Raw genomic sequence first — 57,671 nt, 5'->3', positions numbered from 1 at the left:
TTTTACACCTTCTACAATTGTAGGTGAAATTAGTTGTATAACAGGACTGAATTAAATAATTGGACATGTTAATTTTGACAGAAAATTTATTTGAATGATATAGATAATACAATTTGATTACCTCTTTTCAAACTGTATTGTTTGAGGTTCACATAATATAGGGATGGATAATATATTTTTGTTCCAAACTTATTTATACTTACAAAAAAATTCAAGAAAATAGATGGTAAATATCACCTGAAATATTAAGCTCGTTTTTATTAGGAGGATTACAAAGCATGACTAAAGTTGATAAGGTTAAAGAAAAAATTATTGAAACATCTTTATATTTATTTAATACTAATGGGATAACTCGCACATCCATCCAGGATATAATGACAGCTACTGAACTACCTAAAGGATCTATTTATCGTAGATTCAAAAGTAAAGAAGAAATTGTCCTTGCTGCCTACGACAAAAGTGGTGAGATTATGTGGAGTCATTTTCATAAAGCAATGGAAAATAAAAAGACAGCAATTGATAAAATCCTTGCAATTTTCCTTGTATATCAAGATGCAGCTAATAATCCTCCTATTGCTGGAGGCTGTCCATTACTTAATAGCGCAATTGAAAGTACTGGAGTATTTCCAGAATTACAAAAAGCAGCAGCAAAAGGTTATGATGATACAGTAATGTTAATGGCTTCTCTCATAAAAGAAGGAATAGAGAAACAAGAACTTAAAGAAGATATAGATATTATATCGCTCGCTTCTTTTCTTGCATCTTCAATGGAGGGAGCTATTATGGCAAGTCGCGTATCTAACGATAATATACACCATCATTATTTTATTGAACAAATAAAACATCATCTTTTCTCTTATTCTAAATAAGTGAGAACTTGCAGTGTTTCCATCCGATTTTTATAAACTTAAATTGAATACATACCCCTTATGAACAGTATCTTTTGTTTATGAGGGGTATTTGAATAGCTTTTAGACGATGTTTCATGTTTCTTATTGAACGGCTTTGTTATCGTTACTACAGGAAAAGCAATAAAGAATGAATTACATATAAACTGATTTATATGTTGTAAGTGTTTCTATATTGAGTTTGTAAATCTACACAATAAGGTTTCATTGTATATAATACGTAGAATAGAAGTTCAGTTAGATAAAATTCGGTAGTCGAATTTTTTTGCATAAAGCTGTATAATGCTTGTAACGAAAGGGAAATACAGGAAGGGATTTGTAATGAGTTACTATGGAAAAAGATAAACAACAATTAAGCGTTGAAGTTGCAAGATTATATTATCAATCAGATTATAGTCAGCAAGAAATTGCTAACAAATTAAATATTTCAAGACCGACGATTTCTAGATTGTTAAAGTACGCGAAAGAAAAAGGGTTTGTTCAAATTAGCATCGCCGATCCATTTGCGGATTTAGATAACGTTGGGAATTTACTGAAAGAAAAGTACAACTTGTTAGAGGCACATGTTGTGTTTTCTCCAGTACCGGAATATGCAACGATTACAGAGTATATAAGTAAATATGCTGCTGAGTATATGGAAAAGACGGTTAAAAACGGTGATATTGTTGGTGTAAGCTGGGGAATGACGATGTATGAAATTGCTAGAAAAATCGTACCGCAACATGTAAAAGGGGTAGAGGTTGTCCAGCTAAAAGGTGGCATTAGTCATTCGAGTGTAAATACATATGCGAATGAGACGATAGCTTTATTTGCAGATGCTTTTCAAACGACGCCAAGAAATTTACCTCTTCCAGTTATATTTGATAATGCAGTGACAAAAGAATTAGTAGAGCAGGATCGACATATTCATCACATTATCGAAATGGGGAAACAAGCGAATATTGCAGTTTTCACTGTAGGAACAGTGCGAGACGAAGCGCTGTTATTCCGATTAGGTTATTTCGATAAGGATGAAACAAGTTTACTCAAAAAACAATCAGTCGGTGACATTTGTTCACGTTTCTTTGATGGAGACGGAAATATTAGTAGCGAAGAGATTAATCAGCGTACAATTGGAATTGAGTTAGAGGAACTGAAATTAAAGAAACGCTCTATTTTAGTTGCAGGTGGTAATAGAAAAATAAAAGCAATTGATGGTGCGTTACGTGGCGGGTATGCAAATGTATTAATTATCGATCAGCATACAGCAAAAGAACTGTTACATTATGAAAAAGGTTAGAAATAAAAGGAGTTCTCAAAATGTTAATTTTGAGAACTCCTTTTATTTTGTTATGTATGAATGATAGGAGTCTTTTTTGAACACAAATTGCCTTTTTAAAAATAATTATGGATATGGAGATACATACTACCATTGTTAACATAGAAAATTTGATTATATATGAAGTGTTCTTTGTTAGAATGCGCTTTATTTACTACAAGAAAATGCCTTTTAAAAAAGAATGAACAAAATTTCAAAAGTGTATTTACATTTGTTCAACTAAGAGTTAGAATGAAGTTGTTAAAAGATATGAGGAGTGAAGATAATGAACATTGCAAAGTTAATTGACCATACAATTTTAAAAGCTAATACTACTAAAGAAGATGTTATGAAAGTAATCGAAGAAGCAAAGGAATATAAATTCGCTTCTGTTTGTATTAACCCAACATGGGTAAAATTAGCGGCTGATGAACTAGCTGGACATGATGTAGACGTTTGTACTGTAATCGGTTTCCCATTAGGAGCAAGCACTACTGAAACAAAAGCATTTGAAACAAAAGATGCTATTGCAAAAGGTGCAACTGAAGTTGATATGGTAATCAACGTAGGCGCTTTAAAAGATGGTGACAACGAACTTGTTGAAAAAGACATTTATGAAGTAGTACAAGCAGCAAAAGGAAAAGCTCTTGTAAAAGTAATCATTGAAACTTGTCTATTAACAGATGAAGAGAAAGTACGTGCTTGTGAATTATCAGTAAAAGCTGGTGCTGATTTCGTAAAAACTTCAACTGGATTCTCAACTGGCGGAGCAACTGCTGAAGATATCGCATTAATGCGTAAAACAGTAGGACCAAACATTGGTGTAAAAGCATCTGGCGGTGTTCGTACACGTGAAGATGCAGACAAAATGGTAGCTGCTGGAGCTTCTCGCGTTGGAGCAAGTGCTAGTGTTGCAATCGTATTAAATGATGCAAAAGGTGCTACAGATAACTACTAATCGATAAAAGGTTAAAGCAATAGATATACGTTTAAAGTATATCTATTGCTTTAATAATTGAAAAAATGTAAGCGGATACGAATGGGAGGAAACGGCTTATGAAATACTTAATCGGTGTTTTTGGCCTCGTATTGATTTTAGGTATCGCTTGGCTTGCTAGTAATGATAGAAAGAAAGTCAAATATCGTCCAATCATAACGATGGTTATATTACAATTCATTTTGGGGTTTCTATTATTAAATACAAGTGTAGGGAATATATTAATTAGCGGAATAGCAGATGGTTTTGGAGAGTTATTAAAATATGCCGCTGACGGTGTGAATTTCGTATTTGGTGGATTAGTAAATCAAAAAGAGTTTTCGTTCTTTTTAAGTGTATTAATGCCAATCGTATTTATATCAGCCTTAATAGGTATTTTGCAACATATTAAAGTATTACCTATTATTGTGAAATCTATCGGTCTAGCATTAAGTAAAGTAAATGGAATGGGGAAACTAGAATCATATAACGCTGTGGCATCGGCGATTTTAGGACAATCGGAAGTATTTATTTCGGTTAAGAAACAACTAGGGTTATTGCCAGAGAAAAGAATGTATACATTATGTGCATCAGCAATGTCTACAGTTTCTATGTCTATCGTTGGATCATATATGGTTTTATTAAAACCACAATATGTTGTAACCGCTTTAGTGCTTAACTTATTCGGTGGCTTCATCATTGCTTCTATCATTAACCCGTATGAAGTTACCGAAGAAGAAGATATGTTAGAAGTACAAGAAGAAGAGAAAAAGACCTTCTTTGAAGTATTAGGGGAATACATTATTGATGGATTTAAAGTTGCGATTACAGTAGCAGCTATGTTAGTCGGTTTCGTTGCTCTTATCGCATTCATTAATGCAGTATTTAAAGGTGTAATCGGTATTTCATTCCAAGAAATTCTTGGTTATGCATTTGCACCATTTGCATTTATTATGGGTGTACCTTGGCATGAAGCAGTTAATGCCGGAAATATTATGGCAACAAAATTAGTATCAAATGAATTTGTCGCTATGACAGATTTAGCACAAGGAAACTTTAATTTCTCAGATAGAACGACAGCGATTATCTCTGTATTCTTAGTTTCATTTGCAAACTTCTCTTCAATTGGGATTATTGCAGGGGCAGTTAAGAGCTTAAATGAACAGCAAGGGAATGTAGTCGCAAGATTTGGTTTGAAATTACTATTCGGTGCAACATTAGTAAGTTTCTTATCAGCAACAATCGTTGGCTTACTATTTTAATAGATTCATATAATATAAAAAGGAATGGTGATTGTAATGAGAATGGTAGATATTATTGCAAAAAAACGTGAAGGCAAAGAAATAACGACTGAAGAAATCAAATTCTTTATTAATGGATATACAGACGGAAGTATTCCTGATTATCAAGTGAGTGCGCTTGCAATGGCAATCTTCTTTAAAGATATGACAGATCGCGAACGTGCAGATTTAACGATGGCGATGGTTGAGTCTGGAGAAACGATCGACTTATCAGCAATTGAAGGAATTAAAGTAGACAAACATTCAACTGGCGGTGTTGGTGATACAACAACATTAGTATTAGGACCATTAGTAGCTGCTTTAGATGTACCAGTAGCAAAAATGTCTGGTCGTGGTTTAGGGCATACAGGCGGAACAATTGATAAATTAGAAGCGGTAGAAGGATTCCACGTTGAAATTACGAAAGAACAATTCATTGATATTGTAAACCGTGACAAAGTAGCTGTTATTGGACAAACAGGAAACTTAACACCTGCAGATAAAAAGATTTATGCATTACGCGACGTAACAGGAACTGTTAACTCAATTCCTTTAATCGCAAGTTCAATTATGAGTAAAAAAATTGCAGCTGGTGCTGACGCAATCGTACTTGATGTAAAAACAGGTGCTGGTGCATTTATGAAAACAGAAGAAGATGCAAAAGAATTAGCACATGCAATGGTACGTATCGGAAATAATGTAGGACGTCAAACAATGGCAGTTATTTCAGATATGTCACAACCTCTTGGATTTGCGATTGGTAATGCTCTAGAAGTGAAAGAAGCGATTGATACGTTAAAAGGTGAAGGTCCAGAAGATTTAACAGAATTAGTACTTGTATTAGGAAGTCAAATGGTCGTACTTGCGAAAAAAGCAAATACGTTAGAAGAAGCTCGTGAAATGCTAATTGAAGTGATGAAAAACGGAAAAGCAACTGAGAAATTTAAAGAGTTCTTAAGCAATCAAGGCGGAGATAGCTCAATTGTAGACAATCCAGAAAAAATGCCACAAGCGAAGTATGTAATTGATGTACCTGCAAAAACTTCAGGTGTTATTTCTAACATTGTTGCAGATGAGATTGGTATTGCAGCTATGTTACTTGGTGCAGGTCGTGCAACGAAGGAAGATGAAATCGATTTAGCAGTAGGATTAATGTTACGTAAAAAAGTTGGCGATGCAGTAAAAGAAGGCGAGCCGTTCGTAACAATCTACGCAAATCGTGAAAATGTAGAAGATGTAAAAGCAAAAATTTATGAGAACATCTCTATCGCTGAAACAGCAGTGGCTCCTAAATTAGTTCATACAGTTATTACTGACTAATGATCATTTCATTTACTTTGAGGGGGAAATAATATGGATAAGAAAAAATATATTGAAGAAGCAAACAAGATGTTATCGAAAGCGTATATTCCGTATTCTAAATTTCCTGTTGGCGCAGCGTTAGTTACGAAAGAAGGGAAAATCTATACGGGTTGTAATATAGAAAATGCTTCTTACGGTTTATGTAACTGTGCAGAAAGAACAGCAATATTTAAAGCGGTATCAGAAGGGGAGCGCGATTTTAGTTACTTAGTTATTACAGGAGAAACTGATGGACCGATTTCACCATGTGGTGCGTGTAGACAAGTAATTGCTGAATTCTGTGATCCGAAAATGCCTGTATTACTAACGAATGTAAAAGGTGATGAAAAAGAAGTGACTGTTGAGCAATTACTTCCAGGTGCTTTCACAATTGACGATTTAAAATAAGTTAAAAAGCCATTTTGCAATTATTAATTGCAGAATGGCTTTTTTGTTCATATTCCGTTCATAAACTTTGCGTAAAATGATTGCAGCGAATATGGAAAGTTTACAGCAGGAGGAATATAATGAAGAAATTCTATAATGCGGCATGTAGTTACTTATGGTTTATGATTTTGCTAAAAAAGTCATTTAAATAGATAGGAGTGGAAAGTATGATAGCACTTTTATCAAGTGTCGTAGCGGTTTGTATGGCTGTTGGGGTAATGTTTCTACGTTTTAAAGCAGCGAAAAAGCCGGTAACGAAAAAGAAAATTATATTACCACCAATTTTTATGAGTACAGGCGCGATGATGTACTTTTTACCAGATTTTCGATTAACATCGTTAGAAATAGTCGAGGCAATTAGTATAGGGATTATTTTCTCTATTTTTCTTATTAAAACAACTAAGTTCGAAATAAAAGGCGAACATATATTTATGAAACCGTCAAAAGCATTCATATTCATTTTAGTAGGCTTATTAGCTGTACGCGTGGCATTAAAGTCATATTTAAGCCAATCAATTGATTTGGCAGAGTTAAGCGGCATGTTTTTCTTACTAGCATTTGCGATGATTGTGTCGTGGAGAATTGCGATGTATCGCTCGTTTACTAAATTAGAAAAGACAATAAACAGAGCTGGAATTTCTATATAGGAAATCCAGCTCTGTTTATGTTTTATTGAAATTCTTTAGCGCGGAACTCATTTGCTTAATTTTAAACGTATTTGAGCATCTTGTAATGCAACTGGTGTAACGTTAAGACCATTCGAATCAACAATTTTTGTATTTAATAAAATGGAATCTAGGCTTCCACGAAATGTTTCTGTATAGTTTTGACGTAACATTTGTTGTTCTTGTTTTTCATCAACTGTTAATCCAGATGTTCTTTCTTTTTTTGATAATTCATTAATACGGAATAAAATGTTTTGCATTTGTTTTCACCTCTAGTTAGAATTAATTACATTAGTTACTTACTAATGTATAGTTATTGTAACCTATCTTTCATTAAGTGTCAACGTCTATAAAAATTTCTTTTTTGTAAGGGTATGGAGTGAAAAAGGATGTGAATAACTTAATGATACTTGAAATAGAAAAGATGTTAATATACAATACCATAGTAGGGTATAAAATTGTTGTTTTACATTATGAAAGAAATGAGCACAAAGGAGTATGTAATAATGAATGCAGTAATTTCAAAGAAAGAAACAATCATCTCATATACGATTGCTATTTTATTTATTTTAGCCATGGTAACAGCGGGTGTGTTATTAAATGATCCGGAAGTTATTCTGCCGGAAATAGCAGCGATGGCAATTGCTTTATGGGCGTATCGTGAGCCAGGATGGTTAAGGCAACCAGAAAAAATCTTCATTGCACCTTCAATAACAGCTGTGATTGGTTTTATGGTGAATCAAATGGATATTGCTTATTTAGGGAAAGTAAGTTTAACGCTTGTATTCATGATGCTTTTTTTACGTGTAATTCAATCCAATTTAGCACCATCTATTGCGACAGGTTTATTACCATTAGTAACAAATGCGACGGAATGGTCATTTGTTATCGCGGTATTCGCTTTAACATTTATTTTAATGGTTGGTGTTCTTATATTTAAATTGAATAACGGTATTAAGCGAAAAGTGCAAATACAGTATAAATATATGACTGTATTTCTCATACTAAATTTCGTATGGATTAGTTTATGTTGGATAACTGGTTATGAACAATTAGCAGTTATTCCACCAATATTAGTTGTTGTATATGAATCACTTCAAAAGCCGATGTACAATGAAAAAATGGCTTTTAAACAAATAGTAGTATTAACTACATCTGCAACTGTTGGAACAATATTGTACTTTGCGATTGATTCATGGATTGTAGTCACTTTATTAAATATGATATTAATGCTTATTTTATTAAAAATTGTTGGTGTACGTATTCCAGCAGTGTATGCATTTCCATTATTGCCGCTCGTATTTCCAGATGGAATGATAAAGATGTTACCAGTAGCTTCATTTGTTGCGGGAGTATTTTTATTTGGTGCAGTACTACTGTATAAAAAGTGGGAGATGAAGCAAAAGGGCATGGCAATGTAGATAGAGTAAAGATAGCTTTTAATTAGTAAAATAAATAGACACCTGTGAGTGTCTATTTATTCTATGAAAAATTTAGTTTAATTCATTTAAGTAATGAACAAGTTCCGATGCTTTAGAGAAAAATGGAGAATGACCAGCTTCTAAAGTAATAATTTTCTTGCAAGGTGTTTCTGTATTCATTCGGCGCTGAAAATCAATTGGAATCGCTCTATCTAGAGTCGTTTCAATATAAATGCGATCTATGGCTCCAAAGTTTTCTTCAGATATTTTCAGCTCTTGTTGGAAGGGTCCTAGTGGTTGAGGACGCATTTGATTAAAAGATGCTTCTTTAATAGAACCGTCTTCTGTAGCATTTAAAAATGTTTGTTCAATTAGATTAGGTATAAGTTCAGCAGTCAAGTCATTTTCATTTATAGTGAATTGCGGGCCATCTTCTCCGTCTAATTTACTACCAAGACTTTCTCCATTTCGTGGTAAGAAAGCACAAAGATATACTAATTTATCGATTTTATTTGGTATAAGTTCAGCAGTTTGAGTAATAACGATTCCACCCATACTATGTCCAACAAGAATAACCTTTTCATTTTGTTGATTTATATTAGCTGTTACTGCATCAACATAGGAATCTAACGTTATATTTTGTGAAGGAGTTGTATCTTTCCCACTTCCAGGTAAGTCTAGTGTAATAACAGTGTGACCTAAAGCCTCTAGTTGAGGTTTTACTAATTCCCATGCCCATTCACCTTGCCATGCTCCATGTACTAAAATGTAAGTACTCATTTAATCAACACTCCTCTAGGGTATATAAGTTTCATCTATTTGTAATATTGATGATGTATACTCAGTGTAAATGAAGTGGTTTCATAAATATAATGAAGGTTATTTATAGATGATATAAATATATTTTATATAAGGAGAACAGAATGAATGTTTTTGATTTTAAAGTCTTTACATATGTGGCTCGTTTAAATAGTATTAGTCTGGCAGCAAAGGAATTACATATGACACAGCCAGCAATAACACATATTATTAACAAATTAGAGAAACGATATGCTATAACGTTATTTGATCGCTCTAGACAAGGAACGATTCTAACTGAAAATGGCAAAGAATTTTTAGTTGGTGTGAATCGACTTCTAATGGAGTATGAAAAACTTGAGGAAACAGCTTTCCAGTTGAAGAATAAAAGCTTGTATAAAATTGTACTAGCTACGTATCCTTCCGTTACTGTATATTGTTTGGCGGAGTGTATGCAACTAGGGAATATTGATCATAGTCAATATGTACTTGCAGTTCGAGAAGGAAGCTATCAAGAAGTGTTAGATTGGCTATCATCAGGTAGTGCAGATTTTTCTATTTCTATAAAAGAAAATTTAATACAAGGATTTCATTATGATGTCATTGGTGAAGATCCGTATGTTATGGTTTCTTCAAAAAAAGTTCCGCCTAACCTTACTATTAATGATATAAAAAATTATCCTTTTATTATGCCACTTTCTGGTTGCAAAGAAGTGCTCGAACCGTATTTGATGAAAAATGAAATAACAGTTAATAAAGTGATGGAGTCAGAATCAATTAGTTCAGCATTAGCACTTACTATACAAGTTAATGGCATAACAATCGTTCCGTTATCAGGACTACATAAGCAAATTATTCATGACTTCATTGTACAGCCGATAGAAATTACAATTCCACGACAACTTATTATGCAATGGTCACCTAAAAAAGAGAATGACCCGCTGTTTCTCGCGTTTGTTAAGAATTTATTAGCTCAACTACAGCAAAAGAAAAAATGAATATAATATTACAAAAGATAAGCTCATTTCACTAGAGCTTATCTTTTGTATGTATTACCAATAAAGAGCAGTATCATAAAATCCGATTAAAATAAGGAGAAAACCAGCTATACGCTGAATGCTATTTCCTATTTTCCTGCTCTTCTTTAGTAATGCCCCGTTTAATCCCAGATAGGAGATGAAGGACATTAATACGACGATAGGAAGAGCAGTTCCTATCGAAAAGAACGTTGGAAACAAGTACCCGTAATTAAATGATAAAGATAAAGGGATTAACGTTCCAAAAAATAGAACGAACATAGTCGGACAAAAAGCTAAGGAAAAGAAGAATCCGAGTAAAAATGAACCAACTTCATTTTGATTTCGTATAAATTTAATCGAGAAGAAATATCTTCTTTTTATAATACCGGACAACAGTAGCCCCATTAAAATTAATAGGGGTCCCATCATTTTTCGTAACCATGGAAAATACAAAGTCAATATTTGCTGAATCTCTTTTCCTAAAAACCATACTAATAGTCCAAGCGTCGTAAAAGCCATTATTTTTCCTAAAATGAATAAAAGTATATGTTTCCATACATGTCCCTTTTGTAAAGATTGGTTGCTATAAAGTGTAATAGCACTAATGTTTCCTGTTAATTGGCAAGGAGCAAGGGTACCTACTATGCCTAATAAAAACGAAAATAAAAGAGGTACAGATTTCGTAGCATTCGCGGCATCCATTAAAGGAGACATGAGTTGATAGCTCCATTCACTTATTGTTGAAAACACGTTATATTCACCCTTCTACTTAAATTGGAATGTTCCTTCATTAGCAATCTGCTTCCACGTATTACCCTCATCTGTAGAGAGGAATACATTTGATTTCATTGTAGCAAATACGATTTCGGCTGAATTTTGAGGGTTTTGTGAAATATACATAATTGCATCTTTAGAATCTAAAGGTGGAATTTGTATGTTTGTTTCTTCATTTGTAGCAATTGATTTCTTCGTTACGATTTGCTTATTAATAGGGGCGTAAATAACATCTTCATTACTTAATGTAATTGCGGTCGATTCAAGTGATTTAGCGAATAGTTCAAATGTATTTCCGTAATCTGTAGATAAGTAAACACCGTCTTTAGCACTTACCGCGACTACACTAGATTGATTCGGATGTACTGAAAAGGAATGAATCGTACTTGAAAGACCTTTTAACTTACTATTTTTCCATTCTTGTCCGTTGTTCGTACTGAAATAAAAACCTTGTTGTAATTCAGAATTAGGGCGTTCGTTGTATAAATAAATTGCTTCCGTATTATATCCGACAGCAAGGTTATGAAAATCGGATTCTCCATAAAACGCTAGCTTTTCAAGGGTATTACCGCCATCAGAACTTTTCAATAATCCTAAAGGATTTTTTAAATTTGCACCTGGTTCAGGATGACCGCTGGCAAAGAACCCGTTCTTCGTTGCCTGAAAGCCCATATAATCATGTAGTCCAGTTTTAGTTTCAAGCCATTTTCCATTTTGATAAACTTTTATCCCGCTATGAGTGGCGATAGAAATCCCAGACATATTTCCTGCATAGCCAATTCCGTGAATGTGCTCGATTTTTCCAGATGTAATTTCTTTATAGAAGTCTTGCGGACTCGTATTTGCTGTTTCTATATTTTTTGGCTGAGATTGCACCGTTTCTTTTTTCACTGGTGCTGTTTCGACGTTGCTAGAACATCCTGAAATTATTAATAAAGAAGTAATTGCTAACCCTGTTGCTACATAATGTTTCAAAGTTATGGCTCCTTTCCTATATATGAGATTTTAAGTATATGGAATAAATATCAAGAAATTGTGGAGTGGTATGCATAATTTAGCGTGGAAGAGGCCCGAGTAATGAAAATTCTCCTTTCGCTATGAGTATAATTAATTGACGAAAAATTATAACAATAATAGAATGAATTGTATTGATGATTAGTTTCACAAGCATACATAGAACACTAGGGGGATTATTATGAAATCAACATTTTTTGCTCAAAATAGAGAAAGACTAACGAAAACATTACCTGATGAATCCGTTACGATTTTATTTGCGGGACAAGCACCGCATATGTCAGCTGATGCACATTATAAATTTGTACCGAATCGTAATTTTTACTACTTAACGGGAATCGATGAACCAAATGTTATTTTTATGCTGAAAAAGTTTGGGAATAGTGTAGAAGAGACACTTTTCATTGAAAAATCAGATCCAGTAATGGAAAAATGGGTTGGGAAGACAGTTTCTAGCGAAGAAGCAGAGGGAATTTCAGGTATAAAGAAAGTTTTATATTTAGATAGCTTTGAAAAAGCAGTATCAAATATACTCTTTACAGAAAATGCGAAGCATCTATATTTAGATATAGAACGTCGCGAGTGGAATGGTACGGAGACAAAAACATTAGCATTTGCTAAACATGTAAGAGAAAAATATCCACACGTAACAATTGGTAATGTATATCCGAACATTTGTGAATTACGAGTTTTTAAAACCGAGGAAGAAATTGAAATTATTAAAGAAGCGATTGCTATAACGAAAGACGGTATTTACAACGTACTTAAGCATGCAAAAGCAGACATGATGGAGTATGAATTAGAAGCTCAATTTGATTTTACACTGAAATCATCTGGCATTAAGCATCATGCGTTCAATACAATTTTGGCAAGTGGTAAAAATGCTACAGTTCTTCATTATGAAGATAATGATGCACAAATTCAAAATGGTGATTTAGTATTGCTAGATTTAGGTGCTCAAAAAGACTACTATAACGCTGATATTAGTTATACATTCCCGGCAAATGGAATATTCTCTAGTCGTCAAAAACAAATTTATAATATTGTATTAAAAGCATTAAAAGAAACAACAGAGATTATTAAGCCGGGATTAAAGTTCGCTGCATTAAATGAGCATACAAAAAAGGTACTGGCAGAAGAGTGTAAAGCAATTGGTTTAATTCAAGAAGATGAAGAGTTATCAAAATACTATTATCATGGTGTCAGCCATTTCCTTGGTTTAGATACACATGATGTAGGAACATATAAAGATAGAATGTTAGAAGAAGGTATGGTTATAACAATTGAACCTGGTCTTTATATTGAAGAAGAATCAATTGGAATTCGTATTGAAGATGACATTCTTGTAACGAAAGACGGGTATGAAAACTTGTCAAAAGATATCATTAGAGAAGTTGAAGAAATTGAAGAATTTATGAGTGTAAATAATGAACATGTAAAAGGAAACCAAGCTGTAGTTAAATAATAAAAGAGTCATCACTAATTTATTTGAACTTTATCTCGAATCGTGGACAATTAAAAAATCCATGATTCGGGATAGGGTTCTTTTCTTCGAAATACTAATCTTTAATTATTAATCCTAATAAAGTAGCAAACTGAACAGCTTGATATGTTGATACTTTACATCCTCTTAAATCGTTCACTGAAACTGTAAGTGTATCAAAGGTAGAAGAACTAATATCTATCCCCTTCAGTGATGTCTGATCAAAATTAGCTTCATCAAGACTACATAATTGGAATTCAACTTTTTTAAGTTTACAGTCAAAAAAATCTGCATTATTTAATGAAGTTTCATTAAATATAATTTTTTCTAGTTTAGAATTTCCAAATGCCGCTAAATTCAAAATTGAATTCTCAAATTTAACATTTCCTAAGCTAGATTCTGCAAAATTAACCCCGATTAATTTACTGTTTTTAAATTCGACTCTATGAACAGAAGAATTGCTTAAATTAACATTTGATAAATCGCAGTTTTCAAAACAAACATCTGTAATATCAATATTGCTAAAATCTGTATTAGTGAATTTACAATTCTTTATCACTGCATCATACAATCGCACTCTATCTACAGATTCATTTTCGAAAGTGGAGTCTATAATTTCACACACTTCTAATGTTGGATCTTCTTCATAAAAAATATCTTGAAAATTCTTTGAAGATAACTCTGGTGAAATTTTTGGTCTATCAATTTTCATCGTATATCAATCCTCTTCTATTTGATATATTTGTGTAATTTGAGTCTATTGTCTTCTTGTAAGGAACATTAGTTCTTATTATACAAAAATGTAAGTTCTTTTGTGAAGAGCATTTTAGCTACATTTTTCTTATTTAATAATAGCAGTGTTATTGTTTCTTAAGAAATAACGTCAAAACAAATACGAGAACGGCTAATATAGTCGCTACAAGGTAAGCATTTTGTATTTCTAAAATATTCGCCTCTTGTAATGTCTCCGCTTTTAGTAATCTTCCAATTAGCTTACGTAAGATCTAATTACATCTCCTTATTTTCTTGAAAATCAACTTCTATAATGATTTTGAAAAAGAAAAAGGGGGGATTTTCCATGAAGCGATTTGTATTAGCAGCCGTTACAGTCTCTGTAATATTTTTAATTGCTGCCTGTTCTGTGACGACAAATACAACAAATGATCATAAAAATATGAATGATAAAAAAACACTACAGACTGAAACAGCTACAACACCATTGAAGGTTGAAAAAGGACCAGAAGTTACTTTAATAGCGAAAGAAGAAAAGCAAAAATTAAGTAACGGTGTTATTGTTCCAGTCTGGACATTTAATGGCTCATCTCCTGGTTCAGAAATTCGGGTGAAAAAAGGTGAAAAGGTGAAAGTGACATTAAAAAATGAATTATCTGCACCAGTATCTATTCATTGGCATGGATATCCTGTCCCAAATAACATGGATGGAATTCCAGGCGTGACACAAGATGCAGTTGAACCAGGAAAAAGTTTCACTTACGAATTTGAAGCGAACGTACCAGGAACGTACTGGTATCACTCGCATCAAGATTCTGTAAATCAATTAGATAGAGGTTTGTATGGAGCGCTCATTGTAGAAGATACAAAGGAAAAATATGATAAAGATTACACATTAATGTTGGATGAATGGGTTACAGATAAAGAAGAAATTAAAAAGCAGTTAAAAGAAATGACAAAAGGGCAAATAGGTAATAAATCTAAAGGTAATGAAAATGGGGAAAAGAATGATGATAAGAACGGCATGGATCATTCTGATATGAACATGGGCAGTGATAAAAAAGACTCTAGTAATATGGAAGGAATGGACCATGGAAATATGAAGATGGAAGGTCATGATATGAGTATGTATGATTTATTCACAATCAATGGAAAAAGCGGTGATTTAGTAGTGCCATTGAAAGTGAATAAGGGAGATAAAGTTCGTCTTCGACTCGTTAATGCTGGTTATCTATCACATGATATACATGTTCACGGTCATGATATAAAAGTAATTGCGACAGATGGTCAACCAATAAACGATCCAAAAGTTATAAAGGATAAAGTAATTTCAATCGCACCGGGTGAACGTTATGATATTGAATTTACTGCTAATAATCCTGGGAAATGGTATGTTGAAGACCATTCAAAAAATAAAGGTGCAAAAGGAATGAAAGCTGTTATTGAGTATGATGGCAGCAAAGAGATGAAAGATAAAACAGACGAAAAAGAAAAATTACCGAAAGTAGATATAATGAAATATGGTACTAAAAAATTAGGTAATTTCACGTTAAATCAAGAGTATACTGCCACATATAATATGGACTTAAATACGCAAATGAATGGAAATGAAATGGTATATACAATTAACGGAAAGGTATTTCCGGATATTGACCCAATTCAAGTGAAAAAGGGTGATTTAGTAAAAGTGAGATTGGTAAATCGTTCTAAAATGGATGATCACCCAATGCATTTACACGGACACTTTTTCCAGGTGTTGAGTAAAGATGGAAAACCGATAGAAGGTTCTCCAATTGTAAAAGATACATTGAACTTAAAACCGGGTGAAGAATATGAAGTAGCCTTTATAGCAGACAATCCGGGTAAGTGGATGTTCCATTGTCACGATTTACACCATGCTTCAGCAGGGATGGTAACGGAAGTGAACTATACAGATTATAAATCTGACTATGTTCCAAACCAAAACATTCCTAATAAGCCAGAATAATAGGAAGCAGTTATCCTTTGGATAGCTGCTTATTCATTTTTGTTGCAAGTACTAATGTATGTGTTGATCATGCCCGGATGACGGTGAGGGAGTATGATCTGGGAATGTCGCGAATACGGCAACGATAATTACTACACTAATTGAAAGTAATAACAAAAAACGCTGTTGGATAAAAGTAGAAAAGTTCTCCGATAATAATTGAATCACACAGGACATAGTAATCGTTATAGTAAGTAAAAGGCTAATGAACAATATACTATGAGCTTGTTGAGCGTTTAACATTTCTGTAATCATTGCTCCCATCATACTTGCCATTAATCCAGAGAACATTCCTTCTAAAGCAGTATATAGGTGAAAACGTAGACCGATTAAGAAACCGATAAAACCACTAATTAAAATAGCAAGCAAAGTAGAATATAGTAATTCCCCCTTAAAGAGAATGCCTAAGTAAAAACCAATACTTAAACCGATACTCATACTAAAAGACATAATAAATACCATATACTCCATTAGGGTACCCTTACGTTTAGAAATATAGGATATAATAAGAATCGAGGTACAGCAAAGTGTTAAGGTAGTTAACGTATAAGCAAACATTATGATACCTCCTTGTCCTATCGTTCATTTCATCATATGTTTATATGGAGAGTACTTATGCTTATTAATATCTGCATATTATCTGCACAATTTTAATTTGCTAATCATATGGTGGGGCCTATTGTATTCTACTTACTAATAAAAGGTGTAAGCATCTTTCCTGTGTCAGTAGTATCTAAGAAGAGAATGTTGGGAAGTATGAAGATGCAGCTATCCATATTGCTAAAATGATAGAAGAATTAGAAAGATGTCAAAAATAGTTGAAAATTGAAGTGTTTGAGAAAATGGGTTTGCAGGATATGTTTGAAATCAGGTAAGTCTGATTTCAAATTTGCAGATGGAAGTTTAATGGTAATAGAGATATGTGTATTTATTTTTGCAATGTTATTGTTCAGTGCAGTCGGAGTAGTTTTTATAATAAATATTAAACACCTTTATATAAGGTGTTCTTACAAAAACAATCTTTGTTTACTTAGAACAAAGATTGTTTTTGTATTAATTCTATTTTTGAAATGTTTTTTAGAGTAAGTTATAAATTCATAAAAGCTTTAAAGTATTTCTTTTAAAAGAATATCTTTAGTTAATTTGGACAGCATAGTTATGTTCATGTCTGTATCATTTGGGATTAAATGTTGTTTTAATACTTCTGCTGAGTTAAAGAGCTTACTATAGGATCCGGCAAGTTGTTTCATATAAGCATTATTATATATTCTGGCCTTAATAATTAAATCGTTTACATACTTTTTATGATACAGGTCGTATAAGTCTTCGATATGAAAAAGATCATTATGATTTTTTACTTTTTCTTGAAGTTCACTAGAGGCGTTTTCATCATTTAAATGAATTTTATATTGAATATTTTCCCCTAAAATTGCGCCCAGGTAATCGGGCATTGATTCAGTTTTTTTTACAGAAGAAGGAATTTTCTTTTCAAAGAAAACAGAGTCCCCAAATCCTTCTTCAAAAGGGTTCAGGAAATCCTTATAATCAATGGGAGAGTCACCTTTAAAATCGGAATTACAAACTTTACAACAAGGTACTAGATTTTGTATAGATATAGCTAGAAATGGATGTTTTACTTTATCAAAAAAATGATCTAATACAGGTCTTGTGCGGCCATTCTTATTATAATAAAAAACGAATTGTGTATTACAATATGGACATATCGTTACATTTAATTTTTCAGCGTATTGATATGCACACCATAGATTTTGAGGCCCTGTTTTGCGGTCAACAAATTCTTCGTAATCTTTTACAAATACTTTTTGTAAGAAGTGGTATAAATAATTAACTCTTCTTGAACTAAAACCAGAAATTTTAGAATTGAATTTAATAATTATCTTATTTAATTGCTCTGGGGTCCCGATTAATATCACTTCAAGTTTTTGCTTAAGGTAGTTCAAGACGGATAATGTTTTAGGGTCTTTGACCCTAGTTATTTCATCTTCTAACTTTTGTTTGCAACTGGTTCTTCTTCTACCAGGTCCTTTAATAGATTCAGTTCCTAATCCAAAGGCTAAATGTTTATTTAAAACTTCTTGTGAAATGGTTATATGCATCATGATTTTTTTAGCCCCTTTAATGTATCAATCTGCCGCTGTAAATCAGCTATTTTATCGTCTATATTTATTACGTCAAGACCTATTTTATCTTGTAAAATACTAATTAATTTTTTTTTGATTATAGGTTCACCGATAATATCAATTTGTTTTTGAAAAATGTCCTTATTTGCCTTTATATCTACAGCACTTAAAGTTAGTAAATCATCAATAAGCGTATTGATCTTATATTTAGCAAAAGTACCAGTTAATCCACCTTTAATAAAAAATGAATCGGTTAGCAGAGTATGTATGTTAGCGGCAAATGTCAAGTGATTTTCCTCTAACCCACTACCAATAAATGTTTGATGTTTTGTGTCCTTTTTCAGAAAAATCACATTGTTCCCTGGTAAATCTGATAAAACAAAAGGAGAGTGTGTTGTTAAAACTATATGAATCTTGGTGTTTTTAATCATATAGGATATTACATCTAAAAATAAGAATAACCATTCTTTTTGCCATTGTGGATGAAAGTATAAATCTCCCTCATCTATTAATATTAGAGTGTTTTTAGACAATTCTCTTGTTATCGAGTAAAAACGTCCAAAAAGTGTTAAAAAGGCATGTTCACCACTACTTAGCTCTGACCATATAAAACTTAAGAATGGAAAATTGATAGAAATTTCATTATAAACTCTTACAAAAGAATCTAAGTGTTTTAAATCGCTTTTTAATTTTATCGTCTTATTAATAGAGTCATTAGATATATTTAATTCTTCTAGTAAAGTTAATAATTTCTTTCTTTTTTCGATTAATGGATTAATCGAATTCTTGAAATGGTTAGTGATTTCTATGTATTCAGGAATATTCATTCTAGGCTCCAAAGATATTAACTCATCAATTTTTTCATGTAGGATTTTCTGTATAGCTTTATAATAATCTTTATATTTAGGATTATAACTATAACAAAAATCTGTACATGTATCGACACAAATATTACTTAAGGGTTCTTTTAAATCGTGATTTTTTGCTAAGTTGAATGTTAAGTTTAAAAATTCATTGAATAGAGATAATAGTACCATACGATGAAATTGAAATTTGAAAGATTTTTCAGTAAAGTTATGTGAATTCCCGATTAAATCATAAAATTCTCTATCCAACGCTTCTTCTATAACGTAGTAATCAGTATGCTCATAGTGACTATACTCTTCAAGCTCATCTCTTAATAAAGAGGGATTTTCTAGATTAATATTTACGTATTCAGGTATATGTAATTTTTCATCTAATGACAGGGGATCTTTGAAGGTTTGAACAAAGATGAATTGTCTTGTAAATTCTTCATTAAGGTATCGTTGATAAGCGCTTTTAAATCTAGTGCTCTGGTGATTTGTTGATATATTTAATATTTTAGGATTAAATGTTCTGTTAAGAGAAAATGCATTGGTATTTGAGGCTCTAGCATCATAAACATTAGAGCAGAAAATAGTTTTCAATTCTATATCAACCACTGATTTTTTTGTGAAATTCAATTTCTTATATAGAAATGAATCGGTAATATTAGTCTTTTCGTTTTGTATATAGATATGTTGTGCTGAAATTTTAGAGTCATAATATAATGTATCGGCCTCTTTATAAATTAGTAGATATTCAGTATCAAGAGGCAAACATTCTAACTGATTAGAAAATAGAATCATTAAAAATTCTAACAAATTAGATTTTCCTGTGCCATTTTCACCGACAATTCCAGTAACATTTTGAATTGATGATCTATCTTGGTGATTACTTAGATTGAAAAAAGCATTAATATGAGATGTGTTTTTTTTACATTCCAACGAATTATCAAAAAAATTGAAGAGGTATTCACCACCAAAGTTTGCAGAAATGTTATTGATTGATTTGTACTTGTTAAGCCATAAAAAGAGTATCTCCATATTAAAATAGTTTCCTTTCTTTAATTTAATATATATGTATGTGATTTTATCTAAGTACTGTGAATGAAGGGTATGTAATTTTCTTTTAACATTTTCGCACTTTAATAAAATAAATATTCCGTATGTATGGATTATTTTATTATACAATAATTAAGTTGTTTTAGAATGTACGGATTAATAATTAGATGTAATATAAAGTGTTTTTTATGCTTGATTTGCTTTTATATATAGTATGTAAATCCTTTAAATCGTCACGTATACATATATCGTTTAATTGAAGAGGTTCTAGACAAATAGAACCATAGATTTTATCACTATGTTTTCAAACGCTCATCTGTACATGTAGAAACAGACATTTAACAAAGCAAGCGATTTGTCAAGGGTTTAAAAATTTACTCGATGAAGGAGATGCAATCAATACGTATTACGAAGCATACACAAGATCTTGCGCTGACTGGGTTGTTGGTATGAATGCATCACGTGTCTTTAATATTTTGCTAAAGAAAAAAGAAATGAATGAAGTATTTTCTGCTAGTCGTGTACAGCTGTATAACGTTAATTATTAGGCAGAATTGTAAAACCTAGTTATAATAAAACCCAAAGATTGATTAGCTGAAATTATTTCTACATGTTGATCTAAGGAAAGAGGTTAGTTTTTAATGCAAATGTATCATTAGTTTATATAAAATTATGATTGGAAAATAAAGAGGGAATATAAACTTTTATCTTTAAACTTAATATAGGATTTATCTTTAACGGAATCGAATGATAAAAAGAATGAAGTTTTTATTGTTTGAATCTTATAATTATTATGGAGGGGTTATGAACTATATCGAAGAGAAGTTCCATGAAATTAATTATTGCATTGATAATTTCAATGTAGAAAGTAAAATGAAATTAAAAGAGTTTTTATTAATTAAAGAAACAGATACTTATGCTAAACAATTATTACCTGCATATTGTTCACAAGCGTTCCTATTTCTAGGGATTGAAGGGATTGTGATTTTAAAAAATCTTATAAAAGAAGCACCAGGGCTTATGTACCCTACAGTAATAATGAAAGTACTGTATGCTACTTCCCAAAAAAAATATATAGATTTTAATTTTAATTTTAATTATATGGTTGATGAGAAACTTTTTCGGTATCCAGAAATAACAGACAAAATGGCTGATTTTAGTTTAAACATCATCGGAGAAATAGTAGCTGAGAGTTTAAATGATGCACAATTATTTTCTTATGTTATACATTTTATTTGGAGCCAAGAACACTTGAACTTTTTGTCTGAATCTCATTCTTTTTCAAAATTTGTTTTTAATATCTTTAGAGAAAGTTCTATTAAAGTTAATAATAATATTATACAGCAGTTTCATAAAATGATATTAAATCCAAATGTTTGTGAGGAGGAATTTCAAGTATACTTAAAAGAAAATCCAGCATTAATAGATCCATTAGCTAAAGAGGTAATTCCTAAGCAAAGGTTAGGGGTAGAATATATAACTGATTTTGTGATTCGAAAATTAAATGATGAATATGTTTTGGTAGAAATTGAGAAGCCAAGTACACCAATCTTTACAAAAATGAATGATTTCACAGCTCAGTTTACACATGCACTAGGACAAATACTGGATTTTCAAGAATGGGTTGAAAGTAATATAGCATATGCAGAAAAATTAATGCCTGGAATTGGTTCTCCTTTGGGCTTACTAGTTCTAGGGCGCAAAAATGAACTGAGTGAATTCCAAAAGAAGAAATTAAGAAGATTTAATATTAATAATCAGGGGAAAGTTAAGGTAATAACTTTTGATGATTTAATAGATAATGCACATAGGCTATATAATAATATGTTGAAGTAGATAAATATATTAAAAGAACAGAGCAGTTTCATAAAAATGATTACTCAAAATTTTTCGGAATAAGAATTTCATTAAATCGATATTTTATAAATAAAAAGTTTATCTCTAAGTTGGAAATTTAATTTGCGATATACTATGATTTTACAGGTGATACAAGTGGGGAATTTGTTCTACACTGTAGGTAAGGTTAAGTGTTTTTTATTTGTAGATATATAGAAGGGATGTATTAAAAAGAAGATTTAGTAATTAAATCTTCTTTTTTTGACAAACATACAATTTAGTTGTAATTTTTCACATTAAAGTATTTAGATTTGATTTCTAATGATTTATTATACAGTATGGTAATCTATCTTTAAAAAAGTGTTTAAAAATGATACTTTTTTACCCAATTCATCAGCCTGTTGTCCTTATTTTCTCCAGCCACCAAGCGCCCATCGGGTAGAATCATGCAAATACATTCATCTGTTAATAAGGAAATATCTCCATTAGAATCGATATAGACAAGATTTGTATTAACCAAATCTTTAATGAACTGCTCCACATTAGTTTGGTTAGCTGATATAATCTTTGTAAAGTTAGAATCATTAATGTTGGCAGACATTCCCATGCATAAACCATTGATTACTGTAAATTGGGTTTCTTCTAGAAAAACAGGAGACCATTCGTAGCTTTCAACAAATTGTTCAAGTTGATCTTTGGAAATTTCTATAACATTGTACTCCCAGCCAATTCTTTTCTTTTTATGAATTGCTTTACCTTTAAGTAAAGGCCTTAAGCCCTGTATTTTTAAATCATCACCAAATATATCAGTAACTTTATACTTATAAGAAATACGTGTCCATAGTATTTCTATCATTAATAACAAGGGATTTTTATTATAAGAACAATAGAAAACCCAAAAATCGTCGGCTTCTATAGGAGTAGCATAAGGCATACCATTAGTTTTTATTAATGAATATTCGTCACATATTACTAAGTTTGGAAAGCTAACAACCCCAAACCCCTTTTGGTTTAAATTTTCTTTTAAGTACTTAACGAAAGCTTCTCTTAAATTATGTTCACCTTTATAACCAGTGTATCCAAAAATTATTCTAGCTGGAATATAAGAATCCATAACCAATGAGTGGTAGATCATTTGTTTGTGAAAAGGAAGTTTTTCTACGTCATTATGAAGAGGAAGTTCCTCATGTACAATACTTTTATAAGAATCTCTTAATAATGATATTTTCATATTTTCTTCTGGAAGCTTAAGATCAGCTGCGCTTTTTAAGTTTAAGTATGCGCTTTCTAGCTCATCGGAATATAAATTTTTTTTAACTTCTATAATGGCAATAACATTTCTTATATCCCATAAATATTCATCCGAATAAGGAAGTTTTTCTCCCTCTCCTTCTACAATCATACAATCAATTTGATTACTCATGTCTCCATTTTTGTTGAAAATCTTTCCAGTCACTACTTTTAAGTCTAATTCTTTAAAAATAGCTGTTTCTAAGATTTTCTTTGTTAATCCTTCATACATATTACCAATCATGGGACCATGTTTAACTTTTAAAAAGGGTTCAATTTCATTTATTCCTTTTTCTTTTAATGCTTCTAATAAATCTAAAATGTTTTCTATCAAAATGACACCAGCTCCTAGAAAAACTTTTTAATATATTTGTTTTATATTATATATTTTTTTGACAAGAACTACATAAAATATTAAATCTTAGTTTTATATGAATGAGTGCCTCACTGAATAGTAAAGGCATTCATTTGAAATATAGATTTATTTGCAAAAATAGATATTAATACTGCAATTGAAATTTTAAACGTTTATCAAATTCTAATTGATGTTCGTAAAGGGATATTTTTATAAATATAAAAAACTTAAAAGTTAGGAATATAAGTTTTTAAATTAAAGGTACTTGGGGAATCCGTAACTAATCCAAAATCGAATTTGATAGACCTTTCATCTCAAACAACTTTGAACAGTGTAATTGAAGGTGTAGAAGAAAAATATAAAATTTAAGACACCTTTAACAGGTCTATTTAAATTTTAGTTTACAGAGCGTTAAAAAAATTGTTAAGTGATATTAAAAACAGATATTTTACAAAAGAGCGGTTTGTACAGTTAATCTTTGATTTTATTGCAAAGTCAGTAACGACAATTAAAAATGAGAAAGAAATGATTATTAACGAATTAATGGTCAAGTGTCCTATTTGTCGGCATCTCGCAATTGGGGGCTGAAAGGATTTGGTTACAGTAACAGGAAAAATGACAAGTTGTTAGCGGTAATAATAAAGAAGCCTACGATGACTATATGGTAATGGCATTATTGAAGAATGGTATATCTTCTATGAAAGATTTAATGAGTAAAAAAAGGAATACGTCCTATGTTAATTTTAAAATATGAGAAGAATGGAGGTTATGAGTATTTTAGTTGGAAGATGGAATTTAATAATATATTGCTGACTTTTATTAATACTTATTAGTAAAGAAAAAGGTCTAGTCATGGATTTTTTTCTCATTTCATAATCTGGCCTCATTAGCTAACTTTTTTACCTTCAAAAATTTACGAACAGTATTTTCTAACTCAGAATAGTGGATTCTTACTCATCTATGTGATTTGTTTTATTTATGGTGCTTCTTCCTTGTTGGTCACCTTTCCTCTAAAAATCAGCACAAATGCAAAAATACGTTGGTATTTTTGTATTATGTCTATCTAAGCCTTGGGATATTTTGTTTGAAAATACAAAGTGTCTTGTCTGATTTGAACCCATTATTTTATTTATAATATATTGCTGGTTTCTACCACTACGAGTAAGGTAAATTACTTCAAATCATTTAAATATTCTCAATAATTGAAAATATATTTCTAATACAATTGTAGGGATATCATTCTAGCTATATTTCATTGAGTTTCTATTGTGAAGCCATAAAGAATAAGCGTATAATATTATAGGTCTCCCATTTGCGAGACAAACCGCGAATGATAAATAAGATTGTTGTTTTATCATCGCTTCTAAACATATAGACAATGAAAGTAACACTGGAATACAGATAGGGAGTTATAAAATGAAATTAATTATTGCCGAGAAACCAGATCAAGGGTTGGCTCTTGTTTCACAGTTTAAATATCGCCGGAAAGATGGATATTTAGAGGTAGAAGCGAATGAGTTATTTCCAAATGGAGCGTACTGTACATGGGCAATTGGTCATTTGACGCAGTTATGTAATCCAGAGCATTATCACGCAGAGTGGAAAAAATGGTCACTTAATACATTACCGATGATTCCAGAACGTTTTCAATTTGAAGTAACAAAGTCAAAGTATAAGCAATTTAACGTTGTGAAACAGCTGTTACATAATCCACAGGTAACAGAAATCATTCACGCAGGAGATGCTGGGCGTGAAGGGGAACTGATCGTACGAAATATTATTAATCTTTGTAACGTGCAAAAGCCGATGAAACGTCTATGGATTTCATCTTTAACGAAGCAAGCTATTTACCAAGGATTTAAAAATCTACTTGATGAATCAGATACAATTAATACGTATTACGAAGCATACACAAGATCTTGCGCTGACTGGGTTGTTGGTATGAATGCATCACGTGTCTTTAGTATTTTGTTAAAGAAAAAAGGAATGAATGATGTATTTTCTGCTGGTCGTGTCCAAACACCAACGTTAGCATTGATTGTAAAGCGAGAGAAAGAAATTGAAAACTTTAAGTCAGAGCCTTTCTGGGAAGTGTTTGCAACCTTTAATATAGAAGGAAAGAAATATGACGGAAAATGGGAAAAGGATAATGAATCCCGCTTAAAAGACCCTGATATGGCGAATAAAATTGCGGCATTTTGCCAAGGGAAACCGGCTGTTGTGAAGGAAATGAAAACGGAGCGTAAAGAGTTTCAGCCGCCGCTTTTATTTAACTTATCATCACTGCAAGCAACGGCAAATAAAGCCTTTAAGTTTTCACCGAAAAAGACGCTTGATATAACGCAAGCACTATATCAAAAAGGGATTGTTTCTTATCCACGTTCAGATTCTAACTATGTTACACAAGGAGAAGCAGCGACGTTCCCTGATATTTTACAGAAGTTAAGTCAGTTTGATGAATATAAAGGCTTATTACCGGCTCCGGTTGAATCCATTATGAATAACAAGCGTTATGTAAATGAAAAGAAAGTAACAGATCACTACGCAATTATTCCGACAGAGCAAGTTACAAACCCAAGCAGACTCTCAGGTGATGAAAAGAAAATATACGATATGATCGTAAGAAGGCTTATTGCAGCTCATTATGAAGTTGCAATCTTTGACTATACAACGATTGTAACGCTTGTAGATGAACGTGCTGAATTCATTTCAAAAGGAAAACAGCAAATTCAAGAAGGTTGGCGTAAAGTTATTTTCCAAGACGATAAAGATGACGAAACCATTCTTCCAATTGTAGCTGAAGGCGAAGAAGGAAAAGTTGTAAAGGTGAAAGTGAAAGAAGGAAAAACACAGCCACCGAAGCGCTATACAGAAGGACAACTTATTACGTTAATGAAAACAGCTGGTAAGTATTTAGAGAATGAAGAGCTGGAGAAAGTATTAAAGAAAACAGAAGGTTTAGGTACGGAAGCGACTCGCGCAGGTATTATTACGATGCTGAAAGACCGTAAGTATATAGATGTAAAGAAAAACCAAGTGTATGCGACTGATAAAGGAAAAGTATTAATTACCGCAATTGGTGATAAAATACTAGCTTCACCAGAAATGACTGCGAAATGGGAACAACGTCTTGCGGAAATTGGTGAAGGTACAGCTTCACCAGCTACATTTATGGAACAGACGAAAAAGCTATCAGCTAAAATTATTGAAGATGCAGTGGAAATGTCTGAGAAGTGGGATTTCACTGGACTACATGTTGAATCGATTGAACGAAAAGGATCGAAATTTACAACGGGTAAAAAGGTTGGTAGCTGTAAAAAATGTGATGGCGATGTAATTGATAAGTCAACGTTTTACGGTTGTTCTAACTATAATACAACGCAATGTGATTTCACCATTTCAAAGAAGATATTAAGTAAAACAATTTCGCAAAAGAATATGACAAAGCTCTTAAAAGGTGAAAAGACGGATTTAATTAAAGGCTTTAAAAAGGGCGAGAAAACGTTTGATGCGAAATTAGAGTGGAAAGATAATAAGATTAACTTTGTATTTGAGAATTAATTTGTTAAAAGAGCATGACATAAAATTGTCATGCTCTTTTGTTTTTCTTTAATATAAAATTTAACGATAAAAAAAAGTCTTTAAATGATATTTTTTTATTGTAAAACGATAAAACTTGTATTAAAATCAAAATCATAATAAATGAGTGAGGTGCTTTTGTTAAAAGGTAACAACCTTATTTTTAAAATTAGAGGAGGTATAACTATGAACATTAACAATTTGATTGTTAAAAATATGGATAACCCCCATGAGTTGGAGAAGATGTATAGAAAAGATCCGAAAGCTTTTAAAAAAGCATTCTCACAAGCATGGGACCAAAAACCTGATTCTCAAGTTCTAGGTGCTTGGTATGAAAGGTTGCATTTCAAGGAGAAAGTAAATAAAGAAAAAACATCTTTGTTTCAAAAAGGTTTCTTATTCATGGGCCTTTTAGCTATTCTGGCCGGCATAAGCACCAGGATCATTTTCCACTTTGTTGAGCAGGAAGCAATTGCTCCAATTAACTTGGCTTTTGGTGTAATTCCCTTTATTGCTGCTTATTTTGTTTACAATAATACTCCGAAAAAAAGTATTATTTATTCCCTTGCAGCGTTGTTCCTAATTTCCGGGTATTATCTTAATACGCTGCCAGTAAATTATAAAGACAGTACCATACTTGCGTATTTACATCTTCCTATATTTTTATGGGTCTTAGTAGGGCTTGCATTTACAGGAAATGAATATTCAAAAGGCAGTACAAGATTAGCCTATATTAAATTTAATTTAGAATATTGTCTTCTCTACGGGAGCATGGCAGTGAGCGGAATGATACTTGCGGTATTCACCATGCGTTTATTTAGCTTTGTTGACTTAGATATAGGAGAATTCTATTTTAGTAATGTTGTTTTATTTGGAGCAGCGGCTCTCGCTATTGTGACTGCATACTTAGTATCAATGAATCTTAAGCTTGCTAAAAATATTACACCATACATATCTAAAATTTTTAGTCCTCTCGTCCTGATTACCTTGCTTATCTATCTTATAACGGTAATTTGGGTCGGGAAAAATCCATTCTTGGATCGCAATTTCCTAATGGCCTTCAACGGAATACTGCTTGGCGTATTGGCTGTTACTATATTTTCTATCGTTGAGAGTGACTCGGACGAGAAAAAGAACATTTCAGATTATATAAATTTTTCCTTAATTGTTCTGGCGCTTATTATTGACACTGTCGCATTGTCAGCCATAGTATTCAGACTTTCTTCTTACGGGATTACACCTAATAGACTTGCTGTTTTAGGAGTAAACATACTGATTTGGGCAAATCTCATTTGGATTATGTTTGCCTATATGCGTTTCTTGCAAAATAAATCAGGACTAAAAGCTATCCAAGATGCCGTTACGAAGTATTTGCCAATATACGGACTTTGGGCAGCTTTCGTTATATTTACGTTTCCTATCATTTTTAATTAGAAAGGATCTGTTAATGCGGGAGTGGTGAGGGCTAATAATCATTGGGGGATGAACAAAACCCCCAATGATTAAAGTTTCACTTTATTACAATTGGTATTATTACGTTTGTAGTTTCGGTAATTTCATTTGTATCGATAAATAAGAAATAAGTGTTGTATGTAATCTTTCCATAATAAAAAACGTCCCAAAATGGGACGTTTTTTATTATGCGTATTGCCGTTTTCTCTTAATAAGCAACAAAACTTGTGACACACAAGCTAGTACCGGTAACTCAATCAACGGTCCAATAACGAGTGCAAGTGCGATAAGAGGCTCGTCTGGAAAAGCTGTTACAGCGATAGCGAGTGCAACAGGTGAGTTTCTTGCTAACGTTGTTAAGCTTAGACTTACTGTATCTTTGTAAGATAAATGCATGATGCGTCCGATAAATTGTCCTAGTAAAAAATTAATGATGAAGAACAATAGAACAGGAACGAGTAATAATAAAACGACATTCATATTTTGCAGCAAATATTTACCTTGTGATGCAAACATCGCTACTATTGCTAAACTTAAAAATACAATTTGAGCAGAGCTGAAAAACGGAATGAGTTTATTCTCGAGAGTTTCAGCTTTTTTCATTTTATTCATAATGAATTTTGTAGCGTGTGCAAGTATAAATGGTAAGACGATTACGATAACAATACTTTCTACTAAAACAGAAACCGCTACAGTTTTCATGACACCAGCAAATAAAAATAAATAAATTGGAAGGAGTAGTACTTGCAAAATTAAATTTACCGGTAAAATTGCAGTAGAAAGTGCTACATTTCCTTTCGCTATTTCAGTAAAGATTAAGTACCAATCTGTGCATGGAGTAACCATTAACATTATAAATCCAACCCAAAGTGCTGGATGATCTGAAAGAAATAGTGCTCCTAATCCCCAAGCGAGTAAAGGTGTCCATAAGAAGTTAATAGTAAGACTTGTTCCAGCAAATTTTAAATTGCGAAATCCGTTTTTTATTTCTTTTAATGGGATGCTGAGGAATAATCCATATAGCATGAAAAATAAGAAGGGGACAATAAACTTGTCTGAATACGTATGTATCATATTAAATTGTCCGAGTACGATGCCGCATGTAACAGCAAAAAGAATAATAAAAGTTTGAATCTTTTCTATAGTGCTCATGAATAAATCCTTTCTATATATGAATTTTCCTCTCTAAGTTTATTATACAAGTAATAAAGATGTATTTGGTGTTCAATTGTATTTTAGTTAATATTTTTAAATTGAGATTTTGTTTTTTATTAAAAGTTACTTGACTAAAGTAAGTGACTATATTACAATCACTTACATAAGGTAATTAAATAACAAAAAGTTTCGGAGGCTTAACTTAAGGTATCTATTGGAACTTTTTCTTAGAATAAGAATTTTTATGATGATGAATAATGAATATGAAAAGAAAGATTAGGTGAAGAAAATGGGACTATTTAGTTCATTATTTGGTAAAAAAGAAGAAAATACGAATGTAGAGGGGAATAAAAAAATGTCAAAAGTATTATTTGTAAAAGCAAACGATCGTCCAGCGGAGCAAGCAGTTAGTTCAAAAATGTATGAAACATTTGTAAGTACTTATAAAGAAGCAAATCCAAATACAGAAATTACGGAATTAGATTTATTTGCATTAGATCTTCCTTATTACGGAAATATCGCGATTTCAGGTGGATATAAACGTAGCCAAGGCATGGAGTTAACAGCTGAAGAAGAGAAGGCGGTTGCTACAGTAGATCAATATTTAAATCAGTTTTTAGAAGCTGATAAGGTTGTATTTGCATTCCCATTATGGAACTTTACAGTACCAGCACCATTAATCACATATATTTCATACTTATCTCAAGCTGGAAAAACGTTTAAATATACAGCAAATGGTCCAGAAGGTTTAGTTGGTGGTAAGAAAGTAGTTGTGTTAGGTGCTCGTGGTTCAGATTACTCTTCAGAGCAAATGGCTCCTATGGAAATGGCAGTTAATTACGTAACAACTGTACTTGGATTCTGGGGAATTACAAATCCAGAGACAGTTGTAATTGAAGGACACAATCAATATCCAGATCGTTCACAACAAATTGTTGAAGAAGGTCTAGAAAACGTTAAAAAAGTAGCAGCGAAATTTTAATTTATGATAGTAAATGGAAAAACCAACATGGATGACCGTGTTGGTTTTTTAGTCTATTTTTCATGTTAAAAAATGTATATTTATAAAATAAAAGAAAAGTTCGAAAATAGTATTGCAAAATATTATATAGCAAACTATAATGAGTTCAAGAATAGTTGATACTTAAATTAAATATTCAGAAAATTCAATTAGTTAAAATTGGAAAATGAGATAAGGAAATTTGAATGGGGGTTATATTATGGCGAATAAAGTACCGTTTTCGTTCATAGTAGTTATTGGATTAATGTTATTTGCACTATTTTTTGGAGCAGGAAATTTAATTTTCCCAGCGATGCTTGGTCAATCAGCAGGAGAGAATGTATGGATTGCTAACGCTGGATTTTTAGTAACTGGTGTTGGATTACCATTACTAGGTGTACTAGCATTTGGTTTTTCAGGTAAAGATGATTTACAGTCATTAGCAAGTCGTGCTCACCCAGTGTTCGGGATTGTATTTACAACAGTCTTATACTTAGCGATCGGTCCGTTATTTGCAATACCGAGAACAGGAAATGTATCTTATGAAATTGGTCTTAAGCCGTTTATGCCAGAGGGAGTAGGTTCTATACCTTTAATTCTTTTCACAATTATATTCTTTAGCATCACTTGTTTTTTTTCGCTAAATCCCGCGAAAATTGTCGATATTGTTGGAAAAATTTTAACGCCAATTAAGTTGACTTTCATCGGTATTTTAGTAATCGTTGCTTTTATACATCCGATTGGAGATATGCAAGCACCAGTGGAAGCTTATACATCACATGCATTCTTTAAAGGATTCCAAGAAGGATACTTAACGATGGACACGCTTGCATCATTCGTATTCGGAATCATCATCATTAATGCAATTAAAGAAAAAGGTGCAAAAACGAAAACACAAATTATGGTCGTTTGTGCAAAAGCAACAATCATTGCAGCATCTATTTTAGCAATTATCTATACAGCACTTTCTTATATGGGTGCTTCAAGTGTTGCAAAGCTTGGACATTTAGAGAACGGCGGAGAAGTATTAGCGAAAGTTTCTAACTACTATTTTGGATCATATGGCGGAGTATTATTAGGGTTAATGATTACAGTAGCTTGTTTAACAACTAGTGTGGGACTTGTATCAGCATGTTCTTCATTCTTCCATAAGTTATTCCCAAATGTTCCTTACAAAGCAATTGCAATCACGCTATGTATATTTAGTGCAATTGTTGCAAATGTAGGATTAACACAATTAATTGCAGTTTCTGTTCCAGTATTAACAGCAATTTATCCACTAGCAATCGTATTGATTTTCTTAACATTCTTCCATTCATTATTCAAAGGAAGAGCTGAAGTTTATCAAGTGAGCTTAACTGTAACATTTATTATCAGCTTATTCGATGGATTAAGTGCAGCTGGAGTTAACGTTGAAGTAGTAAGCCAAGTGTTCACTAAATTCCTTCCGATGCAGGAAGTAGGATTAGGTTGGATCTTCCCAGCGATTATCGGCGGATTGATCGGATACGTTATTAGCATTGTGAAAGCAAAAAATCAAGTTCAACCAGCAGCTAGTACAAATAAGAAAATAGGTTAAATAAAAAAGTTATAGAACTTGTTTCTATAGCTTTTTTTGTTACTATTAATAATGAGAAAAAATAAAGTAGCAGGAGAAATAAAATGAAAAAAACAATTGATCATATCGGAATCGCAGTTCGTGATATAGATAGTACGATACGTTTTTATGAACAGGTTCTATCAGGAGAATTAATAGATCGTTACGTAAGTGAGACACCAGGTGTAGAAAGTGAAGTAGCCATTCTTGAAGTGGATGGAGATAGAATTGAATTACTTGCACCGACGAATAATACGACGTCGCCAATTGCCAGATTCATTAAACAAAAAGGTAAAGGTGTACATCATGTTGCATATCGAGTAGATGATTTAGATGTAGCTTTAGAAGATTTAAAAGAACAAGGTATTCGAACGTTAGAGCATACACTTCGAATTAATAAACACGGCAGAAGATTAATTTATCTTAACCCAGCGGATACAGAAGGAACAATCATTGAGTATTGTGATTATCCGGAAGAGAAGTAGAGGGATTTTATTATTGAAAAAGGGTGTTGCGTAATTGTGTAACACCTTTTAATTTGTGTACTTTCTTTAGATGGAACATCAGGCTATAGAGTTCCTTATATTTAATGAGGTTAAATTCTTAGGATAGGAATATAGTTTAGGAAGTATATGTAAGAAAAGTGTAGTGACGAAAAAATAAGTGAAGTGTGAAAGTAATAAGAAGGTTAGAGGCATGTTTGTTAATAGAGTGCGTTTTCATTATAGGAGTATTAAAAAGTACCTCTGCTCATGCGTATGTTGTGACATCGAATCCTACTGAACATGAAACGTTGAAGAAACGCTAACTGTTGTGAAAATATACATTTATCATCAGTTTATGTAATAGATTAAGTGCAGCTGGAGTTAACATTGAAGCAGTAAGCCATCTGTTCACGAAATTCCTTCCGATGCAGGTAATAGGGTTAGGCTGGATTTTCCTCGCGATTATCGGTGAATTTATTGGGGAGGGTATTAGTATTTTAAGAGTGAAAAATCAATTGCAACCAGCAGCAAGAGTGAGTAAGAAAATAGGTTAAGTAAAAAAAGGTTATAGAATTTAATCCTATAACCCTTTTATATATAGAATACATAATCATGGCAGTTTATATTATAGTTATATAATAAAAAAAGAATTCAGATTAGTAGAGAAAGCCAGTAACAGTAGGCTACGCTTTAAAATGAGAGCATTTAATTTCTAGTTCTTTTATCATTCTCTTTGCAGAGGAAGAGTACAGCAGCGAAAAGATCCGCCAGATTTTATAATTTCTTCAAAGTCAATTTCAATAACCTCATAACCTCTAAGTCTCAGCTCTTTATTTGTTTTAGTATTACTGGGTAAACTAATAATCTTTTCATTGCCTAAAGATAATACATTGGTTGCTAAAGTAAATTGCTCTTTTTTAGATACTTCTATTAAATTATAACGATCTGATAACATTTTTAGTGTACTATTACTAAATGCATGTGGATATATTAAAGCTTCTTCTTGTGAAATGATATTAAAAACACAATCTAAATGTAAAAAATCTTTTGAAAAAGGAACAGGAATTATTTTATAGTGTGTGAGCAACTGTTGAAGTTTTTTTACAGATTTAAATAACGTTCGGTTGCTTACGCCAATATATATAATATCTTGATCGATAATGACGTCGCCACCTTCTATATGACTATTAATACAATCTATATAAGTAATATCTTTTTCTAACAATATATTTTTGAAAATTTGCTCTTCACCTTTACGAACTTCATTTTTCATGTTAGAAATGAAAACAGTTTCCCCTATAGTAAAACCGACATCCCTCGTGAAAACTTGTTCGGGAAAGCGTACTTCAGGTGGTAGCATTAAAGTGTGTATTCTATTTTCTTTAAGTATATCAATAAATTTTGAGTATTGTTCTCTCGCTAGATTTACATTAAAGCCTAAATTGATAAAATATTTTTGGGTCTTGTTTATACCGCTAGAAATATTCATATATAGTGGTTCGCATAGTATAACTTTTTTTAACGTACTATACTCACTTGAGCAATATGACTTTACAATACTCATTCTAATAAACCTCCAATATAGTTAATTTTTAAATTGTTATACGATGATTGAAGCTTAAAATAATTTTGGATACAGAAGATAAAACGTAATAAAATATGAACTTAAAAAAGATGGAGCTTATAATAATTAAAGTGATTATTATAAGTGGTTATTTTTCTGTGTTTTCAGTTATTTCAAACACTGGATGTATCATTGCTCTAGAAAAAACGTAAAATAATTATAGGAACTCAGAACAATCTAGTATCTTTATAGACAAATTGTTTATCTGTTCCCAATCTGTATAACAAACCGCGATAGTGTAATTTTGCTCTAACCGATTTAGGCAGAAATAAAATTGACTAAAAGCGGAATTAGTGTTCCGTAATGTTATTTTATTTTGGGACCAATCGTCCATATTGAAGCCAAAACTATCTAATGGATATAGAAGTCCTTTTCCAATCGCTTTAACAAATGATTCTTTTAAAGTCCAAATATCAAAGAAAAACGATAACTTTTGATCGTGAGGAATATGCTGAAAATAGTCAATTTCTTCTTGAGTAAAGCATAGTTCGGTTATGGAAAGATCTATAGGTTGAATTTTTTCAATGTCTACACCAATTCTTCCAGTTGAAGCAAGTCCACATATAATCCATTCTTCAGAATGAGATAAATTAAAATCCCCCTTCCAACCATGATATTTATTTAAAAAAGGGCGGCCTGCTCGATCTCTGTTTATAGAGATAGTATCTGCAGGTATGAGTAAAAATTTTTCTAAACGTTTTCTGATGCATAGATGAGCTAATAATGTTCTTTGTTGATCTTCTAATTTATGAAATCTTAAAATTCGTTCCCTTTCATTTCTAGGTAATTCTGTGAGTTTCAGCTCTATGTCTTTGTAGGTTAGTAAAATTTCTAATTTAACTGCAATAATTTCTAAATAACTATCAATTTTTTTCATAATGACCTCACTAACAATATAAATAATAGTCTCAAGAGAATTTAAATGTATAATTAATTTTATTATTTATCAACTACCATCAAATTATAGAGAGCTATATAAAATTTATTGAGAAATAATGTGAATTATATTAAGTGTTATTGTATAGCTAGTTTGAAAAAAATGAACAAACTTATGTGTGTTTTTTTTTTTTGAAGTCAATTCAATTATTAAAAAAGTTTCTCAAGTTTTGGTATGTATTTTAGATTGCTTTGAAAATTAAATAAAGTTACAATTAACCCTGTTTAATAGTTAGAAAAATTAGAAAATTAAAAGGGGATTGGGTAAGTGATAATTTCTGGAGAAATAAAAGAATTCATAATGAATTATGATGGAAAATTACCATTCTCAGGTGCAATTTTAATTCAAAATAAAAAAAAGATCTTTGAAGATGGATTTGGATATGCGAATAGAAGTGAACAAATTCTTAATACATCACGGACTCGGTTTGGTATGGCTTCTGGGTGTAAAATTTTCACTGCAGTGGCAATATGTCAATTAGTTGAAAAAGGTGTTTTAACTTTTGATACCTGCTTGAAAGAGTGTTTAGAAGACTCATTCCCACATTTTTATGAAAATATTACAATTCATCATTTATTAACTCATACTTCGGGCATACCAGATTATTTTGATGAAGAAGAGATGGATGATTTTGAAGATTTATGGAAGGATACCCCAATGTATTCTATTAAATCTCCTGCAGATTTTCTACCTATGTTTCAAAATTTTCATATGAAGTTTAATCCTGGAAGTAAATTTTCTTATAGTAATGCAGGTTATATTTTACTTGGGTTGATTGTAGAGAAATTGACAGGGATGAAGTTTGCAGAATATGTAAAAGAGAATATATTTAAGGTTTGCGGTATGTCAGATTCAGGGTATTTCCGGATGGATCAACTGCCGGAACGAACTGCACTTGGATATATAGATAATGAAGATGATAACACTTGGAGAACTAATATCTATTCAGTTCCTATAGTTGGTGGTCCAGATGGAGGGGCTTTTACAACAGTTTTAGATTTAGGAGAATTTTGGAACGGATTATTTAATGGGAAACTCCTAAATGAAGAGTACACTAATCAGTTGTTAACTCCTTATGTGAAAAATAACAGTTTACACTATGGATATGGTGTTTGGATTTCAATGGAAAATGATGAGATTCTCAAATATTTTGTATTTGGATTTGATCCAGGTGTGAGAGTTCATTCATCTGTAAATGCCAAGTCTAAGATGCAATTCCATATTATGTCTAATATAGAACAAAACGTAGTTCCTATTAAAATTGGGATTGATAAATTAATTACTGAAAAAAGGATTTAGTTTTTGAGATTCATGGATGTTTTTTTGATACCTACAAAATAAAAAAGGATATGAATATTTAACTAAGAGTTAATATGCTTATAAAAACTGTTGGATTGTTCGCTTTAAATAATCAATTAGAGTATAAAATTTTGAGAGTCTAAGGGTGTTTGTTAAGGATTCCTGATATAAATCAAAAGCATTAATTTCTATATAAAGGAGTTAATAACATGATTAGAGGAACTACCGATTTAGGGGAAAGTCAAAAGAAAGAGTTAGAGAAGCATCGTTTTTCGAAAGAAATCAACTTGGAAATTCGCGAATTACAAAAAACCAACAATTGGTATAATTTTTTTGCCATAGGATTAGATTGGGGTATTGTGTCCTTAGTAATTGCCTTGAATTATTTTATCCCAACTATGTGGATGTATTTGATTAGTATTGTTATCATTGGTAGCCGTATGCGTGGCCTTGATATTATGATGCATGAGTCAAGTCATCGTATGCTTTTTAAAAATCGTAAATTAAATAAGTGGGTTGCGTGTTTATTTGCTGCTTATCCGATAATGATTTCTTATAAAGCATATTGTAAGAGTCACATGAATCACCACAGGTATTTATGGAGTGAGATAGACCCTGATAAGCAAAGGTATCAAATTGTTGGATTAGATAAACCGACTAAAAATAAACTGAAATTTTTTATTCAGCATTGCTTAAAGCCTTTGTTCTTAGTACATGTGCCAAATTATTTGATTGGAATGATCAAAGTAACAGCATATGCAAAAGAGGAACCTAGATTTGATCAAATAATCAGGACTCTATATTGGGGCGCTATCATTATTTGTTCAATTGTTTTCGGTTTCTGGAAAGAGTTGATTTTATTTTGGGTAGTTCCGTTTTTAACAACTTTTCAAATGCTAAAATATTGGGCTGAAATGGCCGAACATGCAGGACTAGAATCAGAAAATGAGATATTTGCATCAAGAAATTCTTTTGGGAATTGGTTTGAGCGCTTTCTCATACATCCTCATAGAAACTCATACCATTTGGTACATCATCTGTTCCCGGCTGTTCCACACTTTAACATAAAGAAGGCCCATCTTATTTTAATGAAGGATGAAGAATATCAAAAAGCGCATCATTGTACAGGGTTCTTTTTTTCCACTGCACCAGGATTTTCTTCTGTAATAGATGATATACAAGGACGGATACCATTTTGGAATAAAGTGAAAAGGAAATAGATAATTATACGTGTTGTGCTAGCATAGGCTGTATGGAAATTTAATGGTTTACCAAAGATAATTCCTGATTGCACCCTAAAATATAAATGGGAGCTAGATTAATAAAGAAATTGGGAGATGTTAGGTGGCTAATTAAGTTCTATAGAGCCTTTTAAAATTTAGTAAATAATTTTGATTTATAGGAAAGGAGAGCATATGAATAATACGATGCTTTTTTGTTTCCCTTATGCTGGTGGATCTGGCTCGATATATAGTAAGTGGAAAAATTATTTACATCCTAGTATTGAATTAAAACCAATTCAATACGCAGGAAGGGGTATAAGATTTCAAGAAGATTGTTATGATGATATGAATCATGCTGTTAGTGATATATTAGAATATATATATGGAGTTGTAGGTAATTGTGATTACGCGTTTTTTGGTCACAGTATGGGAGGACTTATCGCTTATGAACTTTGTAAGGAAATAGAAAGTAGAAATCTCAATGCTCCTGTGCATATTTTTCTATCAGGTGTAAAGCCTCCCAATTTTATTAGAGAACAAAAAGTGTCTAACTTACCAGAAAAAGAATTTAAAGATGTGATATTAAATTTAAATGGTACTCCAAAAGAGATTCTTAATAATCAACAGTTAATGGATATATTTATCCCAATTTTAAGATCTGATTTTAAATTGATAGAAGAATACAAATTCAGTAATGAATTGTATAAGTTAAATACGTGTATTACTGCAATGTACGGTAAGGTGGATGATGTTACTGAGGAATACATGAAAAAATGGTGTGAGTTTACTTCGAGAGATACGGTTGTTTATGGCTATCCAGGAGATCACTTTTTTATTAATGAAAATTACATTGATATTATAAATCTTATTAATTCAACATTGGTTGGGAGAGGAGATTATTATGAGCAATGATGTTTATAATACAGATTTGTTAACTAAAGAGGAGAAGTTTTGGTTGGATCAACTATCAACGGATTTAGAAATGAGTAGTTTTGTAAATTTTAATAAAAAAGTTGGTGTAAAAAATCAGGAAGAAAAATTATTTACATATAGATTGTCAGAAAACATATCACATAAAATTAGTGAAATAAGTAATCATTCTGAATATGGAATGTTTATCATTTTGATTGCTAGTGTGAAATATTTACTCTCAATATACACGGATAGTAAAGATGTTTCTATTGGAACGCCAGTAATTCAATCAAAATCTGGTACAGCATATTATGATCATCTTTTGATTATACGAAGTAATGTCCATAGTAATATGACATTTAAAGAGCTTCTATTAAAAGTACAACAAAACATTACAGAGGCAAATAAAAATCAGAAAGTATCGCATAAGCGATTAGCAAAACTTTTAGGAGATGAGAATACAAGTTCTAATAAACTGAATCCTCGTACAGTCATACAGTTTGAAAATATTCAACATAATAGTTCTAATCATTATACAAATGCAGATACCGTCTTTAATTTTAAATGGTATGGAAATAAAATAGAGTGTTGTATCACTTGTAAAGAAAGTGAAGGAGACTTAATTGGAAGAGTTATAGATCAACTGACTCATTTGTTAAAAGCTGTAGTAGCTAATCCGAGTATAAGGCTCTCTGAAATCGACATTTTATCCAATGAGAGAAATCGTATTCTAAATGAGTTTAACAACACAATATCAAGTTTTCCTCAGGATAAATCTGTTGTTGACTTATTTGAATTTCAAGTAGCTCAAAGTCCACATGAGCTAGCAGTCTTTTACCAAAATCAAAATTTAACTTACGAGGAATTAAATATAAAAGCAAATCATATAGCACATAAATTAGTTGAATTAGGAGTTGAACAAGATTCTGTAATAGGAATTATGTTAGATAGATCGCTTGAACTTCCAATTGGTATATTAGGTGTTTTAAAGGCAGGAGCTGCATATTTACCTATTGATCCAAACTATCCAAATGAACGAATTAATTATCTTTTAAGTAATTCTAATGTAGATATCATTTTGAAGTGCAGCAATAATGAATTTAATTTTATAAATGAAAACACTAGATTTGTTGATATAGATACAACTTTGGGAGACGGTACACCTATAGAAATGAGTGGGAATTTAGAATTGAAAATCCCATTAGAGAGCTTAATGTATGTTCTTTATACATCTGGAAGCACTGGTGACCCTAAAGGAGTTATGGTGAAAAGAAATTCATTTATGAATTTGCTCAACTGGTATACCAATGAATTTGATATGAATCCAACCGATAATGTATTATTAATTGCCCCAATTAGTTTCGATACAGCGCATAAAAATTTATTTGCTCCATTGATAAAAGGCGGGCGATTGCACCTTTTTGAGTCGGGTATGTATGATTACAATAAAATGTCTGATTATATAAATGTTCATAAAATTACGAGCGTTAATTGTACCCCAAGTGGTTTTTATCCATTGGTTGATTATAATGAGAGAACTAATTTTAGTAGGTTAATCACGTTGAAGCGTATTTTTTTAGGTGGTGAATCGATAAATTGTAAAAAACTCAAACCTTTAGTTAAATCAATAAATTTCAAGGGCGAAATTATAAATACGTATGGTCCCACGGAATGCACGGATTTAGCCTCTTTCTATAGAATTAGTAATCAAGAGATAGAACAATTAAAGGTGATTCCAATCGGAAAGCCTCTTAATAATGTCGAAATATACATTGTTGATCAAGAGATGAATCTTGTACCTATTGGTATAACGGGAGAACTGTGTATTGCTGGGATTGGATTGGCACGTGGGTATTATAATGCTCCAGATTTAACGAGAGAAAAATTTGTAGAGTTTCCGAAAATCACTCCAAAAAAAGTTTATAAAACAGGAGATATGGCAAGGTGGATGCCTGATGGGAATATTGAATTTATTGGAAGAAAAGATAATCTTACGAAAATAAGGGGGTTTCGGGTAGAAGTTGGGGAGATAGAGACTTGTCTTATGAAGCATCCAGATGTAGATGAGGTTGTTGTTGTTGCAATCGAAGATACTTTCGGTACGAAAGTATTAAGTGCTTATTTTGTTGCCAATGTGAATATAACAAACTCAGAATTAAGAAATTTCCTTATTAAAAGTTTGCCGAATTTCATGGTGCCAACCTACTTCACTCAACTGAAAAAAATGCCACTCAATCAAAATGGGAAAATTGATCGTAAAGCATTGCCGGTGTCCAACTTGGATCCAGTATCAGACTTCGACTATGTTGCACCAGAAGGTGAATTGGAAAAAAAGGTTGCCCATATATGGAGAGATGTTCTTAATATTCAAAAGATAGGAGTGTATGATAATTTTTTTGAGTTAGGTGGGCATTCTTTAAATGCTGCTTCGATTATATTGAAAGTTAACCAAGAATTTGACGTGAATATACAATTAAGTGAAATGTTTAAAAATCCAACTATAAAAGAATTTACAACTCTAATACTGGATGGGGAACAACATAAAAGTTCAATTATATTACCTGTTGAAGCAAGAGAATACTACCCTGTTTCATCACAGCAAAAAAGGCTATTTATTATGTGGCAACTTAATCGTGATTCAGTAGCTTATAATTTACCATCTGGGACAATCATAGAGGGTGATCTCGAATATGATATGTTGGTGAGAGCTTTCCAACATCTTGTTGATCGTCATGAATCTTTACGTACATCGTTTTCATTCATCAATGGACAAGTGGTGCAGTATGTACATCCTACATTAAAGGTTATTGTTGATATCGTTGAAGCATCGGAAGAAGAATTAATGGAGTATGTACATGGGTTTACTACACCTTTTAATCTGGAACAACCGCCTCTATTTAAAGTCAAAGTTATTAAAATCAGAAAAAATAAGCATTTACTGTTAACTGATGCTCACCATATTGTCTTTGATGGTATATCGATGGACATAATTATGGAGGAATTTTATGATAGTTATTTAAACAAAGACTTGCCTCCGGTTAAATTACAATATAGAGACTACGCAGTATGGCAGGGAGAGTTTTTTCAGTCTGATGATTTTAAGAGTAAAGAAAAGTATTGGCTAAATATATTTAAAGAGGAACCCCCATTGCTAGAGTTAAATACAGATTATCCACGACACCCGGTGCAACTTTATGATAGTGATTATGTATCAATTATGGCAGGATATGATTTGACAAAGCGTTTGAAAAAGATAGCGAAGGAGAATGGGACAACCCTATATACGGTGCTACTTGCTGCTTTAAATGTATTGTTTTTAAAATATACGGGTAAAGAAGATATTACGATTGGAACCCCTACAGCTGGCCGATCTCGTCCAGGTTTGGAACGGATTATTGGTATGTTTGTGAATACGGTAGTAATAAGGAATTTCCCGTGTCGCGAAAAAACATTTCTGAATTTTCTGGATGAAGTTAAGGATAATACAATAAAAGCCATTGATTATGAAGAATATCCGTTTGAATTGTTAGTAAATGAAGTTGATGTTTATCGAAATACAGGGAGAAATCCAATATTTGATATTATGTTTTCTTTGGATAATGATGAGTGTTTCTTTAAGGATACAGGGGATTTAACTTTCCATAAATTCCCCTTTGAAAGTAGTATGACTCAATTTGATATGTTCATTCATGTATTAGAAATTAATGAAGATATGCATTTTAAGTGGAGGTATCGTAAGGATATATTTAAGAAGGATACAGTGCAAAGATTAGCAGAACATTTTATTTATCTACTTGATGAGATTACCAAAAAGATGGATATACCATTACAAGATATTCAGATGATGTCTGAAGCAGAGATGAAAACTATTCTTTATGAATTTAATAATACGACGGATGAATATTCGTATCAAATGACGGTGCATGAGATATTTGAGCAGAAAGTGAAAGAAAATCCATCAGAAAATGCCATCGTATATAAAGAGATGACACTAACGTACTCTGAACTGGATGCAAGGGCAAATCAACTGGCCCGCACCTTAAGAAAAAAGGGAGTGCAAAGAAATAGTATTGTTGGACTTATTGCAGAGCCTTCCTTAGAAATGGTCATAGGAGTTCTCGGTGTGCTAAAAGCAGGAGGGGCATTTTTGCCGATTGATCCCACTCTTCCAATAAGCAGGATAAAATATTTTTTGAGAGACAGTGATTGTCAGTTGGTTCTGGCCAGAAATAATATGAAGGAACGATTTACTTTTGAACAGGAAGTAATTAGGTTGGATGATGAAATAAACTGTAAAGAAGATGGTTGTCATCTTGAAAGCATAAACCAGCCCGAAGATTTGGCATATGTAATTTATACCTCTGGAACAACTGGTAACCCTAAAGGGGTTATGGTCGAACACAAAAATATTGTGAATCAGTTGATAGGACTCATTCGAAAATTAAAATTTAATCAAGAAATGAATCATTTATTACTAGCGAAAATCACATTCGATGTTTCTGTTCAACAAATTCTTCTCCCGATTCTCTCTGGGGGGAGGTTATATATTCCTGAGGAAGAGCTAATCGTTGAGCCAAGAAATATGTGGAACTTTATTGAGAGAAACAAAATTAATGCCTTGGGTGCTGTACCTACCCATTTGAAAGTTTTAATAGATAATATTGTTACAAGTCACTCGCTTAAATATGTTCTTGTAGCCGGTGAGGTCTTTACAAAGAGTCTTTATAATCAATTAAAGAGTACTGTTAATGCTGAGATGATTATTAATCTGTATGGTCCAACCGAGACGACAATTTTTTCAACATACTATATTTGTCATGAAAATGAAGAGAGTTCGAGCATACCAATAGGTAAACCTCTAAGTAACTATAGGGCATATATTTTAAATCAAGATTATTATCCTGTACCTATTGGTGTGACTGGGGAGTTGTATATCGCTGGAGCAGGTGTAGGAAGGGGATATATCAATAAGTCAGATTTGACAGATGAAAAATTTATATCGGATCCATTTATTCCAGGTGAGAAAATGTATAAAACGGGAGACCTTACAAGGTGGCTTCCTAATGGAGACATCGAGTATATTGGAAGGATTGACCATCAGGTAAAGGTTAAGGGAGTCCGAGTAGAGCCAGATGAAATAAAAAACCATATTTTAAATCATAAATCTATTGAGAATGCAATTGTTGTTGCAAAACAAAATCAAAGTAATGAAAGCTATTTGTGTGCGTATCTAATTGCAAACCAAGAGGTTACCAGTACAGAATTAAGGAATTATTTGAGGAATAAGTTACCTGAATATATGATTCCGTCACATTTTGTGCAATTAGAGAGTATGCCTTTAACGAATAACGACAAAGTCGACGTAAGAGCCTTGCAAGAAAGGGATGATGAGAATTATATATCGTTAGGTACTACTTATATGGCACCTGGAACGAATCTAGAAAAAATGATAGCGGAAATCTGGAAACAGGTACTTGGGGTAAATCAGGTCGGTATTTATGATCATTTCTTCGAACTTGGTGGGAATTCACTGAATATTATTCAAGTAAATGAACGGTTGAAAAATGATTTGAACATTGACATAACTGTGATGATGCTATTTAGATATCCTACAATTTATTCTCTATCCCAGCAATTAAAGATGACTGCTGAGAGCAGGGTACAGGAAGAAATGAACTCAAATAGAGTTCAGGTAATAAAGGAATCGAAAAATAGGTTGAAACAGAGACGTCAAAGAAAGAGGGATTCGAATGAAGGATAGTGCACAGGAACCGATAAGAAATGGTATAGAGATTGCTATTATTGGAATGTCTTGCAGATTTCCTGGTGGAGATACTATAAATGAATTCTGGGAAAATTTGAGGAATGGCGTAGAATCGGTAACTTTCTTTACAGATAAGGAGTTACAGAAAGGAGGAATTGATCTAGAAACAATCCAGAATCCCAATTATATAAAGGCTGGTGGGGCTATTACAGGAACAGAATGGTTCGACAATAAATTATTTAATTACTCACCTAGGGAATTAGAGGTAATGGATCCACAGCTGAAAATTTTGCACGAGTGTGCTTGGGAGGCATTAGAGAGTAGTGCTTACTTTCCGGATACCTTTAATGGTTTAATTGGTACTTATATTGGAGCAGCAACAAACTTATATTGGTTAGAAACGGTATATCATGGAGCGAAAGACTTTGTCAAAGAAGCGGAATTTTTAAATGGTTCTCAATTTTTCGGTACCAGATTATCACATAAATTAAATTTGAGAGGCCCTAGTTATACAGTTCAAACTGCATGTTCATCTTCGTTGGTTGCTGTGCACTTGGCATGTCAAGCGCTATTAAGTGGAGATTGTGACATTGCTTTGGCTGGAGGAGTTTCACTTACATTACCTGAGAAAAGAGGATATTTATACAAGGATGGTATGATTCTTTCACCAGATGGACACTGTAGACCTTTTGATGCTAATGCTAGAGGAACGGTCAATGGAAATGGAGCGGGAATTGTTGTTTTGAAGCGTATGGAGGATGCGATTGTCGATGGAGATTTCATCCATGCTGTTGTGAAAGGATCCGCAATAAATAATGATGGCGCTGATAAGGTTAGTTTTAATGCGCCAAGTGTAGAGGGACAAGCTGCTGTTATTAGAGCAGCTCATCACATGGCCGAGGTAGAATCTGAAAGTATATCATATGTAGAGGCTCATGGTACGGGAACAATGCTAGGTGACCCAATTGAGGTTGAAGCTTTGAAGTTGGCGTTTAATACAGAGAAGAATAACTTTTGTGGTATTGGATCGGTTAAAGGGAATATTGGACATCTTGATAACGCTGCAGGTATAGCAGGTTTGATAAAAACTGTACTTGCTTTAGAGCATCGCATGATTCCACCAAGTATTAATTACGAGAAAGCAAATGAAAAAATTGATTTTGGTAATAGTCCATTTTATGTACAGGATACATTGGTGGGATGGAAGAACCCACAGTTTCCTTTAAGAGCGGGAGTAAGTTCATTTGGTATGGGGGGAACAAATGCCCATGTTGTACTTGAGGAGCCTCCCAAAAGAGAAGCTTCGGAACAGAGCAGGAGATATCAATTACTTTCTTTCTCTGCACAAACGAAAAAATCTCTTGAAGAGCAAACTAAAAGGTTGGCTGAATATTTAAATCATAACAATAATGTAAATTTGGCTGATGTAGCTTATACACTTTTAAATGGAAGGAAAAATTTAAAATATCGAAGAGCATTAGTGGTTTCGGATATAGAGGAAGCGAAGCAAGAACTTTTTAATCAAAATTCTGCTAAGGTTCAAACTAATATTTGTGATGGCGGTAGCAAGCAAATAATTTTCATGTTTCCCGGGCAGGGGGCGCAATATGTAAATATGGGATTGGATTTATATAAAGAAGAGAAGAGATTTCGAGATGAAGTGAATCTTTGTTGCGAGATTTTAGAAGAGATTAGTGGGATTGATTGGAAGGAAGTCTTATACCCAAAGGACCTAGACGCTAGAATGAGAGATGATATAAATCAGACATCTAATACTCAGCCTGCAATATTTATTTTTGAATACTCATTAGCAAAAACACTAATGGAATGGGGCATCTATCCGGACGGCATGATTGGACATAGTATAGGGGAATATGTGGCTGCTTGTTTGGCGGGTGTGTTTTCATTAAAGCAAGCGCTACAGTTGGTGTATGAGCGGGCGACCTTAATGCAGCAATTACCTAAAGGAAGCATGATAAGTGTAATGGCTTCGGAAAATGAAATTTTACCACTAATGAATCAAGATGTATCTATTGCCGCTGTGAATAGTCCAATATCATGCGTAATTTCAGGTTCTGATGAGGCAATCTATACTTTTGAGGGGGAATTGATTAGGAAAGGTTTTCAGTTTAAAAAACTTGCAACTTCCCATGCCTTTCATTCATCCATGATGGACTCAATTTTAGATATCTATGGAAAGAAGTTAAAAGAAATTAATTTCCATGACATTAAAATACCGTTTATATCCAATTTTACAGGAGGATGGATTACGGAAGAACAAGCAAAAAGTGCAGATTATTGGGTGAATCATCTGCGACATGTAGTGAAATTTTCTGAGGGAATTAAGCATCTACTATCGGATAGGGAAAATGTTTTTGTAGAGGTTGGACCAGGTAGAACATTAAGCAGTTTTGTTAGACAACATACTCAAGGAGAATCTAGTTGCCCGATTGTAAATACTGTAAGGCATCCGAAAGAAAAAACTTGTGATGACAAGTACTTACTTCAAAGTATTGGTAAGTTGCATATTCATGGCGTGAAGATCGAGTGGTCCAAGTATTTTTCGCAAGAAAGAAGATATCGTGTTCCGCTCCCTACGTATCCTTTTGAACGACAGTTCTTTAGCCTCTCTAAGGATATTGAAATGGAAGAGAGGTCCCCTTTATCGCAAAGCGACTATGTAGAAGAGCTAAAGGGGAATATTATTCCGAAAGATGATAAACAGCGGAAAATTATAGAATCATATAAAAGAGTTACGGGAGTAAAACAAGTTAGTATCCATGATGATTTCTTTGAATTAGGAGGTAGCTCACTAACGGCTATCAATGTTGTTTCGAGTTTGCAGAAGGATTTTGATATTTCTATTAATCATTTATTTGAATACCCTAGAGTCTCTGATTTAGCGCAACATATGACATATAAAAAGGAGAAGACTATTCCAGATGCATTAGCAACTTATCTGATTGCTAGAGGAGAAAGGCATCGGTTGATGGAGGAGAAGATAAGAGGAGACATAGCGATACGAAGTTTATATGATGATAGAAACAAAAAGTATTACGGAATCAACCTTTCTTGCCAAGTCGGCTATAAGGAAGTTCTATTGACAGGAAGCACGGGATATTTGGGCGTTTACTTATTACATGATTTATTAACTGAATTAGATTGCAATGTACATTTAATTATAAGAAGTGACAATTGTATAAAAGCAGAAAATCGCATTAAAGAAAAAGTTTGCTCTTATTTTGGGACATCTTTTTATGATAAGTATAAGAAAAGAATTTTTGTATATAGTGGCGACCTGACAAAAAAATATATGGGTTTAGATCTGCCGAACTATCAATATTTGAGTGAAACAATCCAATGTATTATACATTCAGCAGGTAGTGTTAGTCATTATGGGAAATATGAAAAATCCTATGAAGCAAACGTTCTAGCCACGAGAAATGTAATTGATTTTTCTGTTAAGGGAGTAAAGAAAGATGTGAATCATATTTCTACATTGGCTGTAGCTTCTGGTGTGGTAAAGAATAAAGAAGACGTATTGTATACAGAGTATGATAATGATTTAGGGCAAATTATTGAAAATCCTTATCCAAAGACAAAGTTAGAAGCTGAAAAGATTGTACTGGAAACGAGGGATAAGGGGATAAATGTAAATGTTTTTCGAGTGGGAAACATCGGTTTTGATTCTAAAACAGGAAGGTTTCAAGAAAACATAGAGCAGAATGCATTATACTCAATGATGAAATCATATATAAGAATTGGATTGGTTCCAGAAATGGAAAGAGATATAGACTTTGCATGTGTGGATGATGTTAGTCAGGCAATTATTAAGTTGTTCAATAAAAAAGAATTAATGAATGAGACTCATCACATTTTCAATCCTAACTATGTAAGCTTATCAGCTCTTTTAACAACGTATGGATTAGACATAGACGTAAAAGAAACCTCAATTGAAAAATTTATAGATTATATCTTTGATGAAAAACAAGCTAATCAACATGCATCTGATATATATAATTTACAGCTGCATTGTATAGGAGATGAATTGAAAACATTTAATGATGTCGAACAAACATTATTTCATATAACGGGGGATAAAACGAATATGCTGTTAAGAAAAACGGGTTTTGTATGGAATAATATTACGGATGAAATGACTAAAAAAATGATTAGATATGGTCAAAAAGTGAATTATTTCAAAAAATATTAAATATAAAGTGGTGATAATTTGAAGTATAGAGAATATTTTTCACTAACTCATCCTCAACAAAGGATTTGGTATATGGAGAAAATTAATCCTCATCAGCCATTGCATAATATTGGGGGAACAGTAAAGATACAAGGAGAAGTGGATTTTGTTTGCCTTGAGAAAGCAATTAATTATTTTATAAAACAAAATGATGGAATCAGGCATCGATTTGTAGAATCGGATGAGAAGGTTCATCAATATGTGGAGGAATATCATAAATATCAAGTACGATATACTATTTTTAATAGTCAGAAGGATTTAGATGCCTGGGTTCAGCAGGAAGCTGCAAAACCTTTCGATATCAATGAGCAAGACTTATTTGATTTTGCTTTGTTCAAATTACGAGATACTAAAGAAGGGGGATATTTCGTTAAGGTCCATCATATAATTTCTGATGGTTGGTCTATGAATCTTTTAACTGAACAGGTTTGTAATGCATACACTCAATTTTTGAAAGGTGAAAAAATAACAGATCAGCTTAATAGTACCTATATGTATTGCCTTGAGAAGGAAGAATCGTATTTAACTTCAAAAAGATTTATGAAGGATAAAAAATTTTGGAATGAGAAGTTTAGTAAGCTCCCAACTGTGAAGCGGAAGAACGAAGTAGATTGTGCAAAGGCAAATAGAAAAACATATTCTTTAACAAATAACCAATCGGATGAAATTAAACAATTTGCTACTGGCATAAATGTTTCTGTGTACGCATTCTTTGTTGCCCTATATTATATTTACTTAAATAAAGTAAATGGGCAGGATGATTTAATTATTGGAATGCCTGTACTTAATCGAGCGGGGAAAAATGAAAAAAATATTGTGGGAATGTTAACAAGTACTATGCCATTTCGTCATACTGTTGATAGTGAAATGACAGTCTTAGATTTTATAAAAGGCATTAATCGTGAATTGGTTCGCTGTTATTATCATCAAAAATATCCATATGATGTATTGGTGAAAGATTTGGAATTAAAGAAAAAGGGATATGGTGATTTATTTGATACATGTATTAACTATTACAATACAAAACTTCCTACTGAAATTAATGGTACACCAATAGAAAATGAAGAATTTTACAATAGGAATCAGATTTATTCAATTCAATTGATTATTCGAGAATGGTCTAGATTAGGAGGATTTAATCTAGATATAGATTATAAGGATCATATGTATACAGAAAAGCAAATTGAACAAATGTATCTTGGAATCAGTCATTTACTGAATCAGATGTTGGAATCACCTAATAAAAAGTTGATGGAATTAGAAATTTTACCAGAAGATATGTGGAATAAATTGATATATGAATTTAACGCAACGAATAGGGGGTATCCAAAGAACAAGACAATCTATCAGCTTTTTGAAGAACAAGTAGAAAGGACACCAGATAAAGTTGCAATTTGCTTGGAAGATAAGGAACTTACGTATCGTGAATTGAATGATAGATCTAATCAATTAGCGAGATATATATTAAAGAAAAATGTAACAAAAGGTACAGTGATAGGAATATCAACTACGCATTCTCTAGAAACGATTATTGGAATTTTAGGGATTTTAAAAGCGGGAGCGGTATATTTACCTATTGATCCACAATATCCATCTGAACGGGTCAATTATATGCTGCAAGATTCAGATATCAATATTCTTTTCACTAATTTTGATATTTCGCATCAATGGGATCTCTCTTTGTATGCGATTGAGGTTATCCATATAAATTCAGCTCATATTTATATGGGAGATACTTCTAATATTAAAAATAGAAGTGAGCCGACTGACCTCGCTTATATCATATATACATCGGGTTCTACGGGAAACCCTAAAGGTACAATGATTGAACAGAAAGGATTGGTTAATTATATTTCTTGGGCAAAGCAAGTATATGTAGGTGCAAGTGAAAATGAAGTTTTCCCATTGTATTCATCTCTTGCTTTTGATCTTACTGTTACAACTATATTTACCCCATTAATTAGTGGTAATCAGATTATTATTTATCCTGCTGATGAAAACGAATATGTATTATATAAGATATTTAAAGAAAAAAAAGCAAGTATTATTAAATTAACTCCATCTCATCTTAATTTATTGAAAGATTTAGAAATAAATGAGTGTTCAATTAAAAAAATTATTGTTGGTGGAGAAAACTTAACAGTAAACCTTGCCGTAAGCATACAGAAAAAATTAGGTAGAGAAACAAAAATATATAATGAATATGGGCCCACAGAAACAGTTGTAGGATGTATGATTCATCAATTCGATATTGAAAAAGATAAAGGGATATCTGTTCCTATTGGTGTACCTGCACAAAATATGAAGATATATGTGCTGGACTCCGATCTTCGCCCAGTACCAATGGGGGGGATTGGAGAAATTTATATCTCTGGGGAGGGTGTTGCAAGAGGATATTTTAACAATCAGGATTTGACACGAGAGAGATTTATTGTAAATCCATATTCGGCAAAAGAGAAGATGTATAAATCGGGTGATTTAGCTAGATTTATTGAAGGAGATAAAATCGAGTATTTGGGAAGGAAAGATGATCAAGTAAAAGTTCGTGGGTTCCGTATAGAACTAAAAGAAATCGAAATAAACTTGCAAAAACATCCGAGCATTAAGGAAGTAGTAGTGATTGATCAAGAGGATTATGATGGAAATCGCTATCTTTGTGCCTACTATATTGAGAATGTTAAGGTGAAGACATCCGAACTATTTAGATTCTTACAAGAAATCTTACCAGTTTATATGATTCCTTCGTATTTTATTGTATTGAAAGAAATACCGTTGACGTTTAACGGAAAGCTGGATAGAGAGGCTTTGCCGAAACCTGAAATTAAAATAGAGAAAAAAACTGAGGGCGAGATAGAAAGTGATTTAGTAGGTATTATACGTGAAGTATTAAATGTTGAAAAAGTAAGTATAAGAGACAACTTCTATCATCTAGGCGGGGATTCCATAAAAGCAATTCAAATTTCTTCTAAGATACGTGAGAAAGGGATTAAAATAAAAACAAAGGATATTTTGGCTAATCCGGTTATTGAAGATATGGTTTTATATTTAGAAATGAATAGCACAAAAGAGCAGAAGAGTAATCAACAATGTGTTGGTAGTATTGAAACGATACCATCTATCGCATGGTTTTTTTCGAAAGATTTGAACAATATAAACCATTATACACAGTCGGTGTTAGTCAAAGTAAAGGATGACATTGAGGTTGGGATACTTGAATCGGCATTTAGCTTATTAGTTTGTCATCACGACGCTTTTCGCTTGAATTATCGGATGGAAACGAAGGAATTATTTTATAATCAAAATAATTACAATAAAAAGATAAAAATAGAATCGTTCGATTTATCTGAATTATCGGAATCAGAACAAAATGTTCGTATTGCTAGTATTGGAGAAATGTTGAAATCAAGTTTTAATATTGAAAATGAAATTCTTCTTAAAGTTTGTATATTTGATTTAGGTAATTTCGGTAAAAGAATATTGATGACAGCTCATCATTTAGCTGTTGATGGTATATCGTGGCGAATTATTTTTGAAGATATAAATCAATTATATAAACAGATAGAAAATAAGGAGAAAACGTCTTTGCCGCCAAAAGATAATTCGGTACAGGATTGGGCAATTGAGTTGAAGAGAATGAGTAAACAAATTTCAGAATCAGAAAAGCGATACTGGGAGCATGTATATCAATATGAAGAGAAATCATTTAATGATTTTGATTTAGGATTGGATCGTATGGAATTTTGCGAGAAAATGATTAAGAAGTTAACAGAAGAAGAAACTATGCAGCTGTTACAAAAAGCAAATGAAGCTTATCGAACAAAAGGTAATGAGCTAATGCTTATAGCGCTATCATTGGTAATGGCTAAGTATATTAAAACAAATGATGTGATTATTGAAATTGAAGGGCATGGGCGTGAAGAATTAAATGATGAAATCGATGTATCGAGAACTATTGGATGGTTTACGAGTCTATTTCCAATTCGGTTACAGTTTGAGGATACAGATATATCACAACAAATTAAACAATTAAAAGAGCAATTGCGTGGCGTTCCGAATAAAGGTCTAAATTATGGAGTTTTAAAGTATATTTCGAAGGAATTAAGTTGCGAATCTCGAAAGCATGTTCGTTTTAACTATTTAGGTGATTTTAATGCTACATTTTCCAATGGGATTTTTGAGTTTGCGTATGAAAATTCCGGTCAAGATAACAGCGATAAAAATGAGATGGATTGTTTGTTAGATATCGTTGCGTATACAGTAGATAAAAAGTTGAATTTGTCGATTACGTACAGCAAAAATAAATTTAAACAAGAAACAATATCCCAATTTTTCACAGAGTATATGAATCAATTGAGAGATTTGATTCAACATTGTTGCCAGAGAAGACAGGTTGAATTCACTCCATCTGATTTTGAAACGGCAAACCTCTCGAGTGAAGATCTTGAAAATATATTTAATATATGATATTAGAGAGGAGTCATTCAATCATGATGAGAGTAAAATTTGTTTTGATTACCCTTGTAATATTATTAAATGTACAGATGCTATTTGGGATTCAAATAGCAAATGCAGAGAATAATAGAATGTTTACGGAAAACGATAAAGAACAACTAGACTCGCTTATAAAAAAACAAATGCAAGAAGCCAAAATTCCTGGAATGTCAGTGATAGTAGTCAAAGGTGATCAAGCTGTATATAAAAAAAGTTTTGGCTATTCAAATCTTGAGAAAAAGCGACGTGTAACGGAAAAAACATTATTTGAAATCGGTTCGAATAGTAAGGCGTTTACAGCTCTCGCAATATATCAACTTGTTCAAAAGGGGTTAATTGATTTAAAGGACCCCGTTAGCGAATATTTGCATTGGTTTCAAATGACATATGAAGGTAATTATAAAGGACAACAACTTAATAAAAATGTTGAAATAACTCTTGAACAGCTTTTATATCATACGAGTGGGATCCCTTTTCATACGATTGGGGACATACCTATCTCAAATGACAATGATGCGTTGGAAAATACAGTTAGAGAAATATTAAATCAAAAATTGGAGACATATCCAGGAGAGCAATTCAATTATGCTAGTATTAACTACGATATTCTAGGATTAGTTATACAAAAAGTTACCAATCAATCTTTTGAACAATACGTTCAGAATAATATATTAAACCAATTTAATATGAGTAATACTTTTTTGTTTAGAAAAGATGTCGCTAAATATGATATGTCAAAGGGGTATAAAATAGGTTTTTTAAAGCCTATAGAGTTTAATGCACCTATTTATCGAGGGAATACACCCGCAGGTTATTTTATCTCAAATACTGAAGACATGGAAAAGTGGCTTCGTATGCAGCTTGGGATATATGGACTAAGTGATGATCAGCAAAAGGCAATTTATAGTACACATATACCAAACAGATCAGTTCCACCATCTGAGGATGGCTCTTCTTATGCCGGAGGATGGCAAGTTTTTCAAAATGGTCCTGGTGAAATATCACATGCAGGAAGTAATCCGAATTTCTCCTCTTTCGTTGTATTTCATCCTCAAGAGAAGTTGGGAGTTGCGGTGATGGCTAACATGAACTCCGATTACACTCAAAATATTGGCCAGGGTATTATGGACACACTTGTGGGGGAGAGTGTGGTGACAAACGGTAAAGATATGTATAAGAGTATCGATGCTTTTTCTGTTACTGTACTTTTGTTTATGGTTCCTTTTTCAATTATTACTCTATACTTCATTTTCATAGTTATGATTCAGGTGTATAAGAAAAAAAGGAAATTGGAAAAAAATAAATTTAAAAGTATTTGTATCCCCTTTATAACGTTTCTGTTTGCGTTCTTAGCTGGGTATGCGCTTTATAAAATTCCATTTGTATTTTTCGGGAGACTTTCTTGGGATTTTGTTAATGTTTGGTTACCTATCAGTATGAGTTTTGCGGTATGGGCTACCTTAATTGGTATTGTACTGTTCTGCCTATATTTATCTTTAATAATTATTTTTCCTTTGCATGATAAGAAAAATTTTTTTCCGATTTTTGTGTTGAGTGTAACAAGTGGTTTTGGAAATGCGATGATTATTTTTATTATTAATGAAGCTTTAACTAGAAGTAATTATTCAAGCAACAATAGTCTATTTTTATATTTTTTGCTAGGAATTATTACTTATGTATTAGCGCAAAAATTGGTACGGACGCAGTTGATTACCATTACAAATAATCTAATTTATGAAAAAAGGATCCAGTTAATTAACGATATATTAAAAAATCCTTATGAAAAAATTGAAAAAATAGAGTCAGAAAGAATTCAAACCACCTTAAATAATGATACAGAAGCTATCAGTAATTATGCTGCCACTATAATTACTGGTTTGACTGATTCAATTACACTTTTATGTTGTTTGGTTTATTTGGGAGTAATTAATGTTTATGGGCTGCTTGTTTCTATTGCAGTTATTTTGGTTGCAGCAGGTATGTATTATGTAGCTGGAAAATCAGCTAATAATCTTTGGGAACAAACAAGAGACATCCAAAACACTTTTTTTAGATATATAAACGATCTCATTGGCGGTTATAAAGAGTTAAGCATAGGAAAGTCAAAACGAGAAGAGTTTGGACAAGGGATGCAAGAGAGCTGTGGGGATTATAAGGATAAGCGGATTCAAGGTGGTCTTAAGTTTGCTAATGTCTTTATTATTGGTGAATTGCTGTTTGTTATGGTAATTGGGGCTGTTACATTTTTATTTCCGCTTTTATTTAAAGGGGTACAGAGTGATTTTTTAAGAAGCTATGTTTTTGTTTTTCTTTATATGACAGGGCCGCTACATAGTATACTCAATACTATCCCTAATGCGATTCAAATGAAAATTAGTTGGAAGAGAATAAACGATTTTTCAAGGTATTTAAAAACCGAAACTAATAAGACAGACGTAAACAGTATTTTGATGCCTCAAAGTAAAATAAACATGGAGATTAAAGAGGTAGTATATCAATACGAAAGTGAACATGGAGAAGCTTTTCAAGTAGGGCCAATTAATTTTGAACTTAAATCAGGAGAGGTTGTATTTATAACTGGTGGCAATGGTAGTGGTAAATCAACTCTTGCTAAACTAATTACAGGTTTGTATTCTGCAAATAGCGGAAACATATTTGTTAACAATCAAGAAATAAATCAGGAACAGTTAAGAGAGCTATATTCCGCAATATTTAGTGATTTTTATTTGTTTACAAAAGTCTATGGTATTGACTATGGTTCAAAAGAAGAAGAAATAAAAAAATATTTGAAAATATTACGTATCGATGAAAAAGTACAAATTCAAAATGGAGAATTTAGTACAACTAAACTTTCAACAGGACAACGCAAAAGACTCGCGCTATTAATTAGCTATTTAGAGGATAAATCTATTTATCTATTTGATGAATGGGCCGCAGATCAAGACCCTGAATTTAGACATTTTTTCTATACAGAACTATTGGCTGAATTAAAGGGAAAAGGAAAAGCTATCATTGCTATTACTCATGATGATAGGTACTTTCATATCGCGGATAAAGTTATCAAGATGGAAAGAGGGGAAATTATAGAAAATATGCAGAAGCATAATTATTTAGATTCATTTGATTGTCTCAAGGAGGAGCTCAATGATGATAAAATTGGATAAACAAAATGTGGAAGATATTCTTGGTTTAGCGCCAATACAGGAAGGGTTGTTATTTCACTACTTAAAAAATCCTGAAAGTGATGAGTATTTTGAACAGATATGTTTGGGGATTTCAGGTAGAGTTGATGCAGGATTGTTTACGAAAGCTTGGGAGGCGGTTGTCCAAACAAATGAGCAGTTACGTACACTATTTCGTTGGGAAAAAGTGAAAACCCCTGTTCAAATAGTGTTGAAAGAATATACCCCTCATATTAAAATAATTGATCTTACACACAAGAGTGAAAGTGAAAAAAATATTTTACTAGAAGAGATAAAAGTTAAAGATCGTGAAAAAAAGTTCGATCTTCGAGAAATACCATTCAGGGTTACTTTGTGCATATTAGCAGAAGAAAGACATGAAATGATTATAAGTAATCACCATATTATATATGATGGCTGGAGTAATGGAATTATTTTAAAAGAATTCCTAAATGCATACCGATGCCTTAGTGAATCAGAAACTTACAATCTGCCTACTAAAAAAAAATATAAAGATTTTATTAAATATATTCAAAAACAGGATAAAGAAAGGCAGAAAGTATTTTGGCAAGAGTATTTAAAAGGATTTAACTCGCAAAATAGATTGGAAGTAACAAAAAAGAAACATAAATCAATTCGAAAAGATCATCAGTATCGTATTCAAATTTCAAGGGATAAGTTGGAAGGATTTGCGAAGGAAAATGAAGTTACTCTTGCCGCCCTTGTTTATAGTTTATGGGGAATTGTGCTACAAAAGAATCATAATTGTGATGACATTATTTTTGGCTCAACTATTTCCGGTAGAGCAGGAACATTTAATGGAATTGAAGAAATGGTAGGCCTGTTTATAAATACAGTTCCATTAAGAGTCAAAAAGAGTTCTGGCGAAACATCTATAGAACTTATCAAAAAATTAAATAAGACATTGCAGGATTGGGAATTGTATGGAACATCATCTTTGGTAGATATAAAAAAATATAGTGAATTGGAAATAGAAAACGATCTTTTTGAT

Annotated in this window: 37 protein-coding genes and 3 pseudogenes (1 of these 40 cut by a window edge); 28 read left to right on the top strand and 12 right to left on the bottom strand. The window is 32.3% G+C overall.

What is annotated here, in order from left to right:
• Window positions 1-278 precede the first annotated feature (278 nt).
• The 7 genes from IBT51_RS01340 to IBT51_RS01310 all read left to right on the top strand — a co-directional run bounded on the left by IBT51_RS01340 (window position 279) and on the right by IBT51_RS01310 (window position 6,896).
• The gene (locus IBT51_RS01340) at window positions 279-869 is read left to right on the top strand and encodes a TetR/AcrR family transcriptional regulator (protein ID WP_016082055.1); all 591 of its coding nucleotides are present in this window, start codon (window positions 279-281) and stop codon (window positions 867-869) included.
• A 370-nt stretch (window positions 870-1,239) separates the two neighbouring features.
• Window positions 1,240-2,187, top strand: a complete 948-nt coding sequence (locus IBT51_RS01335) for a sugar-binding transcriptional regulator (RefSeq protein ID WP_016082054.1) — start codon at window positions 1,240-1,242, stop codon at window positions 2,185-2,187.
• A 304-nt stretch (window positions 2,188-2,491) separates the two neighbouring features.
• Window positions 2,492-3,163: a deoxyribose-phosphate aldolase gene (gene deoC / locus IBT51_RS01330; protein ID WP_200457930.1), complete on the top strand. Its 672-nt coding sequence runs from the start codon at window positions 2,492-2,494 to the stop codon at window positions 3,161-3,163.
• Window positions 3,164-3,261: 98 nt separating this feature from the next.
• Window positions 3,262-4,443 (top strand): NupC/NupG family nucleoside CNT transporter, encoded by a 1,182-nt coding sequence (locus IBT51_RS01325; RefSeq protein WP_200457929.1) that lies wholly within the window; start codon window positions 3,262-3,264, stop codon window positions 4,441-4,443.
• Between the two features lie 36 nt (window positions 4,444-4,479).
• Entirely contained in the window at window positions 4,480-5,781 is a 1,302-nt protein-coding gene (locus tag IBT51_RS01320) for a pyrimidine-nucleoside phosphorylase (protein ID WP_200457928.1), read from the top strand.
• A gap of 33 nt (window positions 5,782-5,814) precedes the next feature.
• Entirely contained in the window at window positions 5,815-6,210 is a 396-nt protein-coding gene (locus tag IBT51_RS01315; RefSeq protein WP_000358533.1) for a cytidine deaminase, read from the top strand.
• Between the two features lie 206 nt (window positions 6,211-6,416).
• Window positions 6,417-6,896 (top strand): CcdC family protein, encoded by a 480-nt coding sequence (locus IBT51_RS01310; protein WP_053564755.1) that lies wholly within the window; start codon window positions 6,417-6,419, stop codon window positions 6,894-6,896.
• A 47-nt stretch (window positions 6,897-6,943) separates the two neighbouring features.
• On the opposite strand, the gene IBT51_RS01305 is transcribed toward IBT51_RS01310, so the two are convergent.
• Window positions 6,944-7,174 (bottom strand): DUF896 domain-containing protein, encoded by a 231-nt coding sequence (locus tag IBT51_RS01305; protein ID WP_001179618.1) that lies wholly within the window; start codon window positions 7,172-7,174, stop codon window positions 6,944-6,946.
• Between the two features lie 246 nt (window positions 7,175-7,420).
• Here IBT51_RS01305 and IBT51_RS01300 point away from each other — a divergent pair, with 246 nt between their 5' ends.
• A complete protein-coding gene (locus IBT51_RS01300; protein WP_000994724.1) occupies window positions 7,421-8,335 on the top strand; it encodes a membrane protein in 915 nt (304 codons plus the stop codon).
• A 72-nt stretch (window positions 8,336-8,407) separates the two neighbouring features.
• Here the strand turns inward: IBT51_RS01300 and IBT51_RS01295 are convergent, their stop codons facing one another.
• Entirely contained in the window at window positions 8,408-9,115 is a 708-nt protein-coding gene (locus tag IBT51_RS01295) for an alpha/beta fold hydrolase (protein WP_200457927.1), read from the bottom strand.
• A gap of 143 nt (window positions 9,116-9,258) precedes the next feature.
• On the opposite strand from IBT51_RS01295, the gene IBT51_RS01290 reads away from it, so the two are divergent.
• On the top strand, window positions 9,259-10,131 hold the full coding sequence (locus IBT51_RS01290) for a LysR family transcriptional regulator (protein WP_095691074.1): 873 nt from the start codon (window positions 9,259-9,261) through the stop codon (window positions 10,129-10,131).
• A 54-nt stretch (window positions 10,132-10,185) separates the two neighbouring features.
• On the opposite strand, the gene IBT51_RS01285 is transcribed toward IBT51_RS01290, so the two are convergent.
• Together IBT51_RS01285 and IBT51_RS01280 are read right to left on the bottom strand one after the other, a co-directional pair.
• Window positions 10,186-10,902, bottom strand: coding sequence for an urease accessory protein UreH domain-containing protein (locus IBT51_RS01285; protein ID WP_219993459.1), 717 nt, complete (start codon window positions 10,900-10,902; stop codon window positions 10,186-10,188).
• 15 nt (window positions 10,903-10,917) lie between these two features.
• A complete protein-coding gene (locus IBT51_RS01280) occupies window positions 10,918-11,901 on the bottom strand; it encodes a F510_1955 family glycosylhydrolase (protein ID WP_200457926.1) in 984 nt (327 codons plus the stop codon).
• A gap of 220 nt (window positions 11,902-12,121) precedes the next feature.
• Between IBT51_RS01280 and IBT51_RS01275 the strand changes: the two genes are divergently transcribed.
• A complete protein-coding gene (locus IBT51_RS01275; protein ID WP_000842977.1) occupies window positions 12,122-13,405 on the top strand; it encodes an aminopeptidase P family protein in 1,284 nt (427 codons plus the stop codon).
• Window positions 13,406-13,499: 94 nt separating this feature from the next.
• On the opposite strand, the gene IBT51_RS01270 is transcribed toward IBT51_RS01275, so the two are convergent.
• Window positions 13,500-14,135, bottom strand: a complete 636-nt coding sequence (locus IBT51_RS01270; protein WP_000687268.1) for a pentapeptide repeat-containing protein — start codon at window positions 14,133-14,135, stop codon at window positions 13,500-13,502.
• A gap of 366 nt (window positions 14,136-14,501) precedes the next feature.
• Here IBT51_RS01270 and IBT51_RS01265 point away from each other — a divergent pair, with 366 nt between their 5' ends.
• Entirely contained in the window at window positions 14,502-16,142 is a 1,641-nt protein-coding gene (locus IBT51_RS01265) for a multicopper oxidase family protein (protein ID WP_078400337.1), read from the top strand.
• Between the two features lie 51 nt (window positions 16,143-16,193).
• On the opposite strand, the gene IBT51_RS01260 is transcribed toward IBT51_RS01265, so the two are convergent.
• The 3 genes from IBT51_RS01260 to IBT51_RS01250 form a co-directional block, all read right to left on the bottom strand.
• Complete coding sequence (locus IBT51_RS01260) at window positions 16,194-16,739, bottom strand: hypothetical protein (protein WP_078400338.1); 546 nt, start codon at window positions 16,737-16,739, stop codon at window positions 16,194-16,196.
• Between the two features lie 548 nt (window positions 16,740-17,287).
• Window positions 17,288-18,301 carry a hypothetical protein gene (locus tag IBT51_RS01255; protein ID WP_200457925.1) on the bottom strand — a complete coding sequence of 338 codons (1,014 nt, stop codon included), beginning with the start codon at window positions 18,299-18,301 and terminating at the stop codon, window positions 17,288-17,290.
• On the bottom strand, window positions 18,298-20,208 hold the full coding sequence (locus IBT51_RS01250; RefSeq protein WP_098138264.1) for an AAA family ATPase: 1,911 nt from the start codon (window positions 20,206-20,208) through the stop codon (window positions 18,298-18,300). Before IBT51_RS01250 ends, IBT51_RS01255 begins: the two co-directional genes overlap by 4 nt.
• Window positions 20,209-20,564: 356 nt before the next feature.
• On the opposite strand from IBT51_RS01250, the pseudogene IBT51_RS27365 reads away from it, so the two are divergent.
• Window positions 20,565-20,753 (top strand): annotated as a pseudogene (locus tag IBT51_RS27365) (DNA topoisomerase); the annotation flags it as partial.
• Window positions 20,754-21,030: 277 nt separating this feature from the next.
• Window positions 21,031-22,062: a Shedu anti-phage system protein SduA domain-containing protein gene (locus IBT51_RS01245; protein ID WP_167316496.1), complete on the top strand. Its 1,032-nt coding sequence runs from the start codon at window positions 21,031-21,033 to the stop codon at window positions 22,060-22,062.
• A gap of 364 nt (window positions 22,063-22,426) precedes the next feature.
• Here the strand turns inward: IBT51_RS01245 and IBT51_RS01240 are convergent, their stop codons facing one another.
• On the bottom strand, window positions 22,427-23,686 hold the full coding sequence (locus tag IBT51_RS01240) for a DUF6602 domain-containing protein (protein WP_200457924.1): 1,260 nt from the start codon (window positions 23,684-23,686) through the stop codon (window positions 22,427-22,429).
• Between the two features lie 1,437 nt (window positions 23,687-25,123).
• Between IBT51_RS01240 and topB the strand changes: the two genes are divergently transcribed.
• Together topB and IBT51_RS01230 are read left to right on the top strand one after the other, a co-directional pair.
• Window positions 25,124-27,268: a DNA topoisomerase III gene (gene topB / locus IBT51_RS01235; RefSeq protein ID WP_000766771.1), complete on the top strand. Its 2,145-nt coding sequence runs from the start codon at window positions 25,124-25,126 to the stop codon at window positions 27,266-27,268.
• Window positions 27,269-27,472: 204 nt separating this feature from the next.
• A complete protein-coding gene (locus IBT51_RS01230; RefSeq protein ID WP_200457923.1) occupies window positions 27,473-28,720 on the top strand; it encodes a DUF4153 domain-containing protein in 1,248 nt (415 codons plus the stop codon).
• Between the two features lie 204 nt (window positions 28,721-28,924).
• Here IBT51_RS01230 and IBT51_RS01225 read toward each other — a convergent pair whose 3' ends face one another.
• Window positions 28,925-29,890 carry an arsenic resistance protein gene (locus IBT51_RS01225; protein ID WP_029442010.1) on the bottom strand — a complete coding sequence of 322 codons (966 nt, stop codon included), beginning with the start codon at window positions 29,888-29,890 and terminating at the stop codon, window positions 28,925-28,927.
• A 292-nt stretch (window positions 29,891-30,182) separates the two neighbouring features.
• Between IBT51_RS01225 and IBT51_RS01220 the strand changes: the two genes are divergently transcribed.
• The 5 genes and pseudogenes from IBT51_RS01220 to IBT51_RS01205 all read left to right on the top strand — a co-directional run.
• Window positions 30,183-30,875: an FMN-dependent NADH-azoreductase gene (locus IBT51_RS01220; RefSeq protein ID WP_000522528.1), complete on the top strand. Its 693-nt coding sequence runs from the start codon at window positions 30,183-30,185 to the stop codon at window positions 30,873-30,875.
• Window positions 30,876-31,113: 238 nt separating this feature from the next.
• On the top strand, window positions 31,114-32,472 hold the full coding sequence (brnQ, locus tag IBT51_RS01215) for a branched-chain amino acid transport system II carrier protein (RefSeq protein WP_200457922.1): 1,359 nt from the start codon (window positions 31,114-31,116) through the stop codon (window positions 32,470-32,472).
• A gap of 83 nt (window positions 32,473-32,555) precedes the next feature.
• The gene (locus tag IBT51_RS01210) at window positions 32,556-32,975 is read left to right on the top strand and encodes a VOC family protein (RefSeq protein ID WP_074569468.1); all 420 of its coding nucleotides are present in this window, start codon (window positions 32,556-32,558) and stop codon (window positions 32,973-32,975) included.
• Between the two features lie 185 nt (window positions 32,976-33,160).
• Window positions 33,161-33,292: pseudogene (locus IBT51_RS27360) on the top strand (copper resistance CopC family protein); the annotation flags it as partial.
• 21 nt (window positions 33,293-33,313) lie between these two features.
• Window positions 33,314-33,529: pseudogene (locus tag IBT51_RS01205) on the top strand (branched-chain amino acid transport system II carrier protein); the annotation flags it as partial.
• 170 nt (window positions 33,530-33,699) lie between these two features.
• Here IBT51_RS01205 and IBT51_RS01200 read toward each other — a convergent pair.
• A complete protein-coding gene (locus IBT51_RS01200) occupies window positions 33,700-34,539 on the bottom strand; it encodes a dimethylarginine dimethylaminohydrolase family protein (protein WP_088025315.1) in 840 nt (279 codons plus the stop codon).
• 217 nt (window positions 34,540-34,756) lie between these two features.
• Window positions 34,757-35,476, bottom strand: a complete 720-nt coding sequence (locus IBT51_RS01195) for a 4'-phosphopantetheinyl transferase family protein (protein WP_088025313.1) — start codon at window positions 35,474-35,476, stop codon at window positions 34,757-34,759.
• 327 nt (window positions 35,477-35,803) lie between these two features.
• Here IBT51_RS01195 and IBT51_RS01190 point away from each other — a divergent pair, with 327 nt between their 5' ends.
• From IBT51_RS01190 to IBT51_RS01155, 8 genes are all read left to right on the top strand, one after another.
• A complete protein-coding gene (locus IBT51_RS01190; RefSeq protein WP_088025312.1) occupies window positions 35,804-36,835 on the top strand; it encodes a serine hydrolase domain-containing protein in 1,032 nt (343 codons plus the stop codon).
• A gap of 209 nt (window positions 36,836-37,044) precedes the next feature.
• On the top strand, window positions 37,045-38,055 hold the full coding sequence (locus IBT51_RS01185; RefSeq protein ID WP_088025310.1) for a fatty acid desaturase family protein: 1,011 nt from the start codon (window positions 37,045-37,047) through the stop codon (window positions 38,053-38,055).
• A gap of 195 nt (window positions 38,056-38,250) precedes the next feature.
• Window positions 38,251-38,970 carry a thioesterase II family protein gene (locus IBT51_RS01180; RefSeq protein WP_074569218.1) on the top strand — a complete coding sequence of 240 codons (720 nt, stop codon included), beginning with the start codon at window positions 38,251-38,253 and terminating at the stop codon, window positions 38,968-38,970.
• Complete coding sequence (locus tag IBT51_RS01175) at window positions 38,960-44,731, top strand: non-ribosomal peptide synthetase (RefSeq protein ID WP_200457921.1); 5,772 nt, start codon at window positions 38,960-38,962, stop codon at window positions 44,729-44,731. The genes IBT51_RS01180 and IBT51_RS01175 overlap by 11 nt, the downstream gene beginning before the upstream one ends.
• The gene (locus IBT51_RS01170; RefSeq protein WP_074562337.1) at window positions 44,721-48,947 is read left to right on the top strand and encodes a type I polyketide synthase; all 4,227 of its coding nucleotides are present in this window, start codon (window positions 44,721-44,723) and stop codon (window positions 48,945-48,947) included. Before IBT51_RS01175 ends, IBT51_RS01170 begins: the two co-directional genes overlap by 11 nt.
• 18 nt (window positions 48,948-48,965) lie before the next feature.
• Window positions 48,966-53,450 (top strand): non-ribosomal peptide synthetase, encoded by a 4,485-nt coding sequence (locus IBT51_RS01165; protein ID WP_088025306.1) that lies wholly within the window; start codon window positions 48,966-48,968, stop codon window positions 53,448-53,450.
• A 23-nt stretch (window positions 53,451-53,473) separates the two neighbouring features.
• Window positions 53,474-56,641: a cyclic peptide export ABC transporter gene (locus IBT51_RS01160; RefSeq protein WP_088025304.1), complete on the top strand. Its 3,168-nt coding sequence runs from the start codon at window positions 53,474-53,476 to the stop codon at window positions 56,639-56,641.
• Window positions 56,625-57,671, top strand: the 5' end (the start) of a protein-coding gene (locus IBT51_RS01155) for a non-ribosomal peptide synthetase (RefSeq protein WP_200458013.1). Its footprint extends 11,193 nt past the window's final position; only the first 1,047 of its 12,240 coding nucleotides appear in the window; it begins with the start codon at window positions 56,625-56,627; its stop codon lies beyond the right edge, outside the window. Before IBT51_RS01160 ends, IBT51_RS01155 begins: the two co-directional genes overlap by 17 nt.

It is taken from the genome of Bacillus sp. S71 (assembly GCF_016625265.1).
Lineage (GTDB): Bacteria > Bacillota > Bacilli > Bacillales > Bacillaceae_G > Bacillus_A > Bacillus_A cereus.
This window is presented reverse-complemented; position numbering and strand designations above follow the sequence as displayed.

Bases quoted from the DNA above. Each gene is read 5' to 3' on its own strand.
- deoC (WP_200457930.1), top strand. From the start codon at position 2,492: ATGAACATTGCAAAGTTAATTGACCATACAATTTTAAAAGCTAATACT.
- IBT51_RS01185 (WP_088025310.1), top strand. From the start codon at position 37,045: ATGATTAGAGGAACTACCGATTTAGGGGAAAGTCAAAAGAAAGAGTTA.
- IBT51_RS01230 (WP_200457923.1), top strand. From the start codon at position 27,473: ATGAACATTAACAATTTGATTGTTAAAAATATGGATAACCCCCATGAG.
- topB (WP_000766771.1), top strand. From the start codon at position 25,124: ATGAAATTAATTATTGCCGAGAAACCAGATCAAGGGTTGGCTCTTGTT.
- IBT51_RS01200 (WP_088025315.1), bottom strand. From the start codon at position 34,539: ATGAGTATTGTAAAGTCATATTGCTCAAGTGAGTATAGTACGTTAAAA.
- IBT51_RS01175 (WP_200457921.1), top strand. From the start codon at position 38,960: ATGAGCAATGATGTTTATAATACAGATTTGTTAACTAAAGAGGAGAAG.
- brnQ (WP_200457922.1), top strand. From the start codon at position 31,114: ATGGCGAATAAAGTACCGTTTTCGTTCATAGTAGTTATTGGATTAATG.
- IBT51_RS01305 (WP_001179618.1), bottom strand. From the start codon at position 7,174: ATGCAAAACATTTTATTCCGTATTAATGAATTATCAAAAAAAGAAAGA.
- IBT51_RS01260 (WP_078400338.1), bottom strand. From the start codon at position 16,739: ATGTTTGCTTATACGTTAACTACCTTAACACTTTGCTGTACCTCGATT.
- IBT51_RS01335 (WP_016082054.1), top strand. From the start codon at position 1,240: ATGGAAAAAGATAAACAACAATTAAGCGTTGAAGTTGCAAGATTATAT.
- IBT51_RS01320 (WP_200457928.1), top strand. From the start codon at position 4,480: ATGAGAATGGTAGATATTATTGCAAAAAAACGTGAAGGCAAAGAAATA.
- IBT51_RS01325 (WP_200457929.1), top strand. From the start codon at position 3,262: ATGAAATACTTAATCGGTGTTTTTGGCCTCGTATTGATTTTAGGTATC.
- IBT51_RS01170 (WP_074562337.1), top strand. From the start codon at position 44,721: ATGAAGGATAGTGCACAGGAACCGATAAGAAATGGTATAGAGATTGCT.
- IBT51_RS01210 (WP_074569468.1), top strand. From the start codon at position 32,556: ATGAAAAAAACAATTGATCATATCGGAATCGCAGTTCGTGATATAGAT.
- IBT51_RS01255 (WP_200457925.1), bottom strand. From the start codon at position 18,301: ATGATGCATATAACCATTTCACAAGAAGTTTTAAATAAACATTTAGCC.
- IBT51_RS01290 (WP_095691074.1), top strand. From the start codon at position 9,259: ATGAATGTTTTTGATTTTAAAGTCTTTACATATGTGGCTCGTTTAAAT.
- IBT51_RS01265 (WP_078400337.1), top strand. From the start codon at position 14,502: ATGAAGCGATTTGTATTAGCAGCCGTTACAGTCTCTGTAATATTTTTA.
- IBT51_RS01315 (WP_000358533.1), top strand. From the start codon at position 5,815: ATGGATAAGAAAAAATATATTGAAGAAGCAAACAAGATGTTATCGAAA.
- IBT51_RS01270 (WP_000687268.1), bottom strand. From the start codon at position 14,135: ATGAAAATTGATAGACCAAAAATTTCACCAGAGTTATCTTCAAAGAAT.
- IBT51_RS01295 (WP_200457927.1), bottom strand. From the start codon at position 9,115: ATGAGTACTTACATTTTAGTACATGGAGCATGGCAAGGTGAATGGGCA.
- IBT51_RS01195 (WP_088025313.1), bottom strand. From the start codon at position 35,476: ATGAAAAAAATTGATAGTTATTTAGAAATTATTGCAGTTAAATTAGAA.
- IBT51_RS01220 (WP_000522528.1), top strand. From the start codon at position 30,183: ATGGGACTATTTAGTTCATTATTTGGTAAAAAAGAAGAAAATACGAAT.
- IBT51_RS01310 (WP_053564755.1), top strand. From the start codon at position 6,417: ATGATAGCACTTTTATCAAGTGTCGTAGCGGTTTGTATGGCTGTTGGG.
- IBT51_RS01275 (WP_000842977.1), top strand. From the start codon at position 12,122: ATGAAATCAACATTTTTTGCTCAAAATAGAGAAAGACTAACGAAAACA.
- IBT51_RS01160 (WP_088025304.1), top strand. From the start codon at position 53,474: ATGATGAGAGTAAAATTTGTTTTGATTACCCTTGTAATATTATTAAAT.
- IBT51_RS01340 (WP_016082055.1), top strand. From the start codon at position 279: ATGACTAAAGTTGATAAGGTTAAAGAAAAAATTATTGAAACATCTTTA.
- IBT51_RS01180 (WP_074569218.1), top strand. From the start codon at position 38,251: ATGAATAATACGATGCTTTTTTGTTTCCCTTATGCTGGTGGATCTGGC.
- IBT51_RS01300 (WP_000994724.1), top strand. From the start codon at position 7,421: ATGAATGCAGTAATTTCAAAGAAAGAAACAATCATCTCATATACGATT.
- IBT51_RS01225 (WP_029442010.1), bottom strand. From the start codon at position 29,890: ATGAGCACTATAGAAAAGATTCAAACTTTTATTATTCTTTTTGCTGTT.
- IBT51_RS01250 (WP_098138264.1), bottom strand. From the start codon at position 20,208: ATGGAGATACTCTTTTTATGGCTTAACAAGTACAAATCAATCAATAAC.
- IBT51_RS01245 (WP_167316496.1), top strand. From the start codon at position 21,031: ATGAACTATATCGAAGAGAAGTTCCATGAAATTAATTATTGCATTGAT.